39 protein-coding genes and 1 pseudogene are annotated in these 56,163 nt (G+C 49.8%); 6 read left to right on the top strand and 34 right to left on the bottom strand.

Features of this window, described 5'->3' with window-relative positions; translation table 11 throughout:
• From DXC57_RS15170 to DXC57_RS15060, 23 genes and pseudogenes are all read right to left on the bottom strand, one after another.
• Positions 1-380, bottom strand: a pseudogene (locus DXC57_RS15170) (RNA-guided endonuclease TnpB family protein); the annotation flags it as partial.
• Positions 381-434: 54 nt separating this feature from the next.
• On the bottom strand, positions 435-851 hold the full coding sequence (tnpA, locus tag DXC57_RS15165; RefSeq protein ID WP_118556385.1) for an IS200/IS605 family transposase: 417 nt from the start codon (positions 849-851) through the stop codon (positions 435-437).
• 175 nt (positions 852-1,026) lie between these two features.
• Positions 1,027-2,895, bottom strand: coding sequence for a DNA helicase RecQ (gene recQ / locus DXC57_RS15160; RefSeq protein WP_118653392.1), 1,869 nt, complete (start codon positions 2,893-2,895; stop codon positions 1,027-1,029).
• Between the two features lie 192 nt (positions 2,896-3,087).
• Complete coding sequence (locus DXC57_RS15155) at positions 3,088-3,882, bottom strand: HAD family hydrolase (protein ID WP_227589748.1); 795 nt, start codon at positions 3,880-3,882, stop codon at positions 3,088-3,090.
• A complete protein-coding gene (locus tag DXC57_RS15150; protein ID WP_022359972.1) occupies positions 3,869-4,456 on the bottom strand; it encodes a xanthine phosphoribosyltransferase in 588 nt (195 codons plus the stop codon). The genes DXC57_RS15155 and DXC57_RS15150 overlap by 14 nt, the downstream gene beginning before the upstream one ends.
• Before the next feature lie 38 nt (positions 4,457-4,494).
• On the bottom strand, positions 4,495-5,631 hold the full coding sequence (tig, locus tag DXC57_RS15145) for a trigger factor (RefSeq protein WP_118653390.1): 1,137 nt from the start codon (positions 5,629-5,631) through the stop codon (positions 4,495-4,497).
• A 276-nt stretch (positions 5,632-5,907) separates the two neighbouring features.
• Positions 5,908-7,302 (bottom strand): aminopeptidase, encoded by a 1,395-nt coding sequence (locus tag DXC57_RS15140; protein WP_118653388.1) that lies wholly within the window; start codon positions 7,300-7,302, stop codon positions 5,908-5,910.
• A gap of 20 nt (positions 7,303-7,322) precedes the next feature.
• Positions 7,323-7,781, bottom strand: coding sequence for a D-aminoacyl-tRNA deacylase (gene dtd / locus DXC57_RS15135; protein ID WP_022359969.1), 459 nt, complete (start codon positions 7,779-7,781; stop codon positions 7,323-7,325).
• 38 nt (positions 7,782-7,819) lie between these two features.
• A complete protein-coding gene (locus tag DXC57_RS15130) occupies positions 7,820-9,637 on the bottom strand; it encodes a glycerophosphodiester phosphodiesterase family protein (RefSeq protein ID WP_107000637.1) in 1,818 nt (605 codons plus the stop codon).
• 12 nt (positions 9,638-9,649) lie between these two features.
• Entirely contained in the window at positions 9,650-10,381 is a 732-nt protein-coding gene (locus DXC57_RS15125; RefSeq protein WP_333489802.1) for a GTP pyrophosphokinase family protein, read from the bottom strand.
• Between the two features lie 71 nt (positions 10,382-10,452).
• Complete coding sequence (locus DXC57_RS15120) at positions 10,453-11,367, bottom strand: S1 RNA-binding domain-containing protein (RefSeq protein WP_107000639.1); 915 nt, start codon at positions 11,365-11,367, stop codon at positions 10,453-10,455.
• Between the two features lie 310 nt (positions 11,368-11,677).
• Entirely contained in the window at positions 11,678-13,675 is a 1,998-nt protein-coding gene (locus DXC57_RS15115; protein ID WP_182426688.1) for a TRAP transporter permease, read from the bottom strand.
• Between the two features lie 41 nt (positions 13,676-13,716).
• Positions 13,717-14,865: a TAXI family TRAP transporter solute-binding subunit gene (locus DXC57_RS15110; RefSeq protein ID WP_243022519.1), complete on the bottom strand. Its 1,149-nt coding sequence runs from the start codon at positions 14,863-14,865 to the stop codon at positions 13,717-13,719.
• A gap of 276 nt (positions 14,866-15,141) precedes the next feature.
• Positions 15,142-16,494: an NADP-specific glutamate dehydrogenase gene (gene gdhA / locus DXC57_RS15105; RefSeq protein ID WP_117796258.1), complete on the bottom strand. Its 1,353-nt coding sequence runs from the start codon at positions 16,492-16,494 to the stop codon at positions 15,142-15,144.
• 435 nt (positions 16,495-16,929) lie between these two features.
• Complete coding sequence (gene gltS, locus DXC57_RS15100; protein ID WP_118469477.1) at positions 16,930-18,117, bottom strand: sodium/glutamate symporter; 1,188 nt, start codon at positions 18,115-18,117, stop codon at positions 16,930-16,932.
• 155 nt (positions 18,118-18,272) lie between these two features.
• Complete coding sequence (locus DXC57_RS15095) at positions 18,273-19,118, bottom strand: DNA-binding domain-containing protein (protein WP_022359963.1); 846 nt, start codon at positions 19,116-19,118, stop codon at positions 18,273-18,275.
• Positions 19,119-20,399: an ATP-binding protein gene (locus DXC57_RS15090; protein ID WP_107000642.1), complete on the bottom strand. Its 1,281-nt coding sequence runs from the start codon at positions 20,397-20,399 to the stop codon at positions 19,119-19,121.
• A gap of 307 nt (positions 20,400-20,706) precedes the next feature.
• Positions 20,707-21,855: an NAD(P)H-dependent oxidoreductase gene (locus DXC57_RS15085; RefSeq protein WP_243022518.1), complete on the bottom strand. Its 1,149-nt coding sequence runs from the start codon at positions 21,853-21,855 to the stop codon at positions 20,707-20,709.
• Between the two features lie 36 nt (positions 21,856-21,891).
• Positions 21,892-23,148, bottom strand: coding sequence for a lactate dehydrogenase (locus tag DXC57_RS15080; RefSeq protein WP_118653386.1), 1,257 nt, complete (start codon positions 23,146-23,148; stop codon positions 21,892-21,894).
• A gap of 277 nt (positions 23,149-23,425) precedes the next feature.
• A complete protein-coding gene (locus DXC57_RS15075) occupies positions 23,426-28,255 on the bottom strand; it encodes a cytidyltransferase-related domain protein (protein ID WP_118653398.1) in 4,830 nt (1,609 codons plus the stop codon).
• Positions 28,256-28,514: 259 nt separating this feature from the next.
• A complete protein-coding gene (locus DXC57_RS15070; RefSeq protein WP_118469480.1) occupies positions 28,515-29,024 on the bottom strand; it encodes a heme-binding protein in 510 nt (169 codons plus the stop codon).
• Positions 29,025-29,347: 323 nt separating this feature from the next.
• Positions 29,348-36,082 carry a YDG domain-containing protein gene (locus DXC57_RS15065; RefSeq protein WP_118653384.1) on the bottom strand — a complete coding sequence of 2,245 codons (6,735 nt, stop codon included), beginning with the start codon at positions 36,080-36,082 and terminating at the stop codon, positions 29,348-29,350.
• Between the two features lie 55 nt (positions 36,083-36,137).
• Positions 36,138-36,533, bottom strand: coding sequence for a hypothetical protein (locus DXC57_RS15060; RefSeq protein WP_118653382.1), 396 nt, complete (start codon positions 36,531-36,533; stop codon positions 36,138-36,140).
• A gap of 175 nt (positions 36,534-36,708) precedes the next feature.
• Between DXC57_RS15060 and DXC57_RS15055 the strand changes: the two genes are divergently transcribed.
• The 4 genes from DXC57_RS15055 (at position 36,709) to DXC57_RS15040 (ending at position 40,077) form a co-directional block, all read left to right on the top strand.
• Complete coding sequence (locus tag DXC57_RS15055; RefSeq protein ID WP_118653380.1) at positions 36,709-37,458, top strand: LytTR family DNA-binding domain-containing protein; 750 nt, start codon at positions 36,709-36,711, stop codon at positions 37,456-37,458.
• Positions 37,455-38,801, top strand: coding sequence for a sensor histidine kinase (locus DXC57_RS15050; RefSeq protein ID WP_118653378.1), 1,347 nt, complete (start codon positions 37,455-37,457; stop codon positions 38,799-38,801). Before DXC57_RS15055 ends, DXC57_RS15050 begins: the two co-directional genes overlap by 4 nt.
• An 86-nt stretch (positions 38,802-38,887) precedes the next feature.
• Entirely contained in the window at positions 38,888-39,283 is a 396-nt protein-coding gene (locus tag DXC57_RS15045; protein WP_118293836.1) for a transcriptional repressor, read from the top strand.
• A 251-nt stretch (positions 39,284-39,534) separates the two neighbouring features.
• Entirely contained in the window at positions 39,535-40,077 is a 543-nt protein-coding gene (locus DXC57_RS15040; RefSeq protein WP_022359001.1) for an NADH peroxidase, read from the top strand.
• Between the two features lie 131 nt (positions 40,078-40,208).
• Here DXC57_RS15040 and DXC57_RS15035 read toward each other — a convergent pair whose 3' ends face one another.
• From DXC57_RS15035 to DXC57_RS15010, 6 genes are all read right to left on the bottom strand, one after another.
• A complete protein-coding gene (locus tag DXC57_RS15035; protein WP_107000651.1) occupies positions 40,209-40,793 on the bottom strand; it encodes a GNAT family N-acetyltransferase in 585 nt (194 codons plus the stop codon).
• Positions 40,794-40,907: 114 nt separating this feature from the next.
• Positions 40,908-41,897: a guanosine polyphosphate pyrophosphohydrolase gene (locus tag DXC57_RS15030; RefSeq protein ID WP_118653376.1), complete on the bottom strand. Its 990-nt coding sequence runs from the start codon at positions 41,895-41,897 to the stop codon at positions 40,908-40,910.
• A 94-nt stretch (positions 41,898-41,991) separates the two neighbouring features.
• On the bottom strand, positions 41,992-43,176 hold the full coding sequence (locus DXC57_RS15025; RefSeq protein WP_107000653.1) for an LL-diaminopimelate aminotransferase: 1,185 nt from the start codon (positions 43,174-43,176) through the stop codon (positions 41,992-41,994).
• 19 nt (positions 43,177-43,195) lie between these two features.
• A complete protein-coding gene (locus DXC57_RS15020; protein ID WP_107000654.1) occupies positions 43,196-44,815 on the bottom strand; it encodes a CTP synthase in 1,620 nt (539 codons plus the stop codon).
• Between the two features lie 149 nt (positions 44,816-44,964).
• Complete coding sequence (gene carB, locus DXC57_RS15015) at positions 44,965-48,261, bottom strand: carbamoyl-phosphate synthase large subunit (protein WP_118491737.1); 3,297 nt, start codon at positions 48,259-48,261, stop codon at positions 44,965-44,967.
• Entirely contained in the window at positions 48,252-49,364 is a 1,113-nt protein-coding gene (locus tag DXC57_RS15010; protein ID WP_118653374.1) for a carbamoyl phosphate synthase small subunit, read from the bottom strand. The genes carB and DXC57_RS15010 overlap by 10 nt, the downstream gene beginning before the upstream one ends.
• Before the next feature lie 442 nt (positions 49,365-49,806).
• Between DXC57_RS15010 and DXC57_RS15005 the strand changes: the two genes are divergently transcribed.
• The gene (locus DXC57_RS15005; protein ID WP_118653372.1) at positions 49,807-50,088 is read left to right on the top strand and encodes a hypothetical protein; all 282 of its coding nucleotides are present in this window, start codon (positions 49,807-49,809) and stop codon (positions 50,086-50,088) included.
• A gap of 85 nt (positions 50,089-50,173) precedes the next feature.
• On the top strand, positions 50,174-50,653 hold the full coding sequence (locus DXC57_RS15000) for an S-ribosylhomocysteine lyase (RefSeq protein WP_022359008.1): 480 nt from the start codon (positions 50,174-50,176) through the stop codon (positions 50,651-50,653).
• A 92-nt stretch (positions 50,654-50,745) separates the two neighbouring features.
• Here DXC57_RS15000 and hisD read toward each other — a convergent pair whose 3' ends face one another.
• The 5 genes from hisD to DXC57_RS14975 form a co-directional block, all read right to left on the bottom strand.
• A complete protein-coding gene (gene hisD / locus DXC57_RS14995) occupies positions 50,746-52,008 on the bottom strand; it encodes a histidinol dehydrogenase (RefSeq protein WP_207722875.1) in 1,263 nt (420 codons plus the stop codon).
• Between the two features lie 264 nt (positions 52,009-52,272).
• Positions 52,273-52,692, bottom strand: a complete 420-nt coding sequence (locus DXC57_RS14990) for a heavy metal-associated domain-containing protein (protein ID WP_107000658.1) — start codon at positions 52,690-52,692, stop codon at positions 52,273-52,275.
• A 353-nt stretch (positions 52,693-53,045) separates the two neighbouring features.
• Positions 53,046-55,229: a ferrous iron transport protein B gene (gene feoB, locus DXC57_RS14985; protein ID WP_118653370.1), complete on the bottom strand. Its 2,184-nt coding sequence runs from the start codon at positions 55,227-55,229 to the stop codon at positions 53,046-53,048.
• A 32-nt stretch (positions 55,230-55,261) separates the two neighbouring features.
• Positions 55,262-55,486, bottom strand: coding sequence for a ferrous iron transport protein A (locus DXC57_RS14980; protein WP_118491741.1), 225 nt, complete (start codon positions 55,484-55,486; stop codon positions 55,262-55,264).
• A gap of 94 nt (positions 55,487-55,580) precedes the next feature.
• A complete protein-coding gene (locus tag DXC57_RS14975) occupies positions 55,581-55,802 on the bottom strand; it encodes a FeoA family protein (protein ID WP_243101501.1) in 222 nt (73 codons plus the stop codon).
• Positions 55,803-56,163 lie beyond the last annotated feature (361 nt).

Raw genomic sequence — 56,163 nt, 5'->3', positions numbered from 1 at the left:
CGTAATTGGTCGGAACCTTTCTCGTGCCGGATTCCCATCTGCATGTAAGTGATTGGTATATTGTCCTGTTTAAATCGCGGCGGATTTGGATCTTTGATCCCACCGGTCTTTTTAAGGGCATAAAATGATTTCCAGGCTTTATCCAGCTGCTTGCAGGTCTCCTGCGCTGTCTGGGATGGAAGCTGTCTATACCACAGATCTCCTTTATGCGCTTTCTTCTGATAATACCAGTCAGGATACTTCTCCATCCCCAATTCTTTATATCGACGGCGTTCATAGTTGCAGACATTCCAGAGCTTGGAAGCAGCGTAACACATATGCCCTATAATATTAGAATATTCCGGCCGGATATTAACCGATGTTCTGTGAGACAACAGCATTCTCCTCCCCCCTTCAGACAGCCATGCATATGAATATTTACAATTCACATTGAATTAATACGACTTGCTCTGATGTTCAATATAACGGCGAATATTTTCCTCAGATACGGATCCGATCGTTTCCACATAATAGGAATGGTTCCACAGTTCTCCCTTCCACAACTGGTTTCTTATTTCCGGAAAACGTTCGAATAATTTCCTGCCTGTGATCCCCTTCAGATACTTGATAATGGCTGTTATTGACAGCTTTGGTGGAGCTGATACAAAACAGTGAACATGATCACCTTCACCACATTCAAATAAATGAACGGTAAAACCTTTATCGTCAGCTATCTGCTGCACGAGTTCCTGTAGGTATTTCTCAACTTCTGGGGTTAATATCTTCCGTCTGTATTTCACCGACCAAACCATATGGTAGTTAATATTACACACACAAGTCCTATAATGTATAAGATTTTCTTTCATACATATAGTATATCATATCGAAATGTAATGCGCAACCATTATTCGAACGTATTTTCGTTTTTATTGTATGCCGGTTACGGCATTACCATCAAAGGATGAGAATTATTATACTATTTGCATTGTGCAGATATGCACACGTCTGCGCTTTCATCTCGGTAATTGAATTGCCGAGGATTCCCGCTTATTGTCCTAAGAACTTCCGCACGCACTCCAGAAACCGTTCTCCATATTTTTCAAACTTATACGCACCCACGCCGGACACCTCCAGCATCTCCGCTTTCGTGACCGGTTTTAAAATACACATATGCGTCAGCGTCTTATCAGAAAATACGATATACGGCGGCACTTTTCCCTCGGATGCGATCTCGCGGCGCAGCGCGCGGAGTGCCTCGAAGAGCGTCTCTTCCTTCTCCGTAAATTCGTCTGCCCCGGCTGGAAGTTTCGCGCCCCGGCGGCTCTTTTTGCTGCTTCCAGCTGTCTGTTTCTCCCGCTCCTTCGCCATCTTCATCTCGATTGGTTCCGGTGCTTCCAGGAAAGCAGCACCTTTTTCCGTCAATTTGACAATCGAATACTCATCCGTCGTGACAAACAGATACTCCTCCACCTGGAGGAAGTTAAACATCTGGCGCAGATGCACGACGCTCTCCTTCGCCAGCTCCCCATAATGCGGATTCTCATCCATCCGGTAATTGCGGATCTTAACCGTATTCGCCCCGTGCACCGTGTCGAGAATCACCGTTGTTCCATAGCGCTGTCCGCACGACTGCACACAGCCTAAGAGACTCTCTGCCGCCGCCTGAATGTCGATCGTGTCAAATTGCGTCATACAATTCGAACAGTTTCCGCAGTAATTACTTCCATATTCGCCGAAATACCGCAGGATATAATCACGCAGGCACTCATTCGTAAAACAATAAAACGTCATCTTTTTCAGGCGTTCCCGGTCACGTTCCAGCACCACCTGCCGCGTATAGTCGTCAAGCTCCTGATTGTCCTGGTTCCGCTCAATAAAGAGCTGGTTCGTCACCACATCCCGCCCGCTATAATACAGGATGCACTCCGCCGGTTCGCCGTCACGCCCGGCACGTCCTGCCTCCTGATAGTAGGCTTCCAGGTTCTTCGGCATCCCGCAGTGCAGGACAAACCGTACATCCGACCGGTCGATTCCCATGCCGAACGCATTGGTCGCCACCATCACCGGAACCCGGTCATAGATAAAATCATCCTGATTCTTCTGCCGCTCTGCATCGGAAAGTCCCGCATGGTAACGCGTCACTGAAAATCCATCCCGGATCAGCTTCTCACAGATCTCCTCAACATTCCTGCGGGTCAGACAGTAAATAATCCCTCCCTGCCCCGGGTGCGCCTCCAGATATGCCCGGATCGCCGCATAGCGGTCCTTCGGCGTCTCCACTGCAAAATACAAGTTTTTCCGGTCAAATCCCGTCGTCAGCATCACCGGGTTCTGTAACTGCAAAATGTCGATGATATCGTCCCGGACCTCCTTGGTCGCGGTCGCCGTAAAAGCACTGACCACCGGACGCCTCGGCAGCTTCTCGATAAAATCAACAATCTTCAAATAACTCGGTCTGAAATCCTGTCCCCACTGGGAAATGCAGTGCGCCTCATCGATCGCCAGCATCGCAATATCCACGTGCATCGCAAAATCAAGAAATGCCTCCGTCATCAGACGCTCCGGCGCCACATAAATGATTGGATAACGCCCCTCGCGCGCATACCCAAGCGCCTTATAATACTGTGCCGTCGTCAGCGAACTGTTCAGATACGCCGCGTGGACGCCCGCCTGATTGAGTGCCGTGACTTGATCCTTCATCAGAGAAATCAGCGGTGACACCACCAGCGTGATTCCCGGAAGAATCAATGCCGGAACCTGATAACACAGTGATTTTCCGCTGCCCGTCGGCATGATTCCCAGCACATCACGCCCATCAAGAATCCCATCAATCAGCATTTCCTGTCCTTCTCGGAAACTGTCATATCCGAAATACCGCTTGAGAACTTCATATTTTTCCGATTTCTCATAATTCATATATCTTTATCCAACACCCTTTCATTCTAGTTCTGTCTCAACTATCCACAATCTTGAGCATTTCCAGTCTCAGACATCCACCAGTTCAATCTTTCCTGAAACCTCTCTCCACAGGATGTTTCTCTGAACTCCACACATCCACACAAATTTCACTCTTTATACATATATATCAAACACCAAACCATTTCTTCCTTACAAAAGCCCCAGCTCTTCCATCGCCCGGTAAATCCCATCTTCCTCCACGGTCTTCGCCGTAAACGTCGCATACGGCTCCAACCCGGCATCGTGTTTTCCCATGACAACCGCATTCGGCACATACTGGAACATCGACAGATCGTTCATGCTGTCTCCAAAGACCCACGCGTCCTCCAGCGCGATCCCATATTGCTTCAAAATCCACTCGATCGCACTCGCCTTAGAATGCCCCATCGGCACACACTCATAGAAGCCGCCGCCCCGGTCAATCACCTCAAAATCCCGAAGTGTCTCAAAAAATCCCGCCGGATCACTGTCTGCTCCGACCGCCACGCAAAATTTACTGATCGAAAAGGACGGATCCGACCAGTTCTTCGCCGAAACCGAGCCGCTCTGGTCGAGAATCGAGCGGATCGCCCGCATCGTTTCGGTCTGCACCCCATCTGGCCGGAAAAAGCAGGCGTCCACGCCCTCCATCACTGTATCCATCCGGAACCGCAGAATATCCTCTTTCAGTTTCTCCGCCCGTTCCGGCGAAATTCTCTGGTCATAGAGTGTCTTTCCATCCACGGAAATATAGGTACCACAGCCGCAGAGCAGCCCGTTTACCGGCGCTTCCTCCCGGATTTTGGACGTCTGGCACCAGGTCCGCCCCGTATTAATAAATGTCAAATTTCCCTTTTCCATTGTTTTTTTTAAGGCAAGCACCGCGCTTTGCGGTACCTGCCTTAATTTTTCACTAAACAATGTTCCATCAATATCAAAAAACAATGCTTTTTTATTTATCTTCATTTCTGAATACGATCTCCCCAGTCTCTGCATTCATGCTGTCTACGATCGCCAGTGACTCAACGCGGATGCCCTTATCACGGATGCGTTTGCCGCCGTCCTGAAAACCTTTTTCAATGACAATGCCCGCACCAACTAATTCTGCTCCCGAATCCTGAATCAAAGTGGTCAGACCGTCTAATGCCTTGCCCTTTGCCAGAAAATCATCGATAACCAGAACCTTATCGCCTTTTCCAAGGAACTCCTTGGACACAATAATATCATATACAGTGCCATGGGTAAACGATTCAACTTTCGTTGTATACACTTCTCCGGCAATATTTTTCGTCTTTGTTTTCTTGGCAAATACAACCGGAACATCAAAATATTCGGCTACGATACAGGCAATACCAATACCCGACGCCTCGATCGTCAGGATCTTGTTGATCTCCTCACCCTCAAAACGGCGTTTAAACTCCTTGCCGATCTCCTGGAACAGATGAATATCCATCTGGTGATTCAGGAAACGATCCACTTTCAATACATTTCCTGCTCTTACGATTCCATCTTTACGGATTCTGTCGTATAAAATCTGCATATGTCTATCCCCTTATCTGTATTTTTATGAGACGCTTTCTACTCCGCCTCGTCCTCGGCTGCTTCTGTATTCAGCGCCGCATTGTTCTCCTCAGTGCTGACGGTGATCTTGGCATTTTCTACCAGAAAATCAAGTGTCTTCTGCATTAGTGCCGTATCGTCCACCATCTTCTGATCGATGTTATCGTTCTGAAGCATCGTCTCCAGGCTCTCGTAGCCGTAGCGTTTCGCCAGTGCTTCCTTGTCCGAATCGTCGATCGTGATATTTTCCTGCTTCGCAATCTCATTTAAAACGAGGGACTGTTTCGCCATTTCCTTGGCTTCCTGGCGGATCTCCTGCTTGAAGCTGTCCTCGTCGCTTCCAATCATGCCCGCATAGGTCGCCAGATCGACGCCGTAGGAGGAAAGCATGTTGGTGTATGCCTTTAACTGTGTATCATATGCCTCGTCGATCGATGCAGTCGAGCATACAACTTCTGAATTGTCCACGACCGCATTCAGAATATCCGTATCTCTCTGATTGTCAATCGAGAGCTGTTTCTGCTCTAAGAGGTTCTCACGGGTGGATTCACGGTATTTCTCCACAGTTCCATCATCCGGTGATACGGAAGCAACGAACTCATCCGTCAGTTCCGGAACGGAGCGCTCCTTGACCGCATTGACCGTTACCTCAAATACAACCGCCTTACCTGCCAGATCCGGGTTTTTCGGATACGGATCCGGGAAGGTCAGGTTTAAGTCTTTCTGATCACCCTTCACAGCGCCGACCAGCCCATCCTCGAATCCATCGATAAAGCTGCCGGATCCCAGTGTCAGGTCATATCCCTCGGCGGTACCGCCCTCAAATGCCTCACCGTCTAAAAGTCCCTTATAGTCAATGTTGACCTGATCGCCCGTCTGGGCTGCCCGATCTACCTCGCGGTACTCGGCCTTTGAATTCAACACCTGCTGAATCTGGTTTTCTACTTCCTCGTCCGTCACGGATGCCTCGGTCACGGTCACAGCGATGCCTTTGTACTCGCCCAGCTTCACGCTGCTCTCTGCGACATACTCCTCTGTCTCTGCAGCCGTGCTCTCTGCTGCGGTCGTCTCAGTCCCTGTCTTTTTTCCGCATCCAGATGCCGCTGCTGCTACCGCAACCGCCAGACAGATGCCTGCTATTTTCCATTTCTTCATTTAGTCGTCCTCTATCTCTCAATTTCCTGCCTGCGCCATCCGGCACCTGGCTTTCAAACGCACATATGATATATCTGCACGTATGTCTTACCAATCATCATACCACAAACCAGCCTGTCGCAAAAGCGATTTTTCAATATTTTATATTTTCAGCAACTCTTTTTTCATAGTTCATCACTTTTCCCAATTTAAGGAAACCGGATATGAATTATTTGATAAAAAATTCCGCCAGAAAAAAACGTTTTGTCTTTCCTGACGGAATTTTCTGGCTATTTTTTAGCTGCAAAATGCTGCAAATGCCAGATATGTGTTATAGATATCCAGTTTCGATGCCAGCTCAAATGGGGCATGCATGGATAAAATCGGAACACCCATATCCACAACGTCTACATCCATGCCAGCCACAAACAGGGCAACCGTGCCGCCGCCGCCGACGTCTACTGCGCCCAGCTCGCCGATCTGCCAGTATACGCCTGCCTCATCCATGATCTGGATCACTTTCGCCATCGTCTCCGCGCTCGCGTCGTTGCTGCCGGATTTGCCACGCGCACCCGTATATTTCGTCAAAACGACACCCTTATTCAGATAGCAGGAGTTTTTTTCTTCAAATACACTCGCAAACGTCGGGTCATACGCCGCATTGACATCCGCCGACAGGCACAGAGAATGCCTCAGCACTTTGCGGACATCCACATTTCCTGCCTTGCACAGTCCCTCGATATAATGCAGGGTAAAATCGGAATTTAAGCCAGTATTTCCAACGGAACCGATCTCCTCTTTATCTGCCAGAATCGTAACAGTCGTATATTCCGGGGACTTGGCTTTCATCTCTGCGGTCAGTGCCGTGTACGCGCACACCTTGTCATCCTGTCCGTAAGCACCGACCAGGCTGCGGTCCAGACCAACATCTGTTGCCTTTACTGCCGGCACAAACTCGATCTCTGCACGCAGGAAATCCTTCTCCGTCATGCCAAAGCGCTCATTTAAGAGCGACAGCGCCAGCAGCTTGACCGGCTCCTTGATCGAGTCTTCTTCCTCGCACGGATACGGCAGGGATCCAACGATGATATTTAATTCCTCGCCCTTGATGCCGTCCTTCAGTTTCCGCTCATTCTGTTGTGCGGCAAGATGCGGAAGCAGATCGGTCACGCAGAAGACCGGATCACCCTCTTTTTCGCCGATGCAAATATCCATCGATGTGCCGTCCTTTAAAATCACAACACCGTGCATCGCCAGCGGGATCGTCGCCCACTGGTATTTGCGGATACCGCCGTAATAATGGGTCTTGAAATATGCCGCCTCTGCCTTCTCATACAGCGGGTTCGGTTTCAGATCCAGGCGCGGGGAATCGATGTGAGCCACGTTAATGCGGACGCCGTCCTCCAGCGGACGTTTTCCGAACGTGCTCATCAGAAGCGCTTTCTTGCGGTTGATCTGGTATACCTTGTCGCCCGGCTGATAGATTTTTCCTTCTTCGAACTCCTCATAACCAGCCTCTTTCAGGCGGAGCACCGCCTCGCGCACAAATTCGCGCTCGGTCTTTGCCGCATTTAAAAACTCCTTATATCCCTCGCAATACGCAAATGCCTTTTCCTCCTGCTCCGGGGCTTTCTTTCCAATATTAGGAAATTCCCAGATCAGTTTTTCTCTCTGTTCTTTCGCTACTGACATATCCTTCCTCCTTTTGCAAATCATTTCTTTTTCACTATCGTATCACTATCCAGCAGAATCGTAAATGGTCCATCGTTTAAAAGCTCGACCTTCATATCTGCCCCGAAAATACCGTGCTCGACCTTCCGCACCTGTCCGGCGCAGCGCGCCAGCGCGTGTTCGTAGAGATGGTTCGCCAGTTCCGGATTTCCCGCACCCGTAAAGCCCGGGCGGTTTCCGTGGCTGCAGTCCGCGTACAAAGTAAACTGGCTGATCAGCAGGATCTCGCCATCCACATCCGCCAGCGAACAGTTCGTCTTGCCGTTCTCATCCTCAAAAATACGCAACTTGCACATTTTATCCACCATTTTGTCGGTGATTTCCTCCGTGTCGGTGTCGCTGACGCCCATCAGCACCATATATCCACGGCCGATCGAGCCGATCAGCTCGCCGTCTACCTTTACACTCGCGTGTTTGACTCTCTGTAGTACAAATCTCATGTTTTTCTCCTGATTTTTATTTTTCCTGTAATCTTTCTTTACCGCAGCAGCGCCCTCAGCCGCGCCAGCAGATTCTCCGCATTTTCCTCGCCCAGAATGACTTCCCGCGCCAGGATCGGCCGGTCGGTGATGATGTTATCGACGCCGATCATCTTCATTCGCTCCAGTTCACTCTTTTTATTGACCGTCCAGACATGAACCTCCTTACCACAGGCATGGACGCGCTCGACCAGCTTCCGGTTCGCTGAACTGGAGATCAGGCTGATAAAATCGATCGCATCATCCTCGTAATAGCTTCCATATGCTGCCGACAGGATATAGCCCGTATAAATATCCGAATCCGCCGCCTTCACCCGCTTTAAATAAGAAAGACTCGTCGATGTCACGACGCACTGTTCCACGAAATCATTCTCCCGGATACAGTCCACGACCTTTTCCGGCAGATCGCTGGACGCGCCGGCATATTTGATCTCGATGTTCAGCATCATCCGTCCCCTGACATATTCGATAACGTCCTCCAGCTTCGGAATCCGCGTCCCGCTGTACTGCTCCGAATACCAGCCACCGGCATCTACCTGCTGCAGCTCATCCCAGGAAAGCGATCGGATCGTCCGCCGCGTCCCGTCGATCCGCTCCAGAGTGCTGTCATGGAACAATACCAGCACACCATCCCGCGTCTCCTGCACATCCAGCTCTGCAAAATCCGCCATCTGATCGACCGCTGCCTCCATCGCAGGCATCGTGTTCTCCGGTGCGCTCGTCGATGCGCCCCGATGCGCTGTGAGCTGCACTTCCCTCAGCTGATCCGCCGCCAGCACATTGCCCCGGTAAAAAGCGTCGTACATTGCTCCGGCGCTCAATGCCGTCAGAAGTGCCAGCGCCGCCATCCGATTGCGGCGGCTCATCCACGGAAGACCCGCATGTTCGCCAGCTTCAAACTTCCAGCGCTCTTTGTTCTGACGTTTCCGGTCCAGCTGCACATATAACACCGTCAATGCGCCATAATTGACCGACATCAGCGCGATGCTCATGAGCGGCATCAAAACCATCTCGATCCGGTCGCGCGCCTCTAAAACCAGAATCAATTCCAGACGCCGGTCCGCAAACCAGACAGCAAACACCGCCACAATCACAACCGCAATCAGATAGAGCACCACCGTTACCGCCGTAACTGCCAGATTGCACAAAACAAGCGTCCCAACTACCTGTACCCGATTACCGCGCAGCAGCTCCCTGCTTCGCAGAAATCCGCCCCGAAACGACCGCTGCTCCAGCATACAGCCAAAACAGATAAAAATCGTCGGAAGTGAAATCACAACCGCGCCAACAATCACGCCAACCAGTAAAAGCCGCCCCCAGTTCTCCGCCAGAAGCGCTGGAAGGATAAATTTGACCGCCTTCACATGACATAACATCCGGTAAATCAAAAATGAATGAAGCACCAGGCCGTGAACCGCCAGCACCAGAAACAACCTCAGATTCCGCTTTCGGATCTCTGATACCGTCAGACGGATGCCCGCCGCAAACATCGAAAAAGCGCTCATTTTCCGCGAGAGTGCCGCCGCCTGATATGCCGCCAGAAGTCCCGCCGCCTCGATGGAAACTCCCACCAGTAGGATCGCTGCCATCAAAACCAGAATCGCGATCGTAACCGGCCGCAGCAGGTAGGAAACCAGATTGCTGACCGTCACATAACTGTAGCCAGACGCGCGCACCGACAGCCGGAACAGCGCCGCCACTGCCTGCAAAAGAAGCGGCAGCGTGAGCAAACGGAAAGCCAGCTCAAACAGCAGAATATTCCCCCCATTTACCTGAACAATCTGCTTTGTCTCACCCATCCGCCTGCGTATCTTCATTTTCTTCGTCTCTTACTCTCCGGCTTCTTTCCGGTTCCCGGACGCAGATTCCCCGCTCCGTTTCCCGTCTTTCGGCTCCTGCTCGTTCCCCGCGGGCACATCCTCCCGCTCTGCTTTCTTCATTTCCTCCGCCACTTTCGCAGCTTCCTTCTCCTTCGCCTGTTCCTCCGCAATCTTCGTGATCGCCTGATTCAGGGAAAACATCTTATTATCCAGCATATCCGCCATATCCGCGCAGGCTTTCAGTTCCTGCTCCAGATAATCCGGCGCATTTCCTTCAAATTTATAATAAATCTTGTGTTCCAGACTTGCCCAGAAATCCATCGCTATCGTCCGTATCTGGATCTCCACCTTCGTATCCACCGGACCATCGCTTAGATAAATCGGGATCGTCACAACCATATGGTAACTCTTGTAGCCGTTCGGCTTCGGATTCTTGATATAATCCTTCACCACCAGCACTGTCACATCCGACTGACGCGCGATCATCTCCGCGATCCGGTAAATATCCGGGCTGAACGAGCAGATAATACGGATGCCCGCAATATCGCTCAGATGCTCAATCATGTTCGGGATCGTCACCTCATGTCCACCGCGTTTAAGCTTCTTGACGATACTCTCCGGTGTTTTCAGGCGCGATTTGATGTGCTCAATCGGATTGTAATTATATAAATGAATAAACTCGTTATTTAGAATTTCAATTTTCGTGTTAATCGCTTTCAGGGCAGAATTGTACAGAAACATGACTGTCGTCCACTGGTCAAGCTGATTATACGTCTCAGGGATATTCAATTTTCCCTCTCCTTTACTGCTATTTAGTCAAATTTAAAGCCCTTTAACAGCTCAGCAAACCCGGTTGTCGCCTCGCCTGACTCATGATAATTAAATACTTCCTCTTCCGGCGCTTCGTCCGGCTCTACCTCTTTCATGCTAAGGCTTAGTTTGCCATTTGCGGTAGACAGGATTTTCACCGTCACTTTCTGTCCCACCTTTACGACTGCACCCGGATTCTCCACGCGCTTTTTACTCATCTGGGAAACGTGTACCAGTCCGCTTAAGCCATTTTCCAGCAGGACAAACGCGCCGTATGGCTTGATTGTCTCGACCGTTCCTTCCATGATCGCGCCGGTCTCACAACGCGCAATCCGGCTCTTCTTCTCCGCATCCTGTTTTTCTCTCGCCAACTCTCTGCCGGACAGGACGAGACGTTTCTTCTCCTCATCCGCCTCAATCACCAGCACCGGAATCTTCTTTCCATTCCAGCTGTCCAGATCCTCGACATACGCTGCATCCAGTCTCGACGCCGGTATAAAGCCGCGCACGCCTTCCACCATCGCAACCGCACCGCCGTTTACGACCTCGGAAATAGTAACCTCAAGCGGTGTGCGCTCATCGAGCAGCTGACGGAAATGTTCCCACGTCATCCTGTCATTCGCCTCCTTGCGGGATAAAACGACATTGCCCTCGCCGTCGTCGGTCTGAATTACCGTTGCCGTGAGCAGGTCGCCCGGCTGAATCTCTTCTTTCATATTAAAATCCGGATCATTGCTCAGATTCTCACGGTCAATCACGCCCTGAGCAAAATATTTCAAATCCACCAGCACCTGGTCGTCCGTCACTGCAACAACCGTGCCAGTCACAATATCGCCCTCATGCAGACGCTTGAAAGACGCCTCCAGCTCCTCGGCATAGTCCTCCATTGTCTCTACCAACTCTTTATTCTCATCCATCCTGGTATTTCTCCTTTCCGTTCCTTCTACACTCTTTTGGGTGGCAAAACTCTATTGACTATTTAACCATATTCCACCCGATATTTCCAGAGTGAATTTGTGAAAATTATCTTAAAATCGATTCGCTACCGCCCGATTCACAGCCTCTGGTTTGCAAACATCCCACCGGAAACAAAAAACATACCTTGCTGAAACCGCCCGAAGTTTCCTATGCCACAAAAGACCGCACATGCCTGCGCCTGTGCGGTCTACGTTTACACACACTTCACATCACAGTTTACACGTTATGTAAACTGCAATGCAAATTCATTCATCCAACACCCGTCTCCGCATCTTTCTCCAATCCATGGTTCTTCTGCCAGAATGTCACACCGCCAACCAACACAAGTCCCAGAAGATCCGTCCATGCGCCCGGATCCATCATGCACAGACCGCCCACGATCAAAACCAGCCGCTCTACAACGGATAGCCATCCAAACAGAAAACCGTTAAGCGCCGCCGCAATCCCGAAGATACCGAGCAGCGAGGTGATGCAGATCTGCACAACCTGCAGTGCATTCGTGTCGATGAATACCATCGCCGGGTTAAATGCCAGAATATACGGCACGATAAAAGCGGCAACCGCCAGCCGCGTCGCATTGAGCGCCGTTTTCATCGGAGGCGCTTTCGCGATCGCGGAACCCGCATAAGCTGCCAATGCCACCGGCGGTGTGATATCCGCCACGATTCCGAAATAGAAAACAAAGAAATGCGCGCAGACCAGATTGATCCCGATCTCCGGTGCAATCAGAATCGGCGCACAGGTCGCCGCCATAATACAGTAATTTGCCGTCGTCGGAACGCCCATGCCAAGCACGATACAGCATAACATCGTCAGGAACAGCGCGATCAGCGGTTTTCCCTGGGAAACTGCCACAATTGCCGTGATCAGCTTCGATGCCAGACCGGTCGATGTGATACATCCAGCCACCAGCCCCGCCATCGCACAGGCAACCGCCACCGTGATCGTGCCGCGTCCGCCTGCCTCCAGCGCATCCACAATCTTTTTCAGCGTGATCCGGTTATTCCGGTTCAGAGCACCGACCGCAATCGCGGCAAAGATCGCTACCGACGCAGAAAACTGCATCGTAAATGTATTTGTCGATACCAGCACCACCAGCACAATCAACGGTGCCAGCAGATAGATCTGTTTCATCAGCACCCGCATCTGCGGCAGTTCCTCCCGCGGAATTCCACGAAGTCCCAGTTTCTGTGCCTCCAGATGCACTGCGATATAAATACCCGCAAAATACAGCACTGCCGGAAGAATCGCTTTCAGCGCCACCGTCGCATACGGCACGCCCATATATTCTGCCATCAGGAATGCTGCCGCGCCCATGATTGGCGGCATGATCTGCCCGCCGGTCGAAGCAGCCGCCTCCACTGCTCCGGCAAATTCCGGGCGGTAACCACATTTTTTCATCATCGGGATCGTGACCGAACCCGTTGTGACAGTATTTCCAACCGAAGATCCCGATACCATCCCGCAGAGCGCCGAGGAGATAACCGCCACCTTCGCCGGACCGCCCGCCGAGGAACCGCAGAGACAGTTCGCCAGGTCGATAAAAAAATTCGAGATCCCCGTCCGTTCCAGAAACGCCCCGAAAATGATAAAGACCACAATATATTTTGCACAGACATTGATCGGCGTATTCATAACGCCGCTCGTCGTGTAAAATAAATCATAAATAACCTTTCCAAAACGCACCGTCGCAAATGTATATACAAGCAGTGCACCAACCACACAGAGAATCGGGATTCCCACACAACGCCTGCAAAGTTCCATCAGCGAGAGCACCGCCAGAATCGCCATCAGCACCATAACCGGATTCTTCGTGACCCGCGTCGCCAGCTTAATGATCGCATGCGCGTTCGCCGCAAAATAGAAAAATGGAACCGCCCCCACTGCCATCAGAACCCAGTCGTACCACGGCATATGGTTGATGCGTCCGTCTCCCTTCTGAATCGGATAATGCAGATACCCGAGAATCAGAATCATTCCCAGAAACATCGACAACCGGATTTCCGGCAAGGCGGTACTGAAAAGCGTCACATAAATGCTGTAAACGGAAAATAATACCGACAGCCACCGGATGATCGATGCTGGTTTCCCCTGCCAGACGCGCGTGTTGGACTCGCGGTCATATTTTTTCATGACTAACTCAACATCCGCAGCTGTCCCTGTGTCCGAATCGCCCTTTTTCAGGCTTTCACGTTCCAGGTATTTTAGATCTGGTGCCCTGTTTTTCTTTTCCTTCCATTCACCCATTCGTATAACCCCCTTTCATACTTCATTTCTGGGTTTCCCCCTTATTTCACCGGCACCTCCATCCCTTTCTCTGCGAAATAATCCGCTGCTCCCGGATGATACGGAACCGCTGTGACCGAAGTGGCAAATTCAAGGTTCAGCTCCGCTCCCTTCGCATGCGCCGCCTTGATGGAATCCATATTTTCAAAGACGCCATAGCAGAAGTTATAGATATCCTCTGCCGGAACGTCATCGCGCGCCACTACTACCGCACCGACAGCCACCGTCCTGATATCCTCATCCGTTCCATACGCGGACGCTGGGATCGTGTTTTTGCTGTAATATGGCGATTCTTTAATCAGCTGATCCATATGCTCATCGTCCAGGCTGACGAGATACACATCCTTCGTCGCTGCCAGGGAGGTGATTGCGGTCGTCGGTGCACCCGCTACGACAAATGCCGCATCAATCTTGCCATCCTGCAACGCCTCTGCGCTGTCCCCAAAGGATTGATACGTCGGATTTATATCTTTTTCGATATCCAATCCATATGCTCCCAGCACATCCACCGCATTATAATAGACGCCTGACCCCGCCGCGCCGACCGAAACATTTTTGCCTTCCAGATCGGCTACCGACTGAATCGACGGATCCAGCGTAACAATCTGCACCTGCTCCATATAGAGCGCCGCCACGGTCGAGAAATCAGCAACTTTTCCATATTCTTCAAAGAGATTCGTACCATTGTAGGCATATGCCATGACATCCGACTGCACAAATCCCAAATCCGCGTCATGTGCATCCAGCGCCTCGATATTTGCCTGTGAACCGCCCGATGTGATCGCCGTCACCGAAGTGCTGGTCGATTCCCCTATCTTTCCTGCAAGCACGCCGCCAAATCCATAATATGTACCCTGATCGCCTCCCGTCGTGAAAATGAGGCTGGTTCCGCCATCCTTTCCGCCCTTTTTCGTGTCTGTCACCTGCGCAGCGCCAGCCCCACTCTGACTTTCTTCCTGTCCGCCTGCTGTGTTACCGGCAGTATTCCTCCCGGCTTCATTTTTACCTCCCGCAGATGTCTCTGCCGATACTCCTGTCGTTCCGGTACTGCCGCATCCCGTCAGCGCCAGCCCTGCCGCCATCGCCATGGAAATTGCTACTGCCATGTGTCCCTGCATTCTCATTTTTTTCGTCTTTTTTGTTCTTCTCATTCTCTCATTCTCCTCCCTGCTTGAACATTTACGTCTTAGATAGACTGTCAAAAATTACCATTACTATTTTATGTGTGGGAGGGAAGAATTATTCCTTGGCACGTTAGTGCCTTTTTGCGTAATAGGGAATTCCAAGGAATTTCCTATTACGCAAAAAAGACCGCTGATCCGGACTTCCTGTCACCAGGTTGTCCGAATCAGCAGTTCTTTTATGTAACTGCGTTATGCAATTATATTACTTATACATTCACTCCATATGGTATGGGGAACTACTGACTACCAGCAGATACCCTGAGCCATCATAGCGTCAGCAACTTTCTGGAAACCAACGATGTTAGCACCAGCTACCAGGTTGTAGCCTAAGCCGTATTTCTCAGCTGCTGCTGCGGAACCATCATGGATACCAGTCATAATCTGATGAAGTTTGGAATCAACTTCCTCTGCTGTCCAGCTGTATCTCTCGCTGTTCTGGCTCATCTCAAGACCAGATACAAGAACGCCACCTGCGTTAACAGCCTTGGACGGAGCTACTACCATGTTCTTCTGATCCATTAAGAATCTCAGAGCTTCGTTGGTAGTTGGCATGTTAGCTACCTCGATGTAGTACTTGATGCCGTTAGCAGCGATCTTCTTAGCCTCTTCCATACGAACATCGTTCTGAGTAGCAGCCGGCATAATGATGTCAGCCTTAACGCCGAACGGTTTCTCACCTGGGAAGAACTGTACGCCGAACTTGTCTGCGTAATCCTGAACTTTGTTACGTCCAGAAGCTCTCATCTCCAGCATGTAGTTGATCTTCTCTTCAGTTACAACACCATCTGGATCGTAGATGTATCCATCCGGACCAGACAGGGTAACAGCCTTAGCACCCAGCTCAGCCAGTTTCTTGCAGATACCCCAAGCAACGTTACCGAAACCAGATACAACAACGCTCTTGCCTTCGATTGTATCGTTCTCATGTTTCATAACAGCTTCTACATAGTAAACAGCGCCGTAACCAGTTGCTTCCGGACGAACCAGAGAACCACCGAAGGACATTCCCTTACCTGTGATAGTACCGTTCTCGAATGCACCGCGAAGTTTTCTGTACTGACCATACAGATAACCAATCTCACGTCCGCCTACACCAAGGTCACCAGCCGGGATATCTACGTCCGGTCCGATGTGACGATATAACTCAGTCATGAAGGACTGGCAGAATCTCATGATCTCGTTGTCGCTTCTGCCGTTCGGATCGAAGTCAGAACCACCTTTAGCGCCGCCCATCGGCAGAGTTGTTAAGCTGTTTTTGAATGTCTGCTCGAAGCCTAAGAACTTCATGATAGACAGGTTTACAGAAGGAGCGAAACGTAAGCCTCCTTTGTACGGTCCAATAGCGCCGTTGAACTGTACACGATAGCCACGGTTTACATGAACAGCACCGTTGTCATCAACCCACGGAACACGGAACTCGATTGTTCTCTCCGGCTCAACCATTCTCTCAAGAAGAGCTACCTTCTCGTACTCCGGATGTGCATCTACAACCGGACCCAGAGTAGATAATACTTCCTCTGCAGTCTGAAGGAATTCCGGCTCATGTGCGTTTTTCTCTTTGAGTTCTGCAAGAACTCTGTCAACATACTTGCTCATTAGATAATACCTCCTGATATGTATATAAGTTTGAATAGCTCACTCAACTATGGTTACCACTAATACTCGATGATATATTCATCTATCTTGTACAATTTTCCCTCTGGTTCCAAATCGTTTTTGTGAACTTTTCTGTTTCTGTAATGTATTATATATCATCTCTTCGGCAAAATCAAATAAAAATAGTCTTATAGATGTTATTATCATTTGCTTATGGAGTTATATTGTTCTTGATTATAACTCGGGGATGGACAACGAATGTGTCCTGGCACATTCGGGCGTCTCGCGCGGCCGCTTGCGACAACCTGCATCTTCGCGCGAGTACGTATCATTGGCACATTCGTTCCTTTTTGTGTGATAGAAAATTCCAAGAAATTTCCTATTACGCAAAAAAAGAGGCCTGCCCAAAAGCAGACCTCTTGAAATTCGCATCTATTAGCCCAGGAAGCTGATGAATCCTGTCAGGATAGTTGCGTTTACAAAGTCGATGAATAAGGAACCTACCAGCGGAACTACCATGAATGCAGTCGGAGCCGGACCATATACGCCGGTGATTGCCTGCATGTTTGCCATAGCGTTCGGGGTAGCACCCATACCGAATCCACAGAAACCACTGGTCATAACAGCAGCATCGTAGGATTTGCCAAGTACGTTGAATACAACGAAGTTTGCATAGAAGAACATAAGTACTGTCTGTGCAAGAAGCATAACTACCATCGGTACAGCCAGCTCAGCTAACTGCCACAGCTTCATATCGATCATAGCCAGACCCAGGAATACGGAAAGGGAAGCACCGCCCAGTGTACTGATCTCTTCCATCGGGATCTCTTTGTTCTGAACATCCATGATGTTACGGATGATAGCACCAACTAACATTGCGCCGATGTAGAACGGGAATGTCATAAACTTGCCAAGGAACATGGATACGATAGTACCAGCACCGATAGCAACGATTAAGTACAGAAGACCGTCAAGGATTCTAGCGGAATCGATTGCACCAGTCTCATCTGTCTCTACAGTCTCAGTCTTAGTAGCTGCCTCAGCAACTGCGGACAGTTTGTACTTACGGATCTTAGCAGTTGCGATAGGACCACCGATTACGCAGCCTGCAACCAGACCATAAGTAGCGGAAGCGATAGCTACAACGCTCGCATTTGCTACGCCTAATTCCTCAAGTAACGGTCCGAAGGAACCAGCAGTACCGTGACCACCTACCATCGGGATGGAACCGGTTGCCAGACCCAGACGAGGATCCAGACCAAATACGCTTGCCAGACCAGCCCCCAGAACGTTCTGAAGAATTACCATAACAGCTGACAGAGCCAGGAATACAACTGTCTGAACGCCGCCCTTCTTCAGCATACGGAAGGATGCTGTGAAACCTACGCTACAGAAGAAAGCTACCATGAATACGTTTTTAAGTGTCATGTCGCAGGAAATTTCCAGAATGCCCATGCCTCTTACGATGGTATGAACAATTGCATAAAGGAAACCACCAACTACAGGTGCCGGAATACAATACCGACGAAGAATAGAAATTTTAGCTACCAGAACACGTCCCAGTAACAGTACAAGTGCCGCAACTGCGGTTGCCTGATACATATCAAGCTCGATTGTCTTCATACAACTACCTCCAACCTATTTTTTTTTCTTGCTCGCAGGTGTATAATACTGTAGCCCCGACAAAAAACTACAAGATCCATCATAAAAACATAAAATTTTTATAACATTTTTTTAACTTATGATAAATAAATTGGAAAGTTTTGTAAATCTACCCGTTATACCTCACGATCTACCGCCAGCATCAGGCTGTCGATGAACTTTTTGATGCTGACTTTGCCGCCGTAACGGCGTTTACCGCGGATGTGATCCATCTCTGCCCGGATTTCCTCGAATGGGAACAGGGTGCTGGAGTATGCAGTAAAGGTTTCATTCATGAAATCCTCAATACCCAAATGTGCCAGGTTCGACATGCCGACCGCGATCGCACGGCGGACACGCTGCTCCATGTTCTTCGGCGCATCGCTCAAAAGCTCGCAGAGCTGACCGATGCTGACCTGGGAGATCGGGCGTCCGTTGTTGTGCAGATACTCGCAGATCCGAAGGATATCGTCGCCGCCCTTCTCGCCGGACATGCCGAGACGGTTTAAAATGTAAAGCACCTTTCTGCCGTAACCGTCATCTTTTTTCTTCTCCTTCGGCATATCCGCGATCTCTGCCATGAACATTTTCTTAATATTCGTCAGTGTTTTCTCATTCTTGATCTGCTCATCCACATTACGGATGACCGATTTTACCTCAATGATATTGATTGGCTTGCTGATGAAGAACTCAATGCCCGCATCGTATGCCTTGCCGATCAATTCTTTTGCCGCCACCTGGGAAATCATGATGCATTTTGCCTTGCAGCCTCTTTCCCGCAGTTCGCGCATGACCTGAACACCGTCCTTTTCCGGCATCAGGAAATCAATCAGAACCATATCCGGATTCTTTGCCAGGATATCATCCACATCCGCCGGCTGTCCCTCTGAAGTACCGCAGACAATTCCCAGATCATTATCTTCAATAATATCCTGCAGGACGCTGATCACTGACATATCATCTTCAACAATATAAATCTCCATTTACTCTATTTCCTCCAATTTCGCTATCGGTATCTCAATATGGAATTTCGTTCCTCTTCCCTCTTCCGAATCCACTGAAATACTACCTTCAAACTGCTCCTCTACCGCGTTTTTCACACCGCAGAGCCCGACGCCTCTATATATATTGCCGGTTTTTTCATCAAACTTCGTTGAATATCCCATATTGAAAATCCGTGGGAGATGTTTTTCTGAAATTCCCGGTCCGTCGTCCGCTACTTCAAACACATAATTACCATCTTTTTTGTACTCCCGAATCCAGATCATCCCACTTTTTTTCGTCGATTCGATCGCTTCCACCGCATTTCCTACCAAATTTTTGAGAATCGTCATAAGCTGGTAGTGTTCCTGCGTCATAAAATTGTCCCGGCAGTCAAACATCAGACGGATATCCAGCTTTTTCTCCGCCATGGTCCGGTAGGTGGATGATTCCAGAATCCGAAGAAGATCCTGCAGGCTCATCGTTTCCTCGTTCGACTCTTCCTCGATCGCCTCCTCAATGCCCTGAATGATGCGGATGTAATCTTTCTTGATCTCATGGACATCCCGCGCTATCTCAAGTCCCATCTGCTGCATTTCCCGTGGAAGATCCTTTTCCAGAATCTGCTCATAGAGCTTGTATGCATTGCTCATGACGCGCTCGATCTCCTCGGTGTTCTTATGCATCAGGTAAATCTCAGTCTTGAGTCCCGTTGTCATAAGAAATAACCGCTGATAACGGCTCTCATGATCCGCTTTCGTAAGAAGAAGCCGGTACTGCTGTTCTCCGATCAGTGCCAGTGCCACAAAAAGTGTGCGGACTGCAGCGATCATAAAAAGCTTTTGAATTATATCCGGTCCCGGCATCGCATTGTTTTTAAGAAGCGCCGCCAGGAAGTTTTCGAATATATTCGAGCATAAGTCACAGAAAAATGCCGCCGCAATCACATTTTCCAGATTCGCGATATGTTTATTCCGGATCTGCAGCTTGAACATCATGCCGTACACGATATAAAAGAATGCTCCGGGCATCGCAAGCTGTACCAGCATCTCGGATGGCATTCCCTGCAGATAATATATCACAATTCGGAACAAAAAAACAATGATCGACGTCACCGTACAGATCGTCATCGTGTGAATCTGGCTTCCGACTGTCATAATCAGCACCGGAAGCAGGATAACCGACGCTGACACACGGAAATTGTTGACAAATACGTTCCAATACAGCTGCGAAGTTATCGCTATGATAAAGCCTATCGCTAATGTTCGTCTCCAGGATTTCATTTCTGCCTTTCTCCCTCTTTAAACGGTTCGATTTCACATGGTCTTTAGCCTGAGTAAAACAGTTTTTACATATTCATATAGTATACTTAGTTTCATGAAATCTGTAAAGAATTTTATAACAGATGTGAAACTCTTGTTACTGTTCACACACGTGTGCCCAGCAACGGGATTTTGCCGATGCTACGCATTCCAAATCGGCAAAATCTGCTGCCGGAACTGTATCGTACGGAATTTTCAGTTCAAAAAATTCCTACCTGTGAACAGTTACAAACTCTCCCAGTGACGCTGCCCTGCTTATAACCCCTCTTTACCTATATAATAGCGTCTCCCGGATTCTCTCCGCAAACGCATTCATCCGATCCTCAATCCCCGGCAGCTGCATCGCTGCCCCGGCATTGTTTGCCGTCTCCATCATCGCAAACTGCCCCGGCAGATAGAAGGTTTTGTTCATATTTAACGCCGCGATAAGCTGTTCCGCCACGATATCGCTTCCGGAATAGCCCGACACAACCACCGCAAACAGCGCTTTGTCATAAAACCGCGTCGTCCGGAACAGCGAAGTCAGGCGGTTGATGAACGCAGTCAGGTTTGCCGACAGCGCATCGTTGTAGTTTGGACAGAGCATCACGATCGCATCCGCCTCGCGGACTGCCGGATAGACGTCCTCGACCATCACTCCACCGTAGAAGCAGCTTCCCTGCTCGCCAAAATGCAGGCACATCTTGTACGGGCATCCGGCGCAGTCGGAAAGCGTACCGTTTCGAAGCCCTATCTCCCGGATCTCCATCTCCGGGAGCTGTTCTTTCACCCGGTTCCAGATCGCGTAGGTGTTGGAGGTCTTGTGGCTTGACGCGTGCAATACCAATACTTTCGGACATTTTTTCCTGACGCAATCCGTTCCCAGTACTTCTTTGACCAGCCCCGCCGCGCTCTCGCGGTATGCCCCCATCAGATCGGTTCCAAGATTATTGGAAACGATCGTGTAATTGGAAAGTGTCCGCGTGCCTTCGACGAGCGGACGCCCCACGAACGCGCAGCCCGCGCAGTTAGCGGCAAACACCAGATCCTTCGCCGCCGATTTGGAATAGAGGTCATTTTCACTGTCCACCAAAAGCCCGCCGACAAAACCGTTCAGAAAATCCGGATGTTCCCGCAGAAAGCGAATCAGGCGGTAAAGCTCCAGGTTGATACCAGATGTGCCAAGCGGCACGGCAAACAGGATACGTCCCTGGACTGGATTTTTTCGATTCTGTGTCTTTTTCAGGCGCCTCCATCGGTTTACATAATCTTCAAACGTGCTGATTTCCGTCGCTGTCTCATAGACGTAGCCGTCCAGCGCATAGGATAACACCTCCGAAAGGCGCGCATCCGCACCTTTTTCCTCCTCGCGCAGATGGACGAGGAGGAGTGGCATTTCTTCTATATAAATATCTCCTTCTGAATTTGAATGAATCACTTGTTTTCGCTTCCTTCCTGCGATAAGACTCATTGATCAGACAATCCTTTTCAGATTTTCCTCCGCCGTCACAATCCGCTCATACAGCGCATCCGGCAATGGCAGAATTTCTGTTTCCAGACCATATTCGGTATAACGGTTTTTCACGCCCATGAAGATACCGCCCATGAAGACGGAACCGCAGTGCCATTCGCCGCGCATCATCAGAATCAGGGAGATTGCGCCGGAGGAATATGCCGGTGCGATAAACGGCTTGAAACCGATCGCGCGCATATGCAGGTTTGCCGTTACCGTCAGCTGGGTCAGTTCTTTTGAAAGCTCGTCGTTGTAATTCTCAATGGAATCTGCGATGACGAGATCCTGTCCATGCGGTCCGAAGGAACGCCCCTCAGTCAAAAACTGTGAAAACCGCCCGTCGCGCTTCGCATAATAAGCCGCACGCGCATTCATAACGCCCAGTCCGAAGCCCTGTACCTGTTCCGGGCGGAGTCCCTTTAAATCAAGGATGCCGTTTTCGTCCTTGTTGCTCTCCAGCCATGCCGTCTTTGCCAGCGGGTCAACCGGATCGGAGACAACGGCAAATAAGCCCTTGAAATGCTCGGCTCTCGCCTGTCTTGCATACTGCGCAACGATCTTGGAGTTATTTTCAAACTGGTACATCCGCACATCCTTGACACCGGAACCAACCGGCGGGATTCCCTTGGAAGCAACAAATACAAACACATCGCACTTAAAGAGGTCTTCCGGTTTTACCACATCGACCTCCGGCAGCGCGTCATATGCCCACGGGTACGCGATCTGGTTTTCCTCAAATTCCCAGCGTGCGGTCACTTTATCGGAAATATCACAGATGCCGATCGAACTGATGCAGTCGCCGCCCAGAAGATGAAGCCCGGTCAACAGCGTACTTCCGACGTCGCCGATCGCCAGCACATGGACTCTTTTCTTCGTTTTCTGCGGTTTTTCTGCCAAAATAGCCTCAAAATCCGGATGCAGGCGGTTGACTGCGCGCATCACGCCCTGAATGATCGCAGCTTTGACTGCCTCGTCAAGCTCACAATTTTTCTTTGCCGCCTGCGCTTCCAGCTTCCGGCTGCTCAGCCAGGAAACATTCTCTGCCTCCTGGAATAAAAGCAGCGGCGAGTTTACCTTAAAAGACTCTCTTCCGGTTCCCGGCTCGCGCTCGAATAAGAATGTGAGCGGCGTGCCCGGGTGCGGCATTTCTGCCTTTTCGTATGATAAATTTCCATTGAAGGAACAGCAGATTTTATCTCCAATTTTATAATAGTACATATTGCATACCCCCTGCTCTTTTTTTGATATCTTATGTGATATGGTTGGGGTCAAAAGACATTTTGACCCCTCTGATACCAGATTGCTCCGCACTATATGCTCCCGCAATCTTCAAAAACATTCGTAATTCGCTCATTTTTCTTTGAAAAATGGCTACTTACTCATGTTTTTGGCGGGGCCCAAGGTCAAAAATTCTCCTGCAAGCAAGCTTGCGTCGAACTTCTGACCTTTTGACCCTGGTATCATGATATTATTTTGCGTTATTTGACATAATTTCTCACTTCCGCGTCCGATACAGCATCTCCAAATCATTTTCCAGATACACCGACGCTGCCAGATTCGGATCGTAGCTGACACACTCGCCTTTATCCGGGCAAAGCGGCAGGATGACCGCTTCAGACAGGCGGCTTAACGTCAGGTTTCTCGCAAACAGCGCCCGGTACTCGGATTCGAGCACCAGAAGGATGTTGCGCGCGTTGCGGATGCAGCACGCGGAGAACTCAAACGCGGCTTCCGGCGTACTTCCCTGTACCGGCGGTGCGGCATACGGCAGGATCATATTGATCGACGGCGTCAGTCCCGCCACCTTCACGGTATCGCGGCGCACCGTATCGCCTCCGATGAACGGGTACAGTGTGGACTCAACAAACCAGTTCCGCAGATTCGGAATGTAATAAATACTGTCTACCGGCACGCCCTTCGTCGCCATCGTGTCACGCCCGTAGCCTGAAATCATACCTAACACCAATTTTTTGATTTCCACGCCCTCTTCGCGCAGCATCGGTTCCAATGCCTCGAAACGTCCGCCGTGATGCAGCAGATCATCAACCAGAATCACCGGGCGGTCAAAGGACTTGATAGCCTTGATCTGGCTTCGCAGCGGCGAATAGTACGGGAACGCTTCGATCGACTTCTCTTTCAGCTCCGGATCGTACACTTTATCTGTATGCAGCGTCTTCGTCACCGTATTCGGAATAACTTTTCCACGCAGGATCTTGCCGAACGGCACGCACATCGCCCCGCCGAGGTGTCTCGGCGTCACTGGGTCACGCGGCACACCATTTAACGCCGTGATCCGTTCCACCAGACGATGGTAAATCACGCTCGCAGACATCGAAAGAACCAGCTGTCCCGGATAGAAGCGCGTCATCGCCATCTGCAATTCCCGATGCGCCTTGTAGATCGCATCCAGAACGCGCGGATTGCTGGAAAATGGTTCTTTTAACGTCGTTTCCAGATTCTGCACTAATACAAGCGGCGCATGCATATCGACCAGATAGAGTGGCGCGTCTTCCGGGGATTCCGGCGCCTTCACAAAGCCCTGGCGGACCACCGCCGACAGCACGCGCTCCGGGCAATAGCCGTCTGCCGGGAAGAAAAGTGCATAGCCGCATTTATATTCAAAGGACCGTGCGATCGCCTCGGTTAAAAGCAGCTGTTCCGCGTCGTTGATCATCGGGTCGCGCTCGACATAGATACCCGAAATCAGAAGAATCTCACCGTAGGTATGGCGGCGCACCTGATCTGCCAGACTGACCTGTCCCAGAACGGCAAACAGCTCATCCGGCGCCAGATAACGAAGCCGCGCCACGCCGACGAGCCGGTTTTCCTGCACGGTATTCCTAAGAAGCAGCAGCCGGTCGCCCGACTCCTTCATCGAATTCAACAGGTTCTCGCGATCTTCTTCGTCCTGCAGAACAAAATTCGAAATTTCCGCCAGAAGCATTTCATCCGGCGTCTCCACCTCCTCATAGGAGATCGCACGCGCGCGGATATATGGTTTATATTCAGGCTCGCGCAGATACAGACCATTGTAATAGATGTATTCCTGCACAGACGGGTCGATCAGGTTCGAAATATCGCGGTTCAGATCGACATTTTCACGGATTCTCGTCGAACTGATGTCCTCCAGATGCTCCGGAAGCTCCAGCTCCACAACCTTGCCGCTGATCTGATCCATCATCTGACGATTGTATTTATTGTCCGCCTTGACATCACCCACGCGTCGGAACGCGATATGGTTCATCGAATGAATCGAATTTTTAACCGGTTTCTTCTTATAAGAAGAGGCATTGGCAATGACATCGCTGCCGACCACGATATACAGCTCTTTTCCGAAAAATACCTCTCTCAGGCGTTTCAGATCCGCCGGATTGGCAATATTGACCGGAATCTCATCCGGGAACAGGTTCACATGGAACTCATCCGCCACCGACATACTCACAATCTGACGGCGGATCAGATGCGGCTGCGCCTTTTTCGACCAGGAAAATTCATCGACCGCCAGAAATACCTCATAGCCGAGGTCGCGAATCTCGCGGACAATCTCCTTGTGTGACAGCGTAAACGGGTCAAATGTGCCTGGGAAGAATGCCACCTGGTTCCGCTCTTTGATCTCTAAATTGCCCTCGGTCATATGGTACTGCGTGATGAACCGGTAAATATTGGAAAGGGACGCCGCACGATAAAATGCCGTCAGCTCATTTCCCTTATTTTCATTGAATAAGAACAGCATCTTGCGGAAGGACAGAGCAAACAACTCTTTTTTCTCCCGGCACTCCATCCAGGATGAGCCGAAGACGGTCTGCCCCAGCACCAGCATCGCCTCCTGGCGCACCGACTCGCGGTAATTGGCCAGACCGCTGAGCAGGATGCCAAGCAGGCGTCCGCGCCGTTCCTCGCATACCTCCTTTTCCTCCGCAAAGCGCTCTGGGTAGCACGAATACCGTTCCAGCAGCACGCCGACCGTATCAAGCGCAACCGAGACTATCTGGTCGTTTGCATTTGCCATCATGCCATGCAGGTAGGAAACGATCTCCTCCAGCTGTTCCGGCGGCAGCCACAGCGCCGCCTGCCCCAGATACTGCGGAATATATTTGGAAAATTCGTACTCACCGACTTCCAGCCCCTTCATCAGCTCAACCACGATCTCATTTCTCTGATCCGGTGTCAGAAGCCCGATGATGCGAAGCAGGGCGGTTCCGGCATCATGGCGCACGATCACGTGCTCGCTGACCTTTACAAGGTTGGAGAGATGCGCTGCGATATGCAGCATATGTTCCTGTTTGCCATGGGCGATCTGATCGACGAGCAGCTTGATATTGGCCGACTTGATGACCCACGGTGTCGCTGTTTTGAGGTTATCCAGGAAAATATCGGAAACAACGTCACGGTCGTACAAAAGTTCCTGTTCTCTCGCCGTGTCCTCTCCGAGATTATTTAACACGCGGTATTTGAGAAAGGTCATCGTGATATTGTCCTCAACCTGCGCCGCCCTCACGCACACGCCGATCTCGGCACAGCACGGATGATCCGGCTGGTACGCCGTCAGAAGCTTGAAGGCGCGCCATGATGCGATCCGCACATCCGGTTCCCCGCTCTGCGACTCAATCAGGGCAAATTTTGCGATTTTCCCCAGTTCCTCTTCACTCAGCTTATCAAACGGCATGAAATGCACCGTATCCAGCAAAGAAAATGCCTCGCCCGGATCCAGCTCATCCGCCCGGTCATACCAAACCAGAAATGCCTCCAGAAATTCCCGCAGATCGCCCGGCGTCGCATGATCAACCACCGATGCCAGCACATTTTTCAGGTGATAACGGATGCGCCGTTTCTGCTGCAGCATCAGCTTGTGATCCGGCCGGATGATCATTTCCAGATATTGCTTCCAGATCTCCATCACCCGCTCCTCGGCAATATCCGGCATACCCGCCGGGCGCTCCTTGCGGTAACCGGCGTTGAACTGCGCGATCACGTGTCCGAGCAGCCTCGCCGCCTGCGCGCGGATGTCGCCCTCGCGGTGCATCAAAAGCTCATATAAAAAGCCCAGCGTCTGCTCTTTCTGCTTGTCGTTTGTATATGTAAAATATTCACGGAAAATGTTTAAATACGCGCGGACACTCTTCCAATCCTTCTCGCTGCGCGCCGCCTCGAGGAGATTGCCAAACTGGCGTTCCGCCCCCATCTGATGCATGACACGGATATTATGCTCAATACCCATGAAAACGAGGGACTGCACCGTCTGCTCTGCATTCCGAAGGGAAATATCCGGCAGCACCTCTGGCTTTTTCGGGTGTCCATTCAAATCCACATCCACACCGAGAGACCGCATATAATCCTCAAAATCATGCAGTTTGGAATAAACAAAGCGGTAACGGTTTAATTTGACCTCATCCACGTTGTCGAGTTTCGAGAGGATGACGTTGAACGCCTCATCCAGATTAGAAATGTAGGTAATCTCGCGCCCGTCATCGCCGCGGCTCTGTTTTACACGGAAATCGGCATAGATCAGCACCAGGGATTCAACCGACAGGTTTTCCGGTTCCAGATCCCAGGTCGAATGGTTCGCCGCGATATGACCGATGTATTCCATTGAATGGTTGTTGAACCACTGGTTTGTATAATAGTAATGAAGATACGGAACCCGCTCATTTGGCTTGCAGCCGAATTTGCCGAGATCATGACCTGCAGCCGCGCCCGAGGTCAGCGTCAGATCGATCGGAACACCCGCCTCGTAAAGCCCGCGTGCCACCGTCATCGCGACATAATGCACGCCCGCGATGTGCTCCAGCGTCCGAAACGGCGTCACCTCCGCATTGAGGCGCATCATCTCATAGATGTATTCCTGTGCGAAAAACTTCTTGAAACGGCTGTATTCTGCCGAGCACTCAAAGCTTGAAGCTTCCTCATCATCCAAAAATGCAAAGTCCTCCATCGGTTTGTACGGAAGCACCGCCCGCTCGCGGTCAAACACGAACTGAAGCACTGCCAGATAGAACTCCGCACCGGCGGAAAAAGCGGCATTTTTCTTCTTAAACTCCGCATCCGGGTAGAGAATATGGCACACATACTGGTAGGTAAACTTCATCCAGCCCTCTTCCGGCTCATGCCCTAAAAGGCTTAACGGTTCCTCACAGATCTCGTAGACCGCCCGGCAGGAAATCCGCTTTTTGATCGGGAAAATATGGGCAAACTGCTCCTCCCAGTGATCCTTGTTCATGAGCATCATGACATTTTTCCGGCTCAGCCCCGACCGGTCTAAAAAGTCTTTTTCGCAAAGGCGCTCGGTCAGTTCCGCAGCCGCCTGACGTACCTCTTTTTTACTCATCCACATCCCTCGCATTCTCTGGATCTCTCAGACGGTTCTTTGCTGTGCAAAAACCATCTGAGTCATTGCAAATATTCTTTTCATATCAAATTTTATAATACTTGAATTATACCACCAGGTGGGGAAGTGCGCTATACAAAATAACGGATAATTCATCGCCATACGGCACAGTAAAACCACAAAAGACGCCTGCAAAAATGCAGATAGCTCATCTACCTTCCATTTCTGCAAACGTCTTTGTTTTTACAAGTCAATCGTTTTATGGCTGCTCTTTCCGAATCTCCGGAATCTCAACTCCCAGCTGTTTCGCCATCGCATCCGCGATCACCTGATGATCGTCCCAGTGTTCCATGCCGGATACCATCACATAGGCAAAAGGACGGCTTCCATCTCTCATGAAAACCGGAATGCAGCCGCCGCACACGAAGAAGTTCTCCTCGCGCACTTTCCAGGATGCTTCCAGTTCTCCGGCTCTCGATGCCGTCAGCGCCCGCAGCGAGCTCATCCCCGTGAGCCGCGATGCTGCCAGCTTGTTGGTCATCCACCAGTCTGCTTCCAGCGTCGCGCCCTCCATCTTGTAGGCAAAGACGGTCGTCTCGTCCTCCACGATGCGGACAGCGACCGAACCGTGATATTTTTTCTCCGTGACCTCTGCAATCAAAAGCCCCAGCTCAAGCGCCTGTTTCCGGGTAAATGTGTCGTAGCAAAGTACGGATTCCTGCTGTTTCAGAATCTCATTCCACTGTTCTTCGGTGTAGAAATTCTTCATGTGTTCCCCCTCCTGTGTCGGTTTGTTTTCCCCTTGTGAATCAGATTATGATCCCCCAGGTTTCATTATATCATACGTATTCTCACCCGTCCACTCACGAACCCGCGCTATCGCGCTCTACCGCCCTGCTTCGCATGGCTGTTCGTTCGTTAATGGCGCAAGAAAAGAATATGTCTGCTTCGCAGCCGCATTCTTTTCTCCTGCGCTCATTATATTTTTTCATGAATACAGCTGTAAACACATTGGAATTTCATTTTGACTCGGCTTCATAAGGTATTTAGATAGAAGCCGCAATCAATCAAACTTCGACCTAAATGTTCTTTTTACTGTCTGTCTTTCCCATCCCACACACCATTTTCATCTACATAGTAGCCGTCCGGTGTCAGACGTCCGACATACAGGATGCCTTTTCTTTCGTCTGAGGTCGGGTGGAAATAGTGCCATTTGCCGTCAATCAGGACCCAGCCGGTCTGCATGCCGTGTTCCGGATCGAGGTAGAACCAGCCGCCATAGTCTTCGTCGCGCATCCAGCCGGTCTTGATATAGCCGCTTTCATCGAACGCCCACCAGTTGCCGTTTACCTGCTCCCATGCATATGCAATGCCATTTGTACCGCGTTTTTCTGCCTTCGGGTAGCTGCTGTCTGCGAAGCGGAGCCACCAGCCGTGTTCATCCTGCATCCAGTGACTCTTTCCGTCATTGGCAGTGCTGTTGGCAGTTCCTGTGAGAATACCTGTGATGCTGTTGGTTCTTCCCCTCACCGGATCCTGCCTGGTCGCTCCGCTGCCGGAAGACTTGTCACGTCCGGAGGAAGAGCTCTGGCTGCCTGATTGGTCTGGCTTGTCGGAGTTATCTGGCTTGTCGGAGTCTTCTGGCTTATCCTCTGCCGGTGGAGCTGCCTTACTGATTTCAAATGTAAGGGATGCCGGAGCCGGTGTGTTGTATCTGGATTCCCACGTATCAAATTCACCAAAATCAAACTCGGCTTTGATTGTGTGGGTGCCTACAAATGATTCTCCCGGCTTCGTCCACTTGAGTACAGCGGTTCCATCTTCCTCTACCGAAACTATATCTGCATCCGGATTTTCATTATCATAGAAATGAACATAACCCTGCAGCTTGTCCTGGTAAACGCCCTGCACTCTGGCAATGATGTCGAAATCTTCTTTCTCTGTTCCGAGAATTCCTTCCAAAAGCTGCACTCCGGTCGTCCGGTTCACAGCCGTTAAGGTAAGAGTGGGGGTTCCTTTTTCAATGGTTATGGTTCCCTCTGCCGGTGTGCTTGTACCGAGATAATTCGTTCCCCCTGCCATGGTGATGCTTACCTTTGCAGAACCGGTTCCTTTGATGGTCACCTGTCCCTGTGCGTCCACGGTGAGAACCTTTTCATCAGAGCTTGTATAGTTCAGAACTCCATCTCCCACTATCTTCACACCTGTCAGCGGAAAGCTGTCGTCTCCATAGGTTTTTTCTCCGATCCATGCTTTCTGGTCGATTGAAACCGAACCCTGTATCGGACGGATCGTTCCGGTCTGAGCTGGATATATGATACGGTAATTCTGCAGATTCACTGCACTCTCGCCTGTCTCAACCTTTGCCTCTGAGGAATCAACGGTTACCGTCTTATCGGTTCCGGCATTGGCATCTGCAAAGCTTCCTTTCAGGTCGCGGATGTTATAGCTATGACCCGTGCTCTGACCCGGAATTTCTATCTCCACCGTCGCCTCTAATGCGATACCGGTACTTCCGTCATAGTTTTTTACAATAGGTGTCTTAAGAACTGCCTTCAACTCTTTCGGAGATATCTCCGGAGTCACACTCTGGGTCAAAGGTTCTCCATACTGCCCTTCCGATGCTTTATCAGGTATAAATTCGACCTGATATGCAGTGCTTCCCTTTACCTCCGGATAAATGGAGGAAGCAGACATTCCGCCCTGCCTTTCAATGAAGTGCCAATTTCCAGAAACCTCCGTTCTACCATAATTAACAACCTTAAATTTCTCTGCCAGCCGTACTTGAATCTGAGCAAGCGTCTGTCCATAGGTTCCCTTCGCTTCAAAGGATACAGCGCCAGCGGGACCGTCGATCAGTAATGCATCCGGTGTTGTCACCTCCAAACGATCAGCTGGCTTCGATGCAAAACTGCTGTCTGTTGCTTTCACACGAAGGGTTACGTAATACGTGTTAGCCGGCTTCGGCGACGTAAACGTCTTCGTCGTCCACCACTCAGGCTCACCAGACTCAGATTCGGCAATTCCGTACTCGTAACTGGAATCGAACTGTCCATTTACCTTGATAGAGTAGCTACCTTTCGTTACATCTGTTATCTGAGCCGGTTTTGGCGGTCTTGCCGGAATCTTTATCTCGGTTGCAGCGCCGGAAGTGTCCGCTTTCTTACGGACATACAGGGAAATCTCTTTTTTACCTTCTGGCTGGTTATCCAGAATCTCTGTCAGCGATGCCGCACCATTTACCGGAATTTCCGTCCAGGATGACGCATTTTCTGACTGTGCAAATTCCACTGCGCTCTGTAAATTGTTTTTCAATACTTCCTTTCCATAATCAACAGAAGTCAGTTCACGTTCTAATACATTTTCAGTCGTGTCTGCATTTACTGTTCCGGTAAATTCCACACCGCCAAAGGAGGCTTTCACTGCCTCCGAAACCGGAAGGTACATATAGATCTTTCCGTTGGAATCTGTCCGGACATCCTTAAAGACGTAGGAGCTTCCTTCAATACCTGCTTTTTCAACCAGTGTATTATTCTCATAGATACCGGTCAGATCCGCAGTGGTGTAATAAACCGGATTACCGTTCCCATCTTTGGGCTTATTCTGTTGCCACTTTCCATCTGCAGTCTTTTCCCAGCCATAAATGATCGGTCGCGGTATATATCCATTCGCCCTTATCAAACAGATCGTTCCACCCTTAATCTTCACATCAGTTGGTGCCTGTGTATTATCATTTTTTCCCATCCCAATATGGGCGATTGATCTCTCCCATGACTCCTTAATATCCAAGCAGATTGTGCCGCCGTCAATCAGCACCTTCGATGAACTGTCATTACCACTTCCGATGCAGGCTCCCTGTTCAGAATAGGCTGTAATCATTCCACCATGAATCTCAATATCGGCAGTTATCGCCATCGCCGGTTTACTACGGGCATATCCAATACCGCTTCCAATTCCGGCACCGTTCGACGAGCTTGCATTCACCGTTCCGCCTTCTATCACGATTTTACCGGTTCTTTCCTTGCCATTAGCACCTCCTGTTCCGATTCCGGCACCCCAACTACCTTTTGCAGTTACAACTCCTCCGCTAATCCGTATTTCTATTACACTTTTTCCTTCCGAAGCACCGATGGCAGCTCCCCTAGAATTGTAATTCATCATTTTTGCAATTACATTTCCCCCCTTGATGTGAATGATTCCTGCATCCTGTTCTACATTTCCTCCAATTGCTGCACCCGTCCTGCTTGCATTTGTATTATTGAGCACCTCTATGGAGCCCTGCTGTTCCGGCTCACTATCAATCGTAAGCTTTGCATCCTTCGCCACACTGATGCCGGCAGGTGAAACAGTTAACTTTGATGAAGATGTCGCTGATTTATTAATCGAAATCTTGTTTTCCCCTTCCAGATAGGCAGTTACCTGGGATTCTCCGTTTATCTGAATCGGTGCGATAGCCTCTGCCGGTGTAATCGTAAGGTTATTGAATACGAGTTTTAATTCCTTGGAGGCTGGTGTATCCACGGAGAGATGATAATTCTTCACATTATTCCCAGATGAAGTGATCCGATAGCATTTAGCATAGGACTGGTCTATTAACTTCTCACTAACCACCTGATCAGAATCGGCTACTTTTTTAGAATAGGAAATCGCCAACTGACCATTATCCACGTAAAAAGATATATCTCCAAGGGAAAGATCCAGCTCTCCCTCCAACGCCTCTGCATCATTTAATACGATGATATCCGTTCCTGCATCCTCTGCCTTTACCGTTTTGTTGTCCAGAGTAAATCTTCCACCGGAGCTGCCTAATTCTCTGATGCCTGTATTTATCAAAAACCGGTAATTTCCGGCCGGAAGATATGCCAGGGCATATGCATGATTACCTGCTTCTGCATCGATTGTCAGCTTCCCGTCAAAGGCAAACTGGCCTTCTTCCTGCTTTAATTCCACCGGAGTTTCTGAAGCAGCTCCAGCCAATCGTCCGGCTGTCAGGGATACATTCTCTGCCTCCTGCACCTTGGATGAATAGAAGTGGAACCGGACAGGATACAGGGGTTCTCCGATGGTAAGGGAAAGATTCGTTTCATCCTCTGGCTTCATCGAGAGGGATCCGGTTACTGTAAAGCTATTCGTATTTTCTCCTTCCTCTCCTCCTTCTTCCTGTACCTGAACTGATACCGGAACCTCTCCGAACAGGGGCGTATACCAGCTGACTTTATCTGTCTTTATCTGATAACCGGAAGCTTTTTGAGATAAATAGGTTACTACATCCGGTGCAGCGCTGCCTTCACTTGCTTCTTCCCCGATCCGAGCCGTCAGTGTATAATTCTTATCATTCTTCAAACGACCATCATGGATGGTCAGATCCATTGCCTTCTGGTAAGCGGCTTTTCCCAGCGTGACGGAGATGGTTTCATCCTTTCCTTTCTTTAGAGCAGCTGTTCCCTTCATCGTCTTACCTGTCCCGCCATCGGAAGGCTCCAGTGCTACAACCATCTGCATATTCCCGTAATAGCCCATCCACCGGGTTATCTCTGGTATCGTTCCCCTGAATCCAGAAACAGTCATTTCTGCCTTTGTTTGATAAACCGGGTTTGCTTTTTCTGTATCATTTTCCCGATACAGGAATATGTCAGCCTGATAGGTTCCATTTGAAAGCTGGTTGTCATAAGCGGTGATCTGGAATGTTTTCTTCCCGTAGGCACATTCTCCCCGGGGCTCAATTTTGCTTTCAACCGGCAGCTCTAACTGCACCTCCTCGGAAATAGTGATACTGCCGCCTTCCATTCCATTTCCATCAAGAGGCCATAACTCTCCATAACCAATATTTCCACCCGTTACCTTCACAGATCCACTTAATATCTGGATATCGCCACAGGATAATTTTAAATCAGTCACTCCATTCCATCCGCTGCCGATGGCAGCTCCCAGATATTCTGATTTTTCATTCTTATAAAAAGATACGGCTATATTGGGAGCTTCGTCTTTCCTCCCGCCGATCACGATCGTGTCTACACTTCCACCCATTCCGCCTCCGATTCCAGCTCCTGTCTGCCTTCCTCCTTTTGCGGTTATCGTTCCACCCAGTATTTTAATGGTTCCGCCGATTCCATAGCGACCGGTTCCGATTCCGGCTCCTCCATGATAATCCCTCGAATAGGAAACCCAATAAGCTCCACCTTCAGCTTCGATAGTTCCGCCCTTGATTATAATCGTTCCTGTCCTACAGTTATTATCTGCACCTTCGTCACTTGCTGTTCCTTTTCCTCCGATACCGGCGGCCCCATAGGCACCTCCCACTGCCTTCAGGCTTCCGGTACTATTCTCCGTAATAACCAGTGTTGCTCCTTTTCCCACCTCAATTCCGGCTCCCTCATCCAGTCCCACAAGTGTATTGGTTCCTTCTAAGGTCAGATTCAGCTGGGCATTGCCTTTCAGGTAAATACCGGCCAGATTCCATCCCCTGGCCCCATCAGATTGGATCATTACATTTTTAATGGTCAGATCGACCGTAACATTATCAATTATGATGCCGCCCTTAATGTCTTGAGGATTATCCAGCCGCGTGGTAGGGCAATATCTGCCGGTAATGGTTATTCCGTTAAACGCATTTTGGTTAGCACTATTAATGCGCAGCGGCTCATTATTCAGATCATACTCCCCGCCTGCCAGAGTCATCAGCTGCATCTCTCCTACGAGAACGCAGATTTCCGGAAGCTCTGCCTCCTCTCCCAGTGAATATTTCTCCGGCAGAACCGGTGTGTAGACATAGGCACAGCCGTTGTAGTCCTGATTTGCCTCCTCATAGCCCGCCCAGGTCTTCGTCGAAGTCTCGACTGGCTCTCCGTTTTCGTCAAATTCCTCGAAATAGTCTTTTTCGGAAATGCCGCCGTGAAACTCCGAAAGGTCACTCTGCTCTTCGTCCAGTTTCCAGGTTATGCCGGAGATCTGCCAGACTGCCGTTTCCGCATCTGTATCTTTCTCTGTGCCCTTATCTACTGCTTCCACCAGATGCACGTTCTGGCTGTCTTCCGCCAGCGTTTCATCCGCCTCTTCCACCTCAACCTCCAGTGTATCCGGCAGGACGATATCGCTTTCTTTCGCGCCAAGAGGCAGCTTCTGCACCGCAATCGTCTCATCCAACTCCGAAAATCCGATGATTGCCGGACCTTTTTCCTCCGGCAGCACCGTCACCTCGATGCGCGGCAAAAAGCCGGTATCCAGTTCATAGCGGCTGCTTTTCAATTCCGCATCAAACACATAGATACCCGGTGTTTTTCCATCGTATGTATCTTTCTCACTGAATGTCTCATCCAGCACCCAGCGGACCTTGACTTCCTTCCAGTTTTTATCGGTTTTCGTCCCGTCCGCATCGGATGGGGATGCTTTCTGCTCAGTGTCATCCTCCCCTATTTCCGATTTTTCTATAACATCTGCCTCAGATGGGGATGCTTTCCGAACTGTACCATCTGTTTCAGATGAAGAAAGCGTCTGAGACCTTTTTTCTGTTTCCACTTCACCGTCTCCGCTTTGAAGCTCCGACGGCGTAGCAATCTTTTCCGCACCATCTTTATCTTCTGCACTGTCTTCTTCATCCGGTGCTTCTTCTGCCAAAACCCGCACTTTCAGCTTGTCCGGCAGCTCCAGATCCTTATATTTCGTTCCATACGGAACCTCCTGATGCAGGATTTCATCCGAAAGCTCCTTCACTTCCTCGATATACTGCACCGAACTGCCTGCCAGCGCCTGCGGGTGCCAGTCACAGGTATTCCATATCATTACCGCCGCCAGCGCCGCTGCCAGGGCACGCTTATATTTCTTTTTCATGCTGTTTTCCTCCATCTATTCTGAACGAATTTTTCTATTTCAGTCTGTTTCCCACCTAAACAAAATACTCTTTCTTCCGATCCAGCAGGCTTTCGCTGCACGCCGCCAGAAGTTCTTCTAATTCTTCTTTTTTCGTCGGAAATACCCCGAATGCGGTCACATGGAGCCGCCAGGATTCAAGGGCATTGTCCCGGCCGGAAAGCCAGATTAAGGACGCCGCCGGGTTATTTTCCCGGATTTTTTCTACGATTTCCACTCCCTGTCTGCCCTGCACGGACGCCAGCATAATGAGGTAGGGATTCCCCTTTACAAAGTGCAGATATGCGTCCAGATCGCTGATATACGTGTGAATCATCGGCCATCTGCGGTTTTCAGTCAAAATTTCACACAGCATTTTTTCCAGACCTTCAATGTCGGTCGTTTTTTCTCCATATATCACTACCCGTACCATACCCCACCTGCCTTTTTTGATTTTTCTGTAACGATATTTCATTTACATTTCGGGTCATAACTTTTATACTATAAACATACCAAATGAGCAATTTAATGAAAACCACATCGACGCAAACGGTCAAACCTCGACCTAAATGGTCACGGTTTTGAATAAAGGAGGCGGTTGAGCTTTGATGCATTTTGCGATTGTTGAAGATTTGAAGATAGATCAGAAGCATCTGATTCATTTGATACAGGAGAACTTGGAGAAGCACGGGGAAACGGTGTACTTTGACTGCTACGAGAGCGGCGAGGCATTTCTGGAAGCGTTCCGTCCGGGACTTTTTAATGCGGTTTTTATGGATATTATGCTGGACCGGGACGGGCGCAATGGCATTGACACGGCGCTGGAGCTTCGCAAGAGCGCGCAACGTCTCCCGATCGTTTTCACCACATCGGAACGCGATTATTCGCTGCAGGGCTACCGTGCCCATCCGCTTGATTATCTCTTAAAACCAGTTGAGGAAAAGGCGCTTGCCTGGTGTCTCGATGAGATCCGGACATTTCTCGCCGTACCTGCCTACATCGAAATTCAGGCGGCGCTCGGACGGGGACAGGCATCCACGCAGCGGATTCTGCTCGATGATTTTCTGTACGCGGAGACGCAGAACCACCGGCTGATCATCCATACCAGCTCCGGCGATGCCGCCACACGGCTCTCTTTTTCGGATCTGATGGCACTGCTCCCGAAGGGCAGTCGTTTTTACATGAGCGGACGCGGGCTGCTTATCAATTTTTCACATGTTACCTCGGTGGACGAGGACGGTTCTGTCCATCTGAAAAACGGCAGCTGCTTTTTCTGCAGCCGCCGGAAGAAAAAAGAGACAAAAGAAGCATTTGCAGCCTACTTATTTGACACATTGCGGAAGGGAGGTACGCTATGAACTGGTCTGTGTTTGGCAAGGCATTTCTCGTTGAAACCGTCTATTCCATTCCTTTTTTTATTTTATCGATTCTGCCATTTAAAAAGCAGCTTCGATTTCCGATTAAAATCCTGATTCTGTTCATTTTTATCGGTCAGCTGCTCCAGTCCTCCCTGTATACCTACCTGATCAGCCACGGTAAACCGACCCGGGTCACCGACACGGTATTTGCCTTCGTTTCCCTGGCGATCTATTTTTTATGTGTGAAGGCTAATTTCTGGAAACTTCTGTTTCTGGGAAACTTCATCCTGAATTATTTTGTCACAGTCCGGGGCATCTGTTTCTTTCTGGAAAGCCGTCTATTTTACGATCCCAGCATTACCTATTATTCACTCCGCGATCAAAGCCTGCTGCTCATCTCGATTCTTCTGCTTCTGACGCTCCCCCTCGGGCTCAAATTTATGAAAAATGCCACGGAACGCGTTTTTCAGGTAGACAGCTCCGCATTCTGGCAGAAAGTCTGGTTTATTCCATTTTCATGCACCCTGATTATCTGCGCTTATAACTTTGATTTAAACATTGATACCGTCCGCAAGTTCCGTTTTATCCTCACGCGCCTCTGGCTCTTTGCTATGACAATTCTCATCTACTATGTCCTTTTGGAAGCGCTCAATGCAGTCCGCCAGCAGGCGCAGTTGGAAGAACGCGCGGCACAGCAGGACACCCTCCTGGCGATGCAGTACACACAGTATCAGCAGCTTTCCCGCCACATCGAAGAGGTGCGGGAGGCGCGCCACGACCTGCGCCAGCACTTAAATCTCATCGAGCATTACCTGCAAAGCGGGAAAACGGAGGATCTGAATACCTACATCGAACAATACCGTATGACGCTTCCACCGGACACCGCGCGGACCTGGTGTGAAAATTATGCGGTCAACACGATTATCAGCTATTACGGCGAGGAGGCACGCAAGGCGTCGGTCGATTTTTCGGTCCGCATCCAGCTTCCGCCCTCTCTCCCGCTGGGTGAGCCACAGCTCTGCTCGATCTTCGGCAATCTTCTGGAAAATGCCCTCGACGCCTGTCGGGAATGTACGGACAGCGCGCCGTTTATCCGCATCTGCGCCCAGGAGGATGCCGGTCACATCGTGATCGCCGTTGACAACACCTGCTGCCATCCGCCGATCGAGGAAAATGGGCGGTTCCGCTCGACCAAACATGACGGCTTCGGCACGGGAACCGCCTCCATCCGTTCGATCGCTGAGCGGTACCAGGGTCTGGTGGATTTCCAGTATGAGGACGGGATCTTTTATGCATCGGTGATGTTGAAATTTGACTCTAAAATTTCTCACGGAAATCTTTGAAAAAAGATTGACTTTCATCGCGTCAGGACGCATAATATAAATAATAATCATTATCAATATTATTTAGAAGGATTGGAGTGTCGCTTATGAAAACCTTAAAATACAGCCGTCAGCGCGAATCGATCAAAGCCTGCCTGATGAGCCGGAAGGATCATCCGACCGCCGACGCCCTTTACACCAGCATCCGGGAACAGTTTCCGAATATCAGCCTTGGAACCGTTTACCGCAATTTAAACCTGTTAGTTGAGCTGGGCGAGATCCGGAAGCTGTCCTGCGGCGACGGCACGGATCATTTCGATTATGATACATCCCCACATTACCACTATGTCTGCCGCCAGTGCGGACGGGTCATGGATATTCCGATGGAAGCAACCAAGGAGCTGGAGACAGCCGCCAAAGAATTTGTGCCGGGAACGATCGACGACCATACCGTGTTTTTCTATGGGATATGCGATGAGTGTCTGAAAGGGGAAAAGCACTAAAGGTTCTGAGAATATCCAGGTTACCGATAAAAATGAAAAAAATAAGAATTATTTCTATTTTTCCATTGACAAACACAGGAATCTATGATATCTTAATATCAGTAATCATTACTGATTTCATTTAAGCCAAATAAACGATTTCGTTTTAAAAGCTCCTATGAAACAGAATGGTTGCAAGCAACTTTACTATCTATTTATTGTTTCTATAAAACACGAAATTAAAAATTTATTTTAGAAAAGGAGAATTGACTATGAAGAAATTTGTCTGTACAGTATGTGGTTATGTATACGAGGGTGAGGCTGCTCCGGAAAAATGTCCAGTATGCGGCGCTCCGGCTTCCAAGTTCAAAGAGCAGTCCGGCGAGATGACCTGGGCGGCTGAGCACGTAGTTGGTGTGGCACAGGGTGTCAGCGAGGATATTCTCGAAGATTTAAGAGCTAACTATGAAGGCGAGTGCAGAGAAGTTGGTATGTACCTGGCGATGGCACGTGTAGCTCACAGAGAGGGCTATCCGGAGATCGGTCTGTACTGGGAGAAAGCTGCTCACGAAGAGGCTGAGCACGCTGCTAAGTTTGCAGAGCTTCTCGGCGAGGTTGTAACTGATTCCACCAAGAAGAACCTGGAGATGCGTGTAGAGGCTGAGCACGGCGCAACCGAAGGCAAATTTGACCTTGCAAAACGTGCGAAAGCTGCTAACCTGGATGCAATCCATGACACCGTTCATGAGATGGCTCGTGATGAGGCTAGACATGGCAAGGCATTTGAGGGTCTGTTAAAGAGATACTTCAACTAATCTGAGTGAATGAATGGACAGCGCATTACGGCGCTGATGAATAAAAGAGAACGGATGAGGGCGTGTGAAAATGGAAAATTCCTTTTTCACACGCCCTGTTTATTTTATGCAGATTTGTTTTATGTCTCTGTTCAAAAAGACGCCAAAATCTTATCTACCGTCTCCTTCTCCATCTCCCCAATCGGAATCATCTCCGCCGGTACGTCCTCATATGGCAGCAGCGCTTTCTCATACCAGGTAACATCGTGCCATTTTCCGCTCTTATAACCGGTATTTTTGCACACGCCCATCGTCCGGAATCCGCATCCGTTATGCATCGCATCGCTCTTCACATTCGGACTTGTCACCAGACTGTAGACGGTGTGGACGCCCTGTGCCTTTAAAAGCTCTAAAAGCACCAGAAGCATCCGTTTGCCGATGCCCTTCGATGTTACCCGACTGTCCAGATATTCAGAAAGTTCCGCATTCCAACGGTACGCCGCGCGCTCAAGCTGCTTATGCCCATATGCATAGCCAATGATTCTGCCCGTTTCATCCTCGCAGACAATCCACGGATATTCTGCCGTGATCGCCCGGATGCGCCCCTCAAATTCCTCCAGGGACGGCAGCTCCGTCTCAAACGTGATCGGCGTGTCCATATATTGTGCATAAATTTCCAATATCGCAGGTGCATCGGCGATAGCGGCCAGACGCAGGCGGCAGGATGTATGGTCCATAAACTGGTTCCTCCCTATCATTTTCGGTCATTTTTCCTTTACAGGCAACTATATATGATTCTTCCCGTTTCGTCAACTATTCGCAACCGGATTCATGCCTGCCCGTGAACCCCCTCAATCCACCAGCTCATTCTGATGCCTCGATAAATGCTCATATGGCAGAATCAGCCGCCCCCGGTACAGCCCGCAGCCGTCATTGACAAGGTCGTTGTTGATTGCCGTAAACATATTGACATCCACTTCAGCTAAATTGAGCGATACCAGGCGCTGGCAGCGTTCATATGCCTCATCAAAATAAATACATGCACCTTCCGGTATCTCATCCCGCCTGGCCCGCTCGCCCTCCTGGCGCTTTTCGTAGCTTAAATGATTGGCCACGCCGATCTCCGCGATATCGTCCATGTGCTTTGTGCGAAGCTGTACCTCCACATAGCTTCTGGAACAATTATCGTAAAACGTAATATGCAGAGACTGGTAATCATCCGAACTATTTCCGCAGACATAATCACGGTAGTACGGCCTTACCTCCTCATCCATCAACGGGGAGGTACTCTCCTTCACCCCGTAAGCCGGTTCCGCCGTAAACCCGCGTTCCTCCAGAAATCCCGGAAGTTCATTCGCAATCTGGTAGAGGTACCTGATATCTGCCTCCTGCTGCGATTCCCCCGGTTTCAGGTAACACTTCGGCAGTGAAATCACGATCCGGTACGCGATCAGGTCGCGGAAACAGCTCAATCTCTGCTTCAAATCGGAGATCGACGGAAATGTCTTATGTTCCGTGTAACAATCATAGATATACTCGACGATATATCCGTTAAACTTCGCCTCCGAGCGGATCAGCGATTTGATTCTGCCCTTAAAGTTAAATGCCAGAAGCGGATATTCCTTTGCCATATGAATATAAAATTCCCGGATCTTCTGTGACTGGGTCGTCAGGAAATCATTGTGTTCCAAAAGTTCCCGGATCTGAATCAGAAAATTTGCATGTATCAGGTCTATCTCATTGTTTGTCTGTTTTGCCTCCGCTTTCAAATCCCGGCTGTAATTCTTTAAAATCTTAAACATCGTATCGCCGGAATACAGATAATCGTTTAAGGTCACCATGGGCGTCACCTCCCTGCTGCAGCAAAAAGGGGACGGTGCATAGGATAACAATGCCCCAGATGCACCAGCCCCCTCATTTATAAAATAGAGCTATTTATTTTCCGTAAACCTTCTTGATCCGCTCCATTGCCTCTTTTGTATTCGCAGTCGTACCAAATGCAGTCAGACGGAAGAATCCTTCTCCATTCTTACCAAATCCGCTGCCCGGTGTGCCGACCACATTTGCCTTGGCAAGCAGATCGTCGAAAAACTCCCAGGATTTCATGCCGTTCGGGCACTGCATCCAGATGTACGGTGAATTTTCGCCGCCGATGTGCCAGATGCCAAGCTCTTTTAAGGTCTCTGTCATGATCTTCGCATTGGTGCGGTATACGTCCAGGTGCTCGCGGCACTGTGCCATGCCCTCCGGTGAAAGAGCTGCCTCTGCGGCGCGCTGTACCGGGTAGGAAACGCCGTTAAACTTGGTTGTCTGGCGGCGCAGCCACATCTTGCGGATGGAAGAACCACCACGCTCTAATTCAGACGGAACCACGGTATAGCCACAGCGGGTTCCGGTAAAGCTTGCCAGCTTCGAAAGGGAGCAGAACTCGATCGCGCAGGTCTTGGCGCCCTCAATCTCAAAAATACTTCTCGGAAGCGCCGGATCTGCTACGAAGGACTCATACGCCGCATCAAATAAAAGGATCGCATCCTGCTCGTTCGCATAGTCAACCCACTCTTTTAACTGCTCACGGTTGTACACACCGCCAGTCGGGTTGTTCGGGGAGCAGAGATAAATAATATCCGCTTTCTGTCCCTTCGGAGGCATCGGAAGAAAGCCATTTTCCACATTGGCATCCATAAATACGATCTTTCTGCCTGCCATCACGTTCGTATCCATGTAAACCGGGTATACCGGATCCGGGATCAGGACCGTGTTGTCCGCATCAAAGAGATCGAGGATATTTCCGACATCACTCTTCGCGCCGTCGCTGATGAATATATCCTCCGCCGCCACCTCAACCTGGAAGGACGCATAATACTTCTGAACTGCTACGCGCAGAAAATCATATCCCTGCTCCGGACCATATCCATGGAACGTAGCCGCCTTGCCCTGCTCCATAGCTGCTTTTGCAAATGCGTCAGCTGCTTTCTGGCAGATCGGAAGGGTTACGTCACCGATACCCATTTTGATTACTTTTGCCTCTGGATGGGCTTTGGTGTATTCATCTACTTTTTTAGCGATGGTGGAAAACAGATAGCTTTCTTCCAGATTTTTATAGTTTTCGTTGATCTTCATACTTTATTTTCTCCATATTTTAAGAATTTTTTTCCTTTACCTCCAGAGCCGCTTTCACAAACTCCCGGAAGATCGGATGTGCGCGGTTCGGGCGGCTCTTGAACTCCGGATGGTACTGAACTCCCAGATAGAACGGATGTCCCGGAATCTCCATCGCCTCTACCAGCGTACCGTCCGGAGACTGTCCGGAAAAGATAGCGCCATGCTCCATATAAACTTCCCGGAACTTGTTGTTAAATTCATAACGATGGCGATGTCTCTCTTCGATCAGACCTTTTCCATACGCTTTCATCATCAGCGTATCCGGACTGATGCGGCACGGATATGCACCCAGACGCATCGTTCCGCCCATGTCAGCCAGATCCATCTGCTCTTCCATCAGGGCAATGACCGGATGCTTGCTGTCCGGCGCAAATTCGGTTGAGTTCGCATCCTCATAGCCTAACACGCCTCTGGCAAATGCGATCGCCGCGATCTGCATACCAAGGCAGATGCCAAAGTACGGGATATTGTTTCTTCTCGCATAATCAGCTGCCGCAATCATGCCCTCGATGCCTCGGATGCCGAAGCCGCCCGGCACGATGATACCGGTTGAACCGCCCAGGATTTCCGGTGCCGTCTCCGGGGTGATCGTCTCGCTATCCACCCAGTTGATCTCCACCTGCGCGCCATTTTCCCATCCGGCATGGTGCAGGGATTCTACGATCGACAGATAGGAGTCGTGCAGTTTGACGTACTTGCCGACCAGGGAAATCTTGACCGTCTTGCGGCTGTTCTTGATGCGGTCCAGCATATGTTTCCACTCCGTCAGATCGCACTCCTGCGGCGCTTTCTCGATGCCCAGCTCGCGAAGCACGATCTTGGCAAGTCCTGCTTCCTCCAGCATGATCGGCGCCTCGTAGAGAACCGGAAGGGTCAGGTTCTCGATGACGCAGTCCTCTTTGACGTTGCAGAACAGTGCGATCTTGCGGAAAATGGACGGATCGTCCACCGGACGGTCACAGCGCGCCACGATGATATCCGGCATGATGCCGAAGGACTGCAGCTGTTTGACTGAATGCTGGGTCGGTTTAGATTTATGCTCGCCGGAAGATTCCAGATACGGAATCAGGGTTACATGGATGAAGAGGCAGTTGCTGCGTCCCGCCTCGCAGGACACCTGGCGGATGGCTTCCAGGAACGGCTGTGACTCAATATCGCCGGTCGTTCCGCCGATCTCTGTGATAACGATGTCCGCATCGGTCTTTTCCTGCACGGAATAGATAAATGATTTTATCTCATTTGTGATATGTGGAATCACCTGTACCGTCTCGCCCAGATATTCGCCGCGGCGCTCTTTATTTAGCACATTCCAGTAGACCTTACCGGTCGTCAGATTAGAATAACGGTTTAAATCTTCATCTATAAAACGCTCATAATGTCCCAAATCCAGATCCGTCTCCGCACCGTCGTTTGTTACGAATACTTCGCCGTGCTGATACGGGCTCATGGTTCCCGGATCGACGTTGATATATGGATCCAGCTTCTGCGCTGCTACCTTAAATCCCCGTGCCTTCAAAAGACGTCCCAGAGACGCTGCTGTAATACCCTTCCCCAATCCTGATACAACACCGCCTGTCACAAAAATAAATTTTGCCATCTGCTTTTCCTCCTCTTCCTTTCTTTAAAATATTAATCCACTTTTTCCGTCATATATGATTCTGTCAGATTTTGCCTTCGCAAAAGATTTCAGCCTGCACGGATTCCGCAACCCTCAAAACGCAGAATCCATGCAGACCATCGTTCTTTTTAGTCGTTCTCATGCTCCTGAAGCACATAACCCGGAATCTGGATTTCTTCCGGTTTTTCCATCTGGCTCAGCTCTTTTCTAGCCGCTGCACCATGTGCAATGTGCGCGATATCTACCAGTTCAACGTTGTCCTCGTTGTACTTGCTTTCCAGTGTCAGCGCCAGGACAGCCGCGGTATCAAGCGATGTCAGGCACGGAATACCAAGCTCGACTGCCTTTCTTCTCAGGCGGACACTGTCGCGTCCCGGCTGGCGTCCCGTCTTGGAAGTGGAAATCACATAGCTGATCTTTCCTTCTTCCAGCAGGGAAATGGTCGTCTCCTCGCCCTCTTTGGCTTCCTTCGGCTTCTTGACTAACGTTGAAGAAATGCCGACGCTGTTTAACCTGCTTGCAGTACCGGAGGTCGCATAGATGTGGAATCCCATCGCCACGTACTCTTTGACCAGCTCGCGCAGGTCGCTCTTATCGGTATCGCGGACACTGATTAAGACGCCGCCCTCGCGCTTCATCGTATATCCGGCTGCTACCAGACCCTTGAACAGCGCTTCCTCCATCGTCCGGGCGATACCCAGTACCTCGCCGGTCGATTTCATTTCCGGTCCGAGCTGTGTATCTACGTTGGACAGCTTCTCAAAGGAGAAGACCGGAACCTTGACTGCGTAGTACGGAGAGCACGGATACAGGCCTGTCTCGTAGCCCATGTCAGCCAGCTTCTCGCCCATCATGATGCGGGTTGCCAGATCGACCATCGGCACGCCGGTTACCTTGCTGATGTACGGCACGGTACGGGACGAACGCGGGTTGACCTCGATGATATAGATCGTATCCTCATGCAGGACATACTGGATATTGATCAGGCCTTTCGTATTCATGGACAGCGCCAGACGGATGGAATAGTCCACCAGACGGTCTTTCTGGCTCTCGGTCAGCATAAATGCCGGATATACCGCGATGGAGTCGCCGGAATGGACGCCCGCACGCTCGATGTGCTCCATGATACCCGGAATCAGAACCGTTTCGCCGTCGCAGATCGCGTCGACCTCCAGCTCGGTACCCATCAGGTATTTATCAATCAGGATCGCGTTCTCAATCTTGTGTGAGAGAATAATCTTCATATACTCATGAATATCGGCGTCATTGTACGCGATAATCATGTTTTGTCCGCCTAATACATAGCTCGGACGCATCAGAACCGGATAACCCAGATGATTTGCCGCCTGGATTGCCTCATCCTCAGTGTAAACGGTCTGACCCGCTGCCTGTTTCATATTTAATTTTTTCAGCAGGGCTGCGAAACGTCCGCGATCCTCCGCCATATCGATGCTGTCTGCCGGAGTGCCGAGAACCGGAATATTGTTCTCTACAAGGCATTTTGTCAGACGGATCGCTGTCTGTCCGCCAAAGGCCACAACTGCGCCGATCGGCTTCTCGATCCGGATGATATCCAGCACATCCTCCGGTGTCAGCGGCTCAAAATACAGACGGTCTGCTACGTTGAAGTCGGTGGAAACGGTCTCCGGGTTGTTATTTACGATGACAACCTCATAACCGGCTCTCTTTAACGACCATACGCAGTGAACAGAGGCGAAATCGAACTCGATACCCTGACCGATACGGATCGGACCGGAACCAAATACCATAACAACCGGTTTTCCGCTTGCATTCTCTTTAATAAATTCTTCTGCCTCATCTTCCTCGCCGAAGGTGCTGTAGAAGTAAGGGGTACTTGCCGTAAACTCGGCGCTGCAGGTATCAACCATGCGGTAGCATGCCGGAACATGCTTGATTTCCGAAAGCCCGGTCATCTCCTTGATGACTGCATCCGGGAATCCGTTCTGTTTGGCTTCCATATAAAGCGCATCGCTCAGCGTCTCAGACTGCATCCGGCGTTCCAGGGACAGGATATGCATCAATTTATTTAAGAACCACTCGTCGATCTTGGTCAGCTCATGAATCTCGGCAACGGTCACGCCGCGCTTGAAGCTCTCATAGATTGCAAACAGACGCTCGTCATCCTGCGCCAGAATTTTTTCTCTCAGCTCTTCCACACTCATCGGCGCCAGTTTCTTCATGTTCAGGCTGTTCTGGGAGATCTCCGCGCCGCGGACTGCCTTCATGAGCGCCTGCTCAAAGTTGCGGCCGATCGCCATAACCTCGCCGGTTGCCTTCATCTGGGTACCCAGCTTCCGGCGTCCGTAAACGAATTTATCAAATGGCCATTTCGGGAATTTAACCGTTACATAGTCAAGGGCCGGCTCGAAGCATGCCATCGTCTCGCCGGTTACCTCGTTCGGGATCTCGTCCAGATGATAACCGATCGCAATCTTGGTTGCCACGCGGGCAATCGGATATCCGGTTGCTTTCGAAGCAAGGGCGGAAGAACGGGATACACGCGGGTTTACCTCGATAACGGCATATTCAAAGCTCTCCGGATTCAGCGCAAACTGGCAGTTGCAGCCGCCCTCGATGCCCATCGCCTGGATAATATTCAGCGCTGCGGAACGAAGCATCTGGTATTCCTTATCCGCCAGCGTCACAGCCGGTGCGATAACAATGGAGTCGCCGGTGTGGACGCCGACCGGGTCAAAGTTTTCCATCGAGCAGACCGTAATCTCGTTGCCGATGGCATCGCGCATTACCTCAAACTCGATCTCCTTCCATCCGGAAATACATTTCTCAACCAGAATCTGATTGATCGGTGACAGGCGGATACCCGCCTCCGCGATGTTGTAAAGCTCTTCTTTATTTGCCGCAATACCGCCGCCGGTACCGCCCAGGGTAAAGGCCGGACGCACGATAACCGGGTAAGAAATAACCTCGGCAAAATCAAGCGCATCCTCGATGGTGGTGACAACCTTGGACGGAATGACCGGCTCACCGATAGCTTCCATCGTGTCTTTAAAGCACTGGCGGTCCTCCGCCTTATCGATGGTCTCCGGGGACGCGCCGAGAAGCGTTACATTGTGGCTCTTTAAGAAACCTTCTTTGGCAAGCTCCATGGACAGTGTCAGTCCGGTCTGTCCGCCCAGGGTGGACAGGATGCTGTCAGGCTTCTCTTTTTCAATGATTCTCTTGACAAATTCCAGGGTCAGCGGCTCGATGTATACGTGATCCGCAATGGCGCTGTCCGTCATGATGGTTGCCGGGTTGGAGTTTACTAAAACGACCTCCAGACCTTCCTCTTTTAAAGCCCGGCACGCCTGCGTTCCTGCATAGTCAAACTCTGCCGCCTGACCGATGACGATAGGGCCGGAACCGATTACCATAACTTTTTTCAGGGATTTATTTAACGGCATGACGCGCCCTCCTTTTCCTTATAATCTCTCATCATCTGAATGAAACGCCCAAACAGCTCTTCCGTATCCTTCGGACCTGCACAAGCCTCTGGATGGAACTGGACGGTAAATGCCGGCATATCGTGGTAGGTGATCCCCTCGCAGGTGCCGTCGTTGACATTGATAAATGTCTCCTCCGCGCCCTCCGGCAGCGTATCGCGCAGTACCTCATAGCCGTGGTTCTGACTGCTGATGTAGACGCGTCCGGTCGTCAGATCCTTGACCGGCTGGTTCGCACCTCTGTGACCGAATTTCATCTTTCCAGTCTTCGCGCCCTTGGCAATCGCCAGCAGCTGGTGTCCCAGACAGATGCCGAACATCGGTTTTCCAGCCTTCGTAATCTTTCGGATCTCCTCGATGATCTCCGGGTTGTCCTCTGGGTTGCCCGGGCCGTTGGAAAGCATGATTCCGTCCGGATTCATCGCCAGAATTTCCTCCGCCGTCGTACCTGCCGGAAGGTCAGCCACGCGGCAGCCGCGCCTGGTCAGCTCGCGGATGATATTTTCCTTTGCGCCGAAATCCCAGAGCACAATCTGGAACTCTTCTTTCTCATCCGCCGGTTTGATCTCACATTTCTTTGGTGTAACGGTTTCAACCGCCTTTGTAATGTGGAAGTTTTTCACTTCCTCCAGCTTTTTCGCATCATACGGCGACTTCACCTCGGTCAACCAGCCGTTCATCGAACCGGATTCACGAATGGTTTTTGCCAGCTTTCTCGTATCGATTCCATAGACGCCCGGGATGTTTCTTTCTTTAAAAAAGGTGTCAAGATCCCCACTGCATCTGAAGTTGGAAGGTTCCTGACACCACTCTTTTACGATATAGGCTGATAAATATACCTCTTCATTCTCGAAGTCCTGCGGAATCACTCCGTAGTTTCCGATTAACGGAAATGTCTGAACGACAATCTGTCCAAAATAGCTGGGATCTGTGATCGTCTCAAGGTATCCTGTCATACCGGTTGTAAATACGACTTCTCCAGTCACTTCACGTAAAGGAGCGCCAAAGCTTTTTCCCTCAAAATAGTCGCCGTTTTCCAACAGAAGATATACCGGTTTCTCCATCTGGTCACCATTCCTTTCTCTCTCGTACCCCGCCTGTGAATAGCTTCATGCAGGCAGTTTACTTTTTCATTCTCAATAGCCTCACATTTGAGCAAATCTGTTTTTCCTCAGATGCGTTTTTTACATCATTAGAGACATATTTTATAAATTGTCTGATTCTGCAACAAAGGCGTCCATGAGCAGAGCCCATGAACGCCTTTGTTCATATTCTGGAAGATTATAGCATAGGAAAGTTCTATGCGTCAAGAGATTTTTTATACATTTTTATGTGTTTTATACGTCATTTATGCATTTTTATGCATTTCTGTATATTGTTTTTCATTTTTTATTTATTATGCAAACATCAAGAATACATATGTAAGGATTTATTAAGGAATAAGTAACACGGTTGTCTATTCCATCCTGTATACTGTCTCTATTACTTAACAGGAGGTATTGATTTATGAGTCTCTTTCTTTTAGTTTTATTCCCACTAAGCTTTTTACTTGCCATTCTTGCTTTTTTTACAGGCAAAACTATGGCATCCATCCTTACGCTTGGCAGTTATGCCTGCTTTGCACTCTTTCTGCTGCTTTCCCTGCATGACATCAATCTTCGCATGATGGCTCAGGATATCAGCGGTATCCAGGATATCTATCCCTCTATTGAGTCTATCTGTATTCCTGCGTTTCTTGCCTTAAATGTAGTAGCTGGCTTCCGCGTTTTTAAGACTGCAAAAAAATAAGTGCTTGTTCTTATGCCTGTCTCTTTATATAATGATGTTAGGTCAAAAGAAATTTTGGCATTTTTGATTTAGGAGGTATTTTTTCATGGATAAAATCACCAGCTTCACCATCGACCATCTGAAACTGCTCCCTGGCGTCTATGTGTCCCGCAAGGATCGCGTGGGCGATCAGGTCATCACCACCTTTGATATCCGCATGACACGCCCCAACTATGAGCCAGTCATGAATACGGCGGAGGTTCACACCATCGAACACCTAGCTGCCACCTGGCTGCGAAATAACGAGGAGTGGAAAGACCGCGTCCTCTACTTCGGACCGATGGGCTGCCGCACCGGCTTTTACCTGCTTCTCGCAGGCGACCTGACATCCGAGGAGATCGTGCCGCTGATGAAAGGGCTCTTTACTTTCATGCGCGACTACAAAGACGAGGTTCCGGGTGCTTGTGCAAAAGATTGCGGCAACTACCTCGATATGAACCTGCCGATGGCAAACTGGCTGGCTGACCGCTTTCTGCGCGAAGTCTTAGATGGAATTGGTCCGGAGAGACTGGTTTATCCGGAATAAAAGACAAGAATGGCAGGCGATATGCTTTGGAACACAAAACCCCCAGATATTGCTGCATCTGGGGGCGTTTATTTTCTTATTTTCTATTTACTCTATTTTCTTGCATCCGCAGCCGCTGCATGTCCAGATAAGCCTTCTCCATGCGCCATACGCGATACAAGCGGTGCGATCCGCGCGGATGCCTCCGGGGTCATGCTCTGGTGGGTACAGGTCTTTAAGAATGTACCAACCCAGACGCCGCCGGTATAACGTGCCGCCCGAAGAGTCGGAAGTGTGTGGTTGGTTCCGGAAGCATAATCACCAAATACCTCCGCCGTATTCTGACCGATAAACAGGGAACCGTAATTAACCAGCTTCGGAATCAGTGCATCCGGATCTTCCACGTTGATCTCCAGATGTTCCGGTGCATACTCATTCGCATACTGAACTGCCTCGTCCAGGCTGTCTACCACGCCGATCTCTCCAAACGTATCCCAGGACTGTCTCGCAATCTTTGCCGTATCCAGAATCTTCAGCTCTTCCTCTACCGCCTCAATCACGCTCTTTCCAAATGCCTCATCGGTTGTCAGAAGAATGCCTTTCGCATTGACATCATGCTCGGACTGTGCCAGCAGATCTGCCGCTACCACCTTCGCGCTCGCTTTTCCGTCCGCGATTACCAGGACCTCGCTCGGCCCAGCTACAAAGTCGATGCCGACCTGCCCGTAGCACTGACGTTTCGCCTCGGTTACGAAGCGGTTACCCGGCCCTACAATAATATCCACCGGCTTGATGCTCTCAGTTCCATAGGAAAATGCTGCGATCGCCTGTGCACCGCCCAGTGCGTAGATCTCATCCACGCCAGCCAGATCCATCGCTACCAGCGTCTTGGCATTGATATGACCCGTTCCCCGCACTACCGGAGAGCAGGCGGTGATACGTTTTACACCCGCTGCCTTCGCCGGAGTCGCTAACATCAGCGCCGTCGAATACAGCGGATAATTGCCGCCCGGCACATAACAGCAACAGGACTCCACCGGAATGATGCGGTGTCCTAAAAAGACTCCCGGCTCCGGGCTGAAATTGTCAAGCGGTTTCACGGTCTGTCTCTGCGCGTTCGCAAATGCCTCGATATTGTGATGCGCCGCTTTCAGATCCGCCAGTTCCTGCTCGCCCAGCTCCTTATAAGCCGCATCAATCTCCTCCCGGCTGACCAGCAGCGATTCACGGGTACATCCGTCAAACTTCTCATTGTACTCCCTCAGAGCCGCGTCCCCGCGCCCCCGGACCTCACCAATAATCCCCGCCACGGTCTCCCGCAGATTCCGATTATCTTCCTCGCTTCGAACCTGTGCTTCTTTTATAATCTTGATCATACGTTCTGCCTCTCTGTATAAGTTTTATCATTTTTTCCAAGTATACCACAAGTCTTTTTATTTTGCGATACAAAATAAACCTATCCAGCACATCTGAAACCAGAACGTTACTGTACACGGGTAGGCACTTTTGGAACCGAAAGTGCCGTAAGAAAACGTGGTGGCAGCAGGAATTTGCCGTATTTAAATGCGAAGCCACGGCAAATTCCGTTACTGGGCACGTTTGCGTGAACAGTAACACCAGAACAGGATCACACTTTTCTCTTAGACAACAGTCTCAATATTCTTAACCACAAATCCCTCTTTTTCAACCGCTTCCTGCAGCTTCGCATCGTCCACGCCATTCTCATAGAACACGCGGGCAATGCCTCTGTCTACGTCCGCATCTGCACGGATGACGCCGTTCTGGGCGGTCAGGGCTTTTTCAACGGATTTCTTGCAGTTTGCACAGTGCATACCCTCGATCCGCATGATCTTGGACGGGGTACCCGCTGTAACCGCTTTCTTGGAAAGATCTTCGCCGCGCGCACCAGCATTCCCATCGCTGCCGCAGGAACCGCAGCTTCCACCGGAGCATCCGCAGCATCCGCCGCCTTTTCCCGTGTAATGACGGATCGCCGAACGTAATGCCAGCAAAAGCAAAATCGCTACTACAATTAAAATTCCAATATCAATCGGTCTCATACGTTATCGTCCTCTCTTCTCTGACTTTTCGATGAATGGCTTCGGAGTATCTTTTTTATTTTATCATACACACGACAGATAAAATATCCTACAAAATAAACTACCAAAAAACCAATCACACCATAAAACATGGATCCGGATGAATCCCCCATCTATGCTTTCTCCTTTTCTTTTTTGAAATCGAATAAAACTGCCTCCAAACAGCAGACTTTCATCCTGCTATCCGAGGCAGCCTTATAAAGGATTGATTTTATCACTTATGATTACAGGCACCTGCCGATGCCCGGTCAGCGGAAACGCAAAACCACCGGACGGACGGCAGAACCTGTTTTATTTTTCATTTAGAAACCAACTTATGAAGCTGCCTCTACAGAGCTTCTTGTGTAGCTCTTCTGATCCTTGTATGGATCCGGACGGAACAGCATGAAGAGCATGAATACCAAAAGGACTGCTGCCACGATAGTCCATACGTTGAATGCAACTGCTCCAAGTACCAGACCACCTAACTGATATACAATCAGGGATACAGCGTAAGCGAAGAGATTCTGATACAGGATAGCGAACCAGAACCATTTTCTGGACTGGAGCTGCTGTGCCATCGTTGCGATAGCTGCCAGACACGGAGAGTCAAGCAGGTTGAACAGCAGGAATGTAAAGGCTGCGATGGTTGTCGGGAACCATGTCTGGATAGCTGCTGCTACGACATCGGTCTCCTCAGACAGATCCTCGGATACATTCGCCAGAACACCCATGGTGGAAACGATAGCCTCTTTTGCTGTGAAACCAGTGATGGAAGCTGCAACCGGCTGCCACTCGCCGAAACCAAGCGGACGGAACAGGATTGCGATAGCACCACCCAGCATAGCCAGGATAGAATCTGCAGATTCTTCTACCAGACCAAATCCACCGTCTACAAATCCGAAAGAGGACAGGAACCACATAACAACGCAAGCCAGGAACAGGATTGTACCAGCCTTGATGATGAATCCCTTCAGACGCTCCCAAACATGAAGAAGAACGGTCTTAGCGGACGGAATGTGGTACGCCGGAAGCTCCATAACGAACGGAGCTGGTTTGCCGGAGAACGGTTTGGTCTTCTTTAACATGATCGCGGATACAAGAACCGCAACGATACCTACAAAGTACATGATCGGAGCCATCATAGTAGCCAGATCCATGTCGCCGCTCATATAGCCAGCCATAACGCCGCCCATCAGAGCGATAACCGGCAGTTTCGCACCACACGGAACGAAGGTAGCGGTCATGATGGTAAGACGTCTGTCGTTGTCCTGCTCGATGGTCTTGGACGCCATGATACCTGGAACACCGCAGCCAGAGGAAATCAGCAGCGGGATGAAGCTCTTACCGGACAGTCCGAAGTGACGGAATACACGGTCCATAACGAATGCGATACGTACCATGTAACCACAATCTTCCAGAATGGAAAGGAAGAGGAACAGGATAGCCATCTGCGGAACGAAACCAAGAACGGCGCCAACACCGCCGATGATACCATCCACTACAAGGCTTACAATCAGGTCAGAAGCGCCTGCTGCTGCCAGTGCATCGCCAGCCCAGCCCTGAATTGCGCCAACAAATGTATCATTGGTCCAGTCTGTTACGAATGTACCAACGGTAGTAACGGATACATAGTAAACCGCCCACATAACAAGAACAAAGATCGGAATACCAAGTAAACGGTTGGTTACGATGCTATCGATCTTATCCGACAGACTCATCTTCTGAGCCGGTTTCTTTACGGTCTCCTCGATAACCTTCTGAATGTATACGTATCTCTGGTCAGTGATAACGGACTCAGCGTCATCATCAAACTTCTTCTCCAGTTCCTTGGTGTAACGGGAGAAACGATTGTCTGCACTAAGACCAAGCTGTTCTGCAACCTTGCTGTCATTCTCGAGAACTTTAATTGCGTACCATCTCTTCTCTGCTTCCGGAATGCTGGACGGAAGCTCTGCCTCGATTGCGCTTACTTTATCCTCTACGCTGCCCTCGAAAATAGCGCTTACAGTGCCTGCTGCATGATCCTTTGCAACTTTGATTGCCTCTGCAATGACTTCCTTCAGACCTGTTTTCTTCAGCGCGGAAGTCTCAATGATCGGGCAGCCAAGTTTCTTGGACAGTGCCTTTACATCAATGTTGATGCCGTTCTTCTTCAGAAGATCGCACATATTTAAAGCGATAACAACCGGAATACCTGTCTCGATCAGCTGTGTGGTCAGATACAGGTTACGCTCAATGTTGGTTGCATCGACTAAGTCTACGATGACATCCGGATTCTCTTTTAAGATAAAATCACGGGTTACAACTTCCTCCAGTGTATACGGAGAAAGGGAATAAACTCCCGGAAGGTCCGTTACATTTACCTCTTCTCCCGAAGCATCTTTTAATTTACCGGTTTTCTTCTCAACTGTAACACCCGGCCAGTTACCTACATACTGGTTTGCACCCGTCAGTGCGTTAAACATGGTTGTTTTACCGCAGTTCGGGTTACCCGCCAAAGCAATATGAATTGCCATTTTTCATCCTCCTGCTTTTTTAATCAAACTTATTAAACTGTCTGAACATCTACGCACTCAGCATCGGCTTTACGAAGTGAAAGCTCATATCCACGAATCGTAACCTCTACCGGATCGCCCAGCGGAGCTACTTTTCGAATAAAAATCTTGCTTCCCTTCGTGATGCCCATATCCATGATGCGGCGTTTGTATGCGCCTTCGCCATGAATCTTGACAACTTTGACGGTAGATCCAACCTGTGCATCTTTAAGCGTCATTCTCTGTTCCTCCTAACCATTCCAATTTTTCACTCGGGATTCCGTCTGCTTTTGTACCATACAACCTGCTCCGGAATATCCCCATTCCCTTGCCTTAGACCAGAATGTGTCTTGCCTGATCCTTATTTATAGCCACTCTGGACTCCTTTACATGAATAATCACGTCTCCGTCCAGCTGGGTTATCAATTTTACTTCTGTTCCCTCGTTAAATCCCATGGATTTTAAATGAGAACGAACCTCTGTGTTTCCGCTGATCTTTTTGATCGTATAAACGGTTCCAACGGTTGCCATCGAAATCGGCATTGCTCCCTGCATACGATTCTCCTTCCTCTGTTTTTCCGCATTCTGCCCGTCATGATGTCTCACTTAGCGGAAACGGCTCTTTTCATCTGCTACTAATCTAATTGATTCGCGTACGCTAATTTTCGTTAGTTTCTGCTAACAATTATTAGACATAGCTAATTTTCATTAGATGAGACTAATTTTCATTAGTTATTCCTAACTCATACATAAGGTTAGCACATGCTAACTTTATTGTCAAGTTTTTTTGCTAGGTCTGGAAATAAAAAAAGGGCGTGTTTTACGCCCGAAAATTGTCAAAAATTCCCATAAGTGACATACTCCCTCCACTTAGCTAACGCTTGAAGTGGGGGCTTCTCGTTCGATTGCCCTATTG

The sequence above is a fragment of the Clostridium sp. TF06-15AC genome (assembly GCF_003481165.1).
Taxonomy (GTDB): domain Bacteria; phylum Bacillota; class Clostridia; order Lachnospirales; family Lachnospiraceae; genus Otoolea; species Otoolea fessa.
The sequence above is the reverse complement of the archived record's forward strand: the minus strand, read 5'-3'. Positions and strand labels throughout refer to the sequence as shown.

Coding starts and splice junctions, on each gene's coding strand:
- recQ (WP_118653392.1), bottom strand. CDS start 2,895: ATGAATTATGAGAAATCGGAAAAATATGAAGTTCTCAAGCGGTATTTC.
- DXC57_RS15155 (WP_227589748.1), bottom strand. CDS start 3,882: ATGAAGATAAATAAAAAAGCATTGTTTTTTGATATTGATGGAACATTG.
- DXC57_RS15150 (WP_022359972.1), bottom strand. CDS start 4,456: ATGCAGATTTTATACGACAGAATCCGTAAAGATGGAATCGTAAGAGCA.
- tig (WP_118653390.1), bottom strand. CDS start 5,631: ATGAAGAAATGGAAAATAGCAGGCATCTGTCTGGCGGTTGCGGTAGCA.
- DXC57_RS15140 (WP_118653388.1), bottom strand. CDS start 7,302: ATGTCAGTAGCGAAAGAACAGAGAGAAAAACTGATCTGGGAATTTCCT.
- dtd (WP_022359969.1), bottom strand. CDS start 7,781: ATGAGATTTGTACTACAGAGAGTCAAACACGCGAGTGTAAAGGTAGAC.
- DXC57_RS15130 (WP_107000637.1), bottom strand. CDS start 9,637: ATGAAGATACGCAGGCGGATGGGTGAGACAAAGCAGATTGTTCAGGTA.
- DXC57_RS15125 (WP_333489802.1), bottom strand. CDS start 10,381: ATGTTTCTGTACAATTCTGCCCTGAAAGCGATTAACACGAAAATTGAA.
- DXC57_RS15120 (WP_107000639.1), bottom strand. CDS start 11,367: ATGGATGAGAATAAAGAGTTGGTAGAGACAATGGAGGACTATGCCGAG.
- DXC57_RS15115 (WP_182426688.1), bottom strand. CDS start 13,675: ATGGGTGAATGGAAGGAAAAGAAAAACAGGGCACCAGATCTAAAATAC.
- DXC57_RS15110 (WP_243022519.1), bottom strand. CDS start 14,865: ATGAGAAGAACAAAAAAGACGAAAAAAATGAGAATGCAGGGACACATG.
- gdhA (WP_117796258.1), bottom strand. CDS start 16,494: ATGAGCAAGTATGTTGACAGAGTTCTTGCAGAACTCAAAGAGAAAAAC.
- gltS (WP_118469477.1), bottom strand. CDS start 18,117: ATGAAGACAATCGAGCTTGATATGTATCAGGCAACCGCAGTTGCGGCA.
- DXC57_RS15095 (WP_022359963.1), bottom strand. CDS start 19,118: ATGGAGATTTATATTGTTGAAGATGATATGTCAGTGATCAGCGTCCTG.
- DXC57_RS15090 (WP_107000642.1), bottom strand. CDS start 20,399: ATGAAATCCTGGAGACGAACATTAGCGATAGGCTTTATCATAGCGATA.
- DXC57_RS15080 (WP_118653386.1), bottom strand. CDS start 23,148: ATGTACTATTATAAAATTGGAGATAAAATCTGCTGTTCCTTCAATGGA.
- DXC57_RS15075 (WP_118653398.1), bottom strand. CDS start 28,255: ATGAGTAAAAAAGAGGTACGTCAGGCGGCTGCGGAACTGACCGAGCGC.
- DXC57_RS15070 (WP_118469480.1), bottom strand. CDS start 29,024: ATGAAGAATTTCTACACCGAAGAACAGTGGAATGAGATTCTGAAACAG.
- DXC57_RS15065 (WP_118653384.1), bottom strand. CDS start 36,082: ATGAAAAAGAAATATAAGCGTGCCCTGGCAGCGGCGCTGGCGGCGGTA.
- DXC57_RS15060 (WP_118653382.1), bottom strand. CDS start 36,533: ATGGTACGGGTAGTGATATATGGAGAAAAAACGACCGACATTGAAGGT.
- DXC57_RS15055 (WP_118653380.1), top strand. CDS start 36,709: ATGCATTTTGCGATTGTTGAAGATTTGAAGATAGATCAGAAGCATCTG.
- DXC57_RS15050 (WP_118653378.1), top strand. CDS start 37,455: ATGAACTGGTCTGTGTTTGGCAAGGCATTTCTCGTTGAAACCGTCTAT.
- DXC57_RS15045 (WP_118293836.1), top strand. CDS start 38,888: ATGAAAACCTTAAAATACAGCCGTCAGCGCGAATCGATCAAAGCCTGC.
- DXC57_RS15040 (WP_022359001.1), top strand. CDS start 39,535: ATGAAGAAATTTGTCTGTACAGTATGTGGTTATGTATACGAGGGTGAG.
- DXC57_RS15035 (WP_107000651.1), bottom strand. CDS start 40,793: ATGGACCATACATCCTGCCGCCTGCGTCTGGCCGCTATCGCCGATGCA.
- DXC57_RS15030 (WP_118653376.1), bottom strand. CDS start 41,897: ATGGTGACCTTAAACGATTATCTGTATTCCGGCGATACGATGTTTAAG.
- DXC57_RS15025 (WP_107000653.1), bottom strand. CDS start 43,176: ATGAAGATCAACGAAAACTATAAAAATCTGGAAGAAAGCTATCTGTTT.
- DXC57_RS15020 (WP_107000654.1), bottom strand. CDS start 44,815: ATGGCAAAATTTATTTTTGTGACAGGCGGTGTTGTATCAGGATTGGGG.
- carB (WP_118491737.1), bottom strand. CDS start 48,261: ATGCCGTTAAATAAATCCCTGAAAAAAGTTATGGTAATCGGTTCCGGC.
- DXC57_RS15010 (WP_118653374.1), bottom strand. CDS start 49,364: ATGGAGAAACCGGTATATCTTCTGTTGGAAAACGGCGACTATTTTGAG.
- DXC57_RS15005 (WP_118653372.1), top strand. CDS start 49,807: ATGAGTCTCTTTCTTTTAGTTTTATTCCCACTAAGCTTTTTACTTGCC.
- DXC57_RS15000 (WP_022359008.1), top strand. CDS start 50,174: ATGGATAAAATCACCAGCTTCACCATCGACCATCTGAAACTGCTCCCT.
- hisD (WP_207722875.1), bottom strand. CDS start 52,008: ATGATCAAGATTATAAAAGAAGCACAGGTTCGAAGCGAGGAAGATAAT.
- DXC57_RS14990 (WP_107000658.1), bottom strand. CDS start 52,692: ATGAGACCGATTGATATTGGAATTTTAATTGTAGTAGCGATTTTGCTT.
- feoB (WP_118653370.1), bottom strand. CDS start 55,229: ATGGCAATTCATATTGCTTTGGCGGGTAACCCGAACTGCGGTAAAACA.
- DXC57_RS14980 (WP_118491741.1), bottom strand. CDS start 55,486: ATGACGCTTAAAGATGCACAGGTTGGATCTACCGTCAAAGTTGTCAAG.
- DXC57_RS14975 (WP_243101501.1), bottom strand. CDS start 55,802: ATGCAGGGAGCAATGCCGATTTCGATGGCAACCGTTGGAACCGTTTAT.